The following is a 56,190-nucleotide window of genomic DNA, read 5'->3' as shown; positions in this document are numbered from 1 at the left end:
GTCGAAGAAGCGCAGCATCATGAGCGTGCCGATGCTGAGGATCAAAAACAGCACGGTGCCGAGCGCCAGCGCCAGACCGATATCGGTGATGCCGACAGCGCCTTCCGCGCCGAAGGCCAGCCGGTAGAAGTAGGTCACCAGCGTGTCGGTCGAATAGCTCGGATTGCCCTGCACGCCCTGCATGACATAGACGATGTCGAACTGGTTGAAGGTGTTGATGAACGACAGCGTCGTCAGCGTGCCCAGCGCCGGCATCAGCAGCGGCAGCGCGATCGAGAACAGCATGCGCGCATTGCCGGCGCCGTCAAGTTTTGCCGCCTCGAAAATCTGGCCGGAAATCTGCCGCAGACCTGCCGTATAGATCAGCACCGGCAGCCCCATCCAGTTCCAGGCATCGACGGCGATCAGCATGCCAAGTGCTGAATGGCTGTTGCCGAGCACGGTCAGGCTGCCCTGGTGCAGGCCGAGCCCGTTCAGCGCCCATTCGACGACACCGCCCGGCGCCAGAAGCAGCCGCCACAGCGCGCCGACAATGACCGGGCTCAGCACCGCCGGGAAGAAGAACACCGATTGGAAGAACGCCGCCCCTTTGTCGCGCAGGAACAGCAGCCAGGCGAACAGAAGTCCGAGACCGTTCTGGAACAGCATGATGCCGAAGAACCAGGCGGTGTTGTGCCACAGCGCGCCACAGAGCCGAGCGCCGCTGGGGAAGACGAACAGGCGCGAAAAGTTGGACAGGCCGGCGAACTCGACCATGCGCAGCCCCTTCCAGACGAAGAAGCTGCCCCACAGCGACATCCCCAGGGGATAGAGGACGAACAGTGCGTAGACCGCCAGCGCCGGCAAGATGAACAGCACGGCCATGCGCTGCTGCGTGCGGCGAAGACTGCTGGTTCTGCGAGGGTTGCTCATGCGCTGCTCTGGCTCAGTGAGAGGCCGGCCGCTTTTGCCGCCGGCCTGGCTCCTACTGCTTCGGCTTGAACCAGGTGGCGACCGCCGCCTGCATGTCGGCCGCCAGCTTCTCCGGCGCGATATTGCCTTCGACCATGTCGATGATCTCCGACTGCAGCACAGAGGACGCCGTCGGCGACTGCCAGCGGAAACCGACCAACGTCAGATAGGGCGTCGAATTCTTCGCCATCTCCATCATCGCGGCCAGCACCGGATCCTTGACCGTGACGTCGGTGCGAGCTGGCGGCCAGCCAAGCTCGTCGGCGAACATCTGCGCGAATTCGGCCGAGGCCATGAAGCCCAGCACCTTGGTCGCGGCTTCCTTGTTCTGACTCTCGGAGACTAGGCCGTAAGAGCCATCGGAGAAGGCCGAGGTGTAGAGCTTTGCCCCGGCATCATCGGCGGGGAAAGGGAAGATCGAGAATTTCAGCTTCGGGTTCTGCGCCTTGAAGCTGCCATTCTCGAACGAACCGCCGAGGAACATCGCCGCCTTGCCGCCGATGAACTGCTGCGTCGCGGTGGTGTAGTCGATGCCGGCAAAGCCATCGGGGAAATACGGCTTCAGCTCAGCGAAGCGCTTCAGCGCCGCGACATAGCGCGGATCCTCGAACGTCGCCTTGCCGCTCATCATCTCGTCGTAGAAATCAGGACCATAGACGGTCGGGCCGACGACGCCGACGGCGATCTCCAGTTCCCAGGCCGAGCCGTTGGCGCCGCCGGTGGCGATCGGCGTGATGCCGGCCGCCTTCAGCTTATCGCAGACAGCGGTGAAATCCTTGTAGGTCTTGGGGATCTCGATGCCCTGGGCGGCGAAAATATCCTGGTTGTAGAAGACGCCCATCATCGGCACCGAGTAGGGCACGCCGTAGACTTTTCCGTCAGCGCGGCCACGCGCGCCGCCAAGCGCCGCGTCCTCCATGTTCTTCAGCTCCGGCACGCTGTCGTCCAGCGCGTCGAGATAGCCGGCCTCGACGAAGGGCTGCAACTCGCCATAGGCCTTGAGCTGCGCGATGTCGGGCCCGCGGCCGCCCCGCAGCGCCGTGCTCAGCCGGTTCTGGTAATCGGCATCGGGCGTGAACTGGATGGCGACCTTGATGCCTGGGTTCTTGGCCTCGAAGGCATCGAAGATGCGGCGCATCGCTGCCTCGTCCTCGGTGCGCCAGCTCCACAGCGTCACCGTGGTGTCGGCGGCTCGCGCCGGCAATGAGGCGAAGACGCCGGCGCAGGCGGCGGCAAGGCCGCCGATCAGCCTAAGCGCTGCGCGCCGGTGAAGTGAAAGCATGCTCATTGCCAGTCTCCCATTGTTCTCTGTCCTTGGCGTCCCGCGGCGTTCCCGTGCCGTGAGAAGTCATTGGTTCGGCAAAAGTCATTATAACGACATAGCGGTATTCGCAAGAGGTCTGCTGCGCCTCAGGAATGGCGGCGTTGGCCCGCTCACGACATTGCAGTACCTGCATCCATTTGTTACTTAACGATAAATATCCACATTCCAGCGCCGCAAAGAAATCTGTGACCGTACCATGTGAGACTTTTTCGCCAGCAAGCCCTTGCGTCGCCGCGCTGACTTGTCATAACGTCATTGTGACCAATAGGGAGGATGAGGAATGTCGTTTGCCTGGACGTCGAAACTGGCACTGGCCGCAGGCCTCGCCATCCTGCCCGCCACGGCCTGGGCGCAATCGGTCAACATCTCCTATCTCACCCACTGGTCGCCGGAAACGGTGGCGCTGCTGGAAGCGGCGGCCAAGGATTATGCCAAGACCAATCCGGATGTCAGCGTCACCGTGCGCGCCGTCCCCTTCGGCGACCTCCTGACCACGCTGCGCTCGCAAGGCGGCGGCGCGGACGGCCCAACCATCGGCGGCATCTACGATCTCTGGTTGCCGGAACTGGCGCGCGACAAGCTGGTCGCGCCCGCTCCCGATGCGGTGGCCAGCGAGGTCAAGGCCGCCTGGCCGGCGGGCATCACCAGCGCCGCCTCGGTCGGCGGCACGCTCTACGGCATCCCCAACGAAATCGACGTCTATGCGCTGAACTACAACAAGGCGCTGTTCAAGCAGGCCGGCATCGCGGCGCCACCCAAGACCTGGGACGAGTTCAAGGATGCGGCCAAGAAGCTGACCAACAAGGATGCGGGACAGCAAGGCTTCGGCATGATCAACTCCTGGGCGGCCGGCGTCGTCCACCCCTTCGCCTCGCTCCTGGTCTCCAATGGCGGCGACCTGGTCAAGGACGGCAAGCCGGTGCTCGACAGCCCGCAGGCCGCGGAGACTTTCCAGCTCTATGAAGACCTGATCAAGTCGGGCGCCAGCGTGCCGTCGATGGCGACAGCCGACGCCAACACCACCGGCCCCTTCCTCGACAATTTCGTCTCCGGCAAGACCGGCATGATCATCATGGCCAATTGGTGGGAGAGCGCGCTGAAGGCCGGCATGGGCGACAGATTCGCCGACATTGCAACGGCGCCGATTCCCGTCGGCCCGAGCGGCGACAAGCCGCATTCGATCTCCTACTCCTGGATGACCGTGGTCAACGCCAATGCAGGTGCCGCCGAGCAGAAGGCGGCGTGGGACTTCCTCGCCTGGCTGAACAATCCAAAGTCCGGCAAGAACGGCGCTTCCGCGATGTCGGATATCCTCATGTCGATGGGCATCCTGCCCTCACGCCTCTCCGACATCGAGGCGCACAAGGACAAGCTCGGCTCGGAATTCCTCTCCGGCTATGTCAGCGTGCTCACCGACGCCAAGCCGTTCCCGGTGGTGCCGGGCGGCCAGGAATTCTCGGAATCGCTGCAGCAGACGCTCGAGGCGTTGCAGTATGGCCAGGTCTCGGCCAAGAATGCGCAGGCGACGGCGCAGGCCGACGCCATTTCGATTCTGGAGCGCGCCGCCAAATAATGATTCAGAGGTACCGTGCCTCGGCGGGCATCATGCTGGCGCCCGCCGTGACGCTGATCGGCATCTTCATCCTGTTGCCGATGCTGCTCACCGTCTGGCTGTCGTTCCAGGACTGGTCGACGCAGACGCCGTTTTCCAGCGCCGGCTTTATCGGCCTCGACAATTTCCGCGACATTTTTGGGGTCTCCTCGGTTGGCCGCGATTTCAAGGTCGCGTTCGCCAACACAGCCGTCTACACCGCGCTCTCCGTCGTCCTCATCCTGCCTCTGTCGGTGGCCTTCGGCCTGATGGTTTACCAGCAGGATGTGCCCGGCGGCACGGCGCTGCGCACGGTGCTGTTTGCCACCTACATGGTGCCGATGATCGCTGTCGCGCTGGTGTGGTCGAAACTCTATTCGCCGAGCGAAGGCCCGCTCAACCAGATGCTCGGTCTGATCGGCATCGGCCCGCAGCCTTTCCTGTCGTCGCCGCGCTCGGCGCTGATCTCCATCGTCTTCCTCAATGTCTGGCAGCAGGTCGGCTATTTCACCGTGCTGGCGATCGCCGGGCTGACGCAAATCCCCGGCAGCCTGTATGAAGCAGCAAAGCTCGACGGCGCCAACCGCTTCGAGCAGTTCCGCTTCATCACCCTGCCGCTGATGCGGCGCACGCTTTTGTTCAGCGCCGTCATCGCCATCATCAACGCCGTGCAGGTGTTCGAGCCCGTGGCCCTGATCACGCAGGGCGGGCCGGTCGGCTCGACCAATGTGCTCACCTACCACATCCGCCGCGTCGGCATCGAGCGTGCGCAGGGTGGACTGGGTTCGGCCATGGCGGTCATGCTGATGCTGTCGCTGATTGTCGTCGTCTGCGCGCTGTTTGCCTTCGCCAACCGGAAGAACGACGAATGAGCGCGGGATCGTCGAGCCGGCTGTCGCGCCGGCGCCCGTCCGGCCACAAGGCGCTGCTGGCGACGCTGATGCTGCTGGTCGCCGTCGCCTCGGCCTTCCCGCTGGTGTGGATAGTGCTGTCGAGCCTCAAGACGCCGGCCGAGAGCATGCAGGTGCCGCCGGTGTGGATCCCCCTTACGCCGAGCCTCGACGCCTATGAGAAGGTGTCGGGCGTGGTCAATGTCGGCCGCTCGATGTGGAATTCTCTGGTCATCGCCTCGATCACCACCGCCGGCATCCTGCTGACCAGCATGATGGCCGGCTACGCATTCGCCAAATACCACTTCCCCGCCAAGTCGCTGCTGTTTTCTGTGCTGATCGCCACCATGTTCCTGCCGCCGATCGTGACGTTGATCCCGCTCTATCGCCTGGTCGGCTCGATCGGCCTCAACGCCAGCCTCGCCGGCATCATCGTGCCCAATCTCGCCAACGCCTTCGGCATCTTCCTGATGCGCCAGTTCATCTCCGGCGTTCCCGACGAGCTCATCGACGCCGCGCGCATGGACGGCGCCTCGGAGTTCTTGATCCTCTACAAGATCGTCGCGCCCAGCATCGCCCCCGCAATCGCGGCTCTGGCCCTCTTCGCCTTCGTCTACCACTGGAACAGCTATCTTTGGCCGCTGACCGTGCTGCAGGGCAATGCCGACGCCTATCCGATCGTCATCAGCCTGAGCCGCCTGCTCAGCTACAACAGAGGTGCGGTCAACACCGGCCTGGTGATGGCCGGCGCGACGCTGGCCGTGCTGCCGCCGCTCATCCTGTTCGTCTTCCTGCAGCGCTTCTTCGTCGATTCCATCGTCGGCTCGGCGATCAAGGGATAGCTCGCCTCACCCGAACCTTGCCGCCGTCCAAGCCCCACCCGCAGCATTCGACTCCACCGCCGCCGCCACAAACTTCACCCCGCGCGCGCCATCGACGACATCGGGCACCTGTGCCGCGCGCGCCGGATCAACCGTCCCGCCCGAACGGTGCGCGCGAATGATATCGGCGGCGTCGCGGTAGAAATTGGCGAAGGCCTCGATATATCCCTCCGGATGCGCCGCTGGCATGCGCGACACGCGCTGGCTTTCAGCGGTCGAGCCGTGACCGCCACGCACCAGCGTGCGGGTTTCCTCGCCATATGGTGAGAAGCGCAATTCCTCCGGCCGGCCACCCGACCATTCGAGCCCGGCTTTGTCGCCATAGATGCGCACCGAGAGATCATTGTAGTGGCCGGGCGAGGTCTGGCTGGCGAGGATCGTGCCGCGCGCCCCGCCGGTCCAGCGCACCAGCACATGCGCATTGTCGTCGAGCCGGCGTCCCGGCACGGCAGTGAACAGATCCGCCGACACCGCCTCGGCCTCACAGCCGGAGATATAGCTTGCCAGGTTGAAGGCATGCACGCCGATATCGGCCAGCACCGCCGACTGCCCGGCGCGCGCCGGATCGGTGCGCCACTCCGCCTGCTTCTGGCCCTCGGCGTCGATCGGCGTGGTCAGCCAGTCCTGGATGTAGGCGCCATGCACGGACACGATGCGGCCAAGCGCGCCCGCCGCCACCATCTCGCGCGCCTGGCGGACCATGGCGTAGCCGGTGTTGTTGAGCGTGACGACGAAGCGACGCTTTTTCTCCCGCGCCAGCGCCACCAGCGCCTCGGCCTCATCCAGCGTCGTCGACAGCGGCTTGTCGCAGATGACGTCGATGCCGGCCTCCAGAAAGGCCGTGGCGATCGGCGCGTGCAGATGGTTGGGCGTGACGATGACCACCGCCTCGATGCCGTCCGGCCGCTCAGCTTCCGCCCTGGCCATGGCCCGGTAGTCGGCATAGCTGCGATCTGGCGCGATGCCGATCTCGGCAGCCGACGCGGCGGCGTTTTCCGGGTCCGACGACAGCGCGCCGGCGACCAGCACGATCTGGTCGTCGAGACGCATGGCCAGCCGATGCACGGCGCCGATGAAGGCATTGCGGCCGCCGCCGACCATGCCGACCCGCAGGCGCTTGCCGGCTGATCCGTCCGATGTTGCGTAGACCATTTTCAAGCTCCTCCCGGCAGACCGCTTTCGAACATGATTTCCAATTTTCATATTGTAAAACGATCGTATCGCGCTAGCCTGAAATCATGAGTGGGGCAAGCAAGGCATCCGGACGGTCCAGCACCGACGAGGCGGCGACGCGCAAGCGCGGGCGCTCTCTGGCCGCACTCGGCTATATCCAGCCGCAGACCTACGAGGAGCTGCGCGCCGTGCTGTCGTCGGGCACGGTGCATTTCCCCAAGCGGCTGCGCCAGGTGGCAATCTTCCTGTGGCAGCATCCGAGCGACGTCGCGCTCGGCACCATCGCGCAGGTTGCGGCACAGGCCGGCGTGCAGCCCTCGACGCTGGTGCGCTTTGCCCAGATCTTCGGCTATTCCGGCTTTTCCGATTTCCAAGGCCTGTTCAAGGAGCACATCAAGGGCTCATGGCCGGAAGGCCGTGGCGAGCCGCGCACCGAGACCGAGCCCAATCTGCATTTCCTGCACGGCATGGTCGGCGCGTCGCAGGCCTCGCTTGGCCGCATCGAGGCGGGCTTCGATGTCGCGAGTTTCGACAAGATGGTGGCGCTGCTGGCGGCCGCCGAGCTGATCTATGTCATCGGCTCCAAGCGCGCCTTTCCCGTCACCGCCTATCTCTCCCTGACACTGTCGCAGCAGGGCGTGCGCAATGTGCTGGTCGACAATGTCGGCTCCTCCGCACTCGACCAGATCGGCTGCATCGGCGGCCGGGATGCCGTGCTCGCTGTCTCCTTCAGCCCCTACAATTCGATCACGCCCGATCTCGTCGCGGTGGCGCATGAGCGCAAGGCGCGTATCGTCACCGTCACCGACAGCACCTTCAGCCCGCTGATCCCGCTCTCGGACAGCTGGCTGGAAGTGGTGGAATCCGACTTTGCCGGCTTCCGCTCACTGGCGGCCTCGCTCGCCGTTGGGATGGCGCTGGTCCATGGCGTGGCGGCGCGGCGCGGCGAATGAGGCGTCACTGGTCCAATTGACTATCGGGAATTGTCGTTCCATATTTCTCAAAATAGAAACTTTATTCCCGGGAGGAGGAATGGAGATCCGGCTTGACGGCAAGGTGGCTCTGGTCACCGGGTCGACGCAAGGCATTGGCCGCGCCATTGCCGAGACGCTGGCGCGTTCCGGTGCCGCCGGGCTGTTGGTCACCGGGCGCGAGAGGGCGCGTGGCGAGGCCGTGGCGGCCGAGCTTTCGCAATTGGGCACGCCGACCATCTTCGTCGCCGCCGACCTTGCCGATGCTGACGCCCCCACCCTTCTGGCGCAGGCCTGCATCGAGCGCTTCGGCCGCATCGATGCGCTGGTCAACGCCGCCGGCCTGACCGATCGCGCCTCTTTCCTCGACGCCAGCCTCGACGATTGGGCGGCGCTGTTTGCCGTCAATGCGCGCGCGCCGTTCTTCCTGATGCAGGCGGCGATTGCCGACATGAAGCAGCGCGGCCAAGGTGGCGCCATTCTCAACATTCTGTCGATCAATGCCCATTGCGGCTCGCCGGAGCTTGCCGTCTATTCCGCCACCAAGGGCGCGCTGGCGACGCTGACCAGGAACGCCGCCAACGCCCACCGCTTCGACCGCATCCGCGTCAACGGCATCAATGTCGGCTGGACCGACACGCCGGCCGAACGCATCATGCAGGCGGAGACGCTGGGCAACGGCCCGGGCTGGCTCGACAAGGCCAACGCCGCGCAGCCTTTCGGCCGGCTGCTGACGCCAAACGATATCGCCAGCCTCGCCGTCTTCCTGCTCTCCGACGCGGCCGGCCCTATGACCGGTGCGGTGATCGACCAGGAGCAAACGGTGATCGGGGCGAACCGGTGAGCGCTTCCACCGAAACGCTTGGGCCGGCGCTGCTCGACCGCTTGCCGGCCTCGGTCCAGACACCGTCCTATGACCGTACGCTCCTGGCGCGCGGCATGGCGCATCTCGGCGTCGGCGCCTTCCACCGCAGCCATCAGGCCGAATACACCGACGATCTCATCTCGCTGCGCTTCGACCGCTGGGGCATCGTCGGCATCAACATCCGTCCGCCCAGCCTTGCCGACACGCTGGGACGGCAGGGCGGGCTCTACACAAGGCTGATCCGCGAGAACAGCCATATCGAGGCACGTGTGATCGGCAGCATCGTCCGGGTGGTCGACAGCCAGGAGAGTGCCGCACCGGCGCTGGGTGTGCTGATCTCTCCCGATATCGAGTTGGTGACGATGACGGTGACCGAAAAAGGCTATTGCCACGTCCCGTCCAGCGGCGAACTCGACCTTGGCCATCCCGACATCGTCCACGACCTCGCCAACCCCGAGACGCCGCGCAGCGTCCCCGGCCTGTTGGTGCGGGCGCTGGAGCAGCGCAGGGCCACAAATGGGCGGCCGCTGACACTGCTGTCCTGCGACAACATTCCGGCCAATGGCGTTATCCTGGCCAATGTCGTGCAGACCTTCGCCAGGCAGCGCGGCAATGGCTTGGCCGCGTGGATCGCAGCCAATACCGCCTTCCCTTCGTCAATGGTCGACCGCATCGCGCCGGCGGTGACGCAAGATGACATCGATAGTGTCGAACAATGGTTCGGCTACCACGATGCCGCCGTCGCTGTCGGTGAGCCGTTCCGGCAGTGGGTGATCGAGGAAAAATTCGCCGGCCGCATGCCGCGCTGGGATCTGGTCGGCGCCACCTTCGTCGACGATGTGACGCCGTTCGAGCATCTCAAGATGCGGGTGCTGAACGGCGCCCAGACGACACTGGCGACGCTCGGCGTGCTGGCCGGGCTCGAGCACACATCGGACGCCATAGCCAACCCGCTGCTGTCGGACTTCATCCGGCGCATGCTGGTCGAGGAGACGCTGCCGACGCTGATGCCGGTATCCGGCGTCCTGCCGCTTGCCTATGTCGAGCAGAGCCTTGCCCGGCTGAAGAACACCGCGATCCGCCACCGCAACCACCAGGTCGCCACCGACGGTTCGCAGAAGATCGTGCAGCGCCTGCTCAACCCGATCCGCGACCGGCTCGCAATGGGCCAGAGCATAGGCCTCCTGTCGGTGCCGGTCGCCGGCTGGATGGCCTATCTCATCCATGCTTCCGCACGCTTCGGCAAACGCTGGCCGGTGTTGGATCCCTATGCCGGCAAGGTCGCCGCGGTCGCCGATGCGACCGGTCACGATGCCAGCGCGCTGGTGTCCGCCATCCTTGCCATCGACGGGATATTCGACCCCGGCCTTGCCGCCGACGATACGTTCCGCGCGGCCGTCACATCGGCGCTGGGCGACCTGCTGTCGGACGATCCGATGGCGGCTGTCCGGCACAGTCTTGAACAAGATGAGGTCGCGAGGTTGAAGCGATCCAAACAATCGGCATTATAGTCGTCGGGTCTAGGGAGGCAGAATGAAACTTGGAGTTCTTACAGCACCGTTTGCGGAGACGCCGCTTGGCGAGGTCGCCGGCTGGGCGCACTCGGCCGGCTTCGAGGCGCTGGAAATCGCCTGCTGGCCGAAGACCTCCGGCGCGACGCGGCGCTATGCCGGCACCAGCCATATCGACGCCGCCTCCACCTCGCCCGCGCAGGCCAAGGAGATCGTCGCCTCGCTGACGGAAAAGAAGCTGACGGTCTCCGGCCTCGGCTACTACCCCAACCCACTGCATCCGGACCCTGCCCATCGCGAGGCCGTCATCGGCCATCTGAAGAAGGTCATCGTGCTGGCCGCCAATATGGGCGTGCCGGTGGTCAACACCTTCTGCGGTGGCGATGCCTCGAAGACCGTCGACGTCAACTGGCAGGACGCGCTGAAAGTCTGGCCCGAGACCGTCGCCTATGCGCGCGATCACGGGGTAAAACTCGCCTTCGAGAACTGCCCGATGATCTTCAGCTATGACGAATGGCCGGGCGGGCACAACATCGCCTATTCGCCGCTGGTCTGGCGGCGCATCCTCGAAACCTGGGGCGGCGAGGTCGGCATGAATTTCGACCCCTCGCACCTGGTCTGGCAAATGATCGACCAGGGCCGCTTCATCAAGGAGTTCGGCCCCTACATGCTGCATGTCCACGCCAAGGATTTGATGATCGATCATGATGGTTTGTATGAGCGCGGGATCCTTTCCGCCGGGATAGGCTGGCAGGTGCCGCGCATGCCGGGATTGGGCGATGTCGACTGGAGCGGCTTCTTCTCCGGCCTCTACCGCGCCGGCTATGACGGCTCGGTCATCATCGAACATGAGGACAGGCGGTTTGAAGGCAACGACGATGCGGTGAAGCGGGGCTTCCTGCTCGCCCGCGACGTGCTGCGCCCCTTCGTCAAATGACGAGGTGAATGACTTGGTCCGATCCTGCCGAAGGGTCTGGCCCTGAGACGAAAAACAACAATGTGGAGGAGTACTGACATGAAGAAAATACTGACCATGGTCCCGTTGCTTGCGGGCGCTGCCTTGCTGGCATCGATGGGCGTGTCGTCGGCCGAAGCCAAATATACGATCGGCATTTCCAACACCGTGCAGGGCAATGGCTGGCGCGAGGAAATGGTCTGCGCCATGAAGGCGCAGGCGCTGGCTTCGGGCGAAGTGACGAAGCTCAACATCGCCCACCGCAACACCGATGCCGCCGGCCAGCTCGAAGACATCCGCAATCTGATCAGCGCCAAGGTCGACGCCATCGTCGTCAACCCCGCTGATCCCGCCGGCATCAAGGCGGGCCTGGAAGAAGCCACCAAGGCCGGCATCGTCGTCGTTGCCGTCGACCAGGCGGTGACCGAACCGTCGGCCTACATCATCTCCAACAACCAGGAACAGTATGCCTATCTCGGCGCCAAATGGCTGTTCCAGCAGATGGGCGGCAAGGGCGAAGTGTTCTACATGCGCGGTGCCGCCGGCGCCTCGGCCGACAGCGATCGCGACAAAGGCTTCAAGAAGGCGCTGGCCGAAAACCCCGGCGTGAAGGTGGCGCAGGAAGTCTTCACCGGCTGGCAGCAGGATCAGGCCAAGCAGCAGATGCTGTCGTTCCTGGCCACCGGCACGCCGTTCAACGGCGTGTGGACGTCGGGCATCGACAACGTCATCGTCGACGCGCTGGTCGAATCGCAGGCGCCGCTGGTGCCGGTGGTCGGCGCCGACAATGCCGGCTTCGTCGGCCAGCTGAGCTCGGTGAAAGGTCTCGTCGGTGCAGCCGTCACCAACCCCGGCTCGATCGGCGGCGCGGGCGTGACGCTGGCGCTGCAGATCCTCGACGGCAAGAAGCCAGCGCAGCAGACCGTGCTGGTCGACCCGCAGCTGTGGGACAACGCGACCGACGAAGGCAAGGCCAAGCTGAAGGCAGCCGCCGACCCGTCGCTCAGCCCGGAATGGCCGGTCTCGATCTCGATCCCGGAGTGGACGACCTACACGAAGGACCAGATCGTGGCCTGCAAGGGGCCGGGGGAGTAAGCCTGGTTTGAATGAACTGGCGAGGACGGCGAACGGCCGTCCCCCCCACACAGACTAGCGCTCTACGGCGCCCCCTCTGTCCTGCCGGACATCTCCCCCACAGGTGGGGAGATTGGCTGTCATCTCGGCTTTCGCTAATTTTCTACGTCGCAAGACGAGGGGCGGCGCCGGAACTGCCAATCTCCCCCCAAGTGGGGGAGATGTCCGGCAGGACAGAGGGGGGCGCCGTAGAGTGCCAGCAAGAGAATTTCTGATGCGGACATCGATTTGACCACCAGCCCCCTCCTCGACGCCACCGGCGTCGCCAAGAACTACGGCGCGGTCGCGGCCTTGCGCAACGCGTCGCTCTCCGTCCGGCCCGGCGAAGTCCACGCGCTTATGGGCGCCAATGGCGCCGGCAAGTCGACGCTGGTAAAGATCCTGACCGGCGCCATTCCCGCCAATGCCGGCCGCATCCTGATCCGCGACGAAGCGCGCGACATTCGCTCGCCCGCCGCCGCGCGCCGCGCCGGGCTGCTGCCGGTCTACCAGGAGCCGTCGCTAATCCCCGATCTCGACGTTCTCTCCAATCTCAGGCTCACCGGCACGCCGGTCGAGCCGTTCCGCGCCTGGGTGCGCGAGCTCGGCATCACCGACCTCGATCTGCGCGACACCGCGCGCGACATCCCGCTGGCCGTGCTGCGCGTGCTCGACCTGGCGCGGGCGCTCGCCGTCGAGCCCGACGTGCTGCTGCTTGACGAGATGACGGCGGCCCTGCCCGCCAACCTTGCCGAAAAGGTGCTGGAAGTGGTGCGCCGCCAGGGCGATTCGGGCCGCGCCGTGATCTTCATCTCGCACCGCTTCGTCGAGATCTCGGCGCTGTGCGACCGCGCCACCGTGCTGCGCGACGGCGAGACCGTCGGCGTCGTCGACATCGTGCCGGGCGTGGAAGAAAAGATCGTCGAGCTGATGCTCGGCACCCGCATCGTCAAAACCCATGTCGCTGCCCGCAGCGCTGCCGAGAAGGCCGCGCCCGCGACCACCCGGCCGCGCATTTCGGTGCGAAACCTGCGCGTCGGCGCCAAGCTCAGCGATGTCTCCTTCGATCTCGCCGACGGCGAAGTCGCCGGCGTCGTCGCGCTCGAAGGCCAGGGCCAGGACGAGTTGTTCGCAGCGCTTGCCGGCTCGATCCGGCCCTCCGGCGGCACCATCGAAGTCGATGGCCAGCCCGTGAAATTTTCCCACCCGATCGACGCCATCCGCGCCGGCATTGCCTATGTGCCGGGCGACCGCTCCGAGGCGCTCGCCATGCAGCGCTCGGTCCGTGAAAACATCGCCCTCCCCTTCAGTGCCGCGCTGCGCAACTGGGGGCCGATCAACATGCGCCGCGAGCGCGCGACCGTGCTCAGCGCCATCGAGCGGCTGCAGATCGACACCCGCGCCCAGGGCGAAGTGCAGCGCCTGTCCGGGGGCAATCAGCAGAAGGTGACCATCGCCCGCTGGATCGCGGCGGATGCCCGCACCATCCTGTGCTTCGACCCGACGCGCGGCATCGATGTCGGCACCAAGCAGGAGATCTACAAGCTGCTGCGCGAACTCGCCGGCAACGGCAAGTCGGTGCTGTTCTACACCTCCGAACTGGAAGAGGTGCAGCGCGTCTGCGACCGTGTCATCGTCATCTTCGGCGGCCGCCTCGTCGACATTTTTCCGGTCGAGGAGGCCGACGAGCCGGCGCTGATGCGCGCCGCCTACGGCCTGCCGCGCGGCCCCAAGGCCGATATCGGCATATTGGCTGATCCGACCGCGAACACTTCGGCTTCGCCGGAGGCCGCGCCATGAGCCATTTCCTGCGCCGCCAAGGCTGGGTCGTCGGCCTGTTCGCCCTGCTCATCGTCCTGTTCATCGCCACCAGGATCATCCAGCCGGCCTATGGCAGCAATGATTTCGGCTCGCTCGCCCGAGCCGTTCTGCCCTATGCCTTCGCAGTCGCCGCGCAGACCGTCGTCGTCATCGCCGGCGGCATTGACCTGTCGGTCGCCGCCATGATGGCGCTGACCAGCGTCACCGCGGCGTCGATGATGAATGGCGCGAGCGAGGAATACGCGCTGTTCGTGGTGCCCTTCGTGCTGGCCATGGGTTTCGTGCTCGGCGCACTCAACGGCCTGCTCATCGTCGTCACCCGCGTGCCCGACATTGTCGTGACGCTGGCCATGCTGTTCGTGCTGCAGGGTGCAGCCCTGCTGGTACTCGACGCGCCGGGCGGCGGCATCGCCGAATGGCTGAAGGCGCTGATCTCTGGCACCGTACCGATCCCCGGCCTGCCCGACGCCGTAGATGCCTGGCTGCCCAAGGCGCTGCTGGTGCTGATCGTGTGCCTCTGCGTCATCTGGATACCGCTGCGGCGCTCGCGCCTCGGCCTCTCCATCTACGCCATCGGCTCTAGCGAACTGGCGGCGTTCCGCTCCGGCGTGCCGGTCAAGCGCACTCGCATCATCGCCTATGCGCTGTCGGGCCTGTTCGCCGCCTTTGGCGGCCTGGCGCTGACCATGAGCACCGGCATCGGCGCCCCCATCCCCGGCCCCTATCTGCTCGCCAGCGTCGCCGCCGTGGTGCTGGGCGGCGTAGCGCTCGGCGGCGGCAAGGGCGGCCTGCTCGGCCCCATCGTCGCCGTCTTCGTGTTGAGGCTGGTGCGCACCGACCTGACGCTGCTCGCCATCGACCCGAATGTCACCGCGATTATTGAAGGGCTGATCATGGTGGCGGTGGTGATGTTCGGGGCGTTTATCACCATGCGGGGGCGGCAATGATGGGTGTGCTGTCGCAGAGAGACGTCGGCGTTCCTTCGCGCCCCCCTCTGTCCTGCCGGACATCTCCCCCACGAGGGGGGAGATCAGCTGTCATCGCCGCTTTCGCCAGCCTTCAACGTTGCAAAAAGGAGCGAGGCGCTGGAGCTGCCAATCTCCCCACAAGTGGGGGAGATGGCCGGCAGGCCAGAGGGGGGCGCCGTAGAGCGCCATCCTCGCAGCACACAACACCAAGAGCCGCCCCATGAGCACCACCGCCATCACCCCGGTCCCCTTCGGCCGCCGCATAAAGCGCTTCATGGCCGATCGCCCGCTCATCCCGCTGATCGTCCTGCTCGCCATCCTGGTTATAGTCCTGCAGGTCCTGCGCCCCGGCATCGTCAACGAGCGCTGGATCGCCAACACCATCAAATTCGCCATCCCGCTGGCGATCCTCTCGGGATGCCAGACCATAACCATGCTGACCGGCGGCATCGACCTGTCGGTCGGCACGGTGGCGACGATGAGCGCCTTCATCATGGCCACGCAAGTGGTCAACCAGGATCCGGCGGTGGCGTTCCTCCTGGCGATGATGCCGGCGGTGCTGATCGGCCTCGTCAATGGCATCGGCGTCGGCGTCTTCCGCGTCCACCCGCTGATCATGACGCTGGGCACCAGCCTGATCGGCACCGGCTGCCTGCAGGTCTACCAGCGCACGGTGATCGCGTCGGGCGCAAAAATCCCCGACTTCCTGGCTTGGCTCGGCACCGGCGTGACATGGGGCTTCCCCAACGCGCTGCTTTTGTTCGTGCCGCTCGCCGCCCTCATCGTCTTCACGCTCGCCCGCACCGGCTTCGGCCGCCTGCTCTACGCCGTCGGCGACAATGAGCGCGCGACCCGCCTGTCGGGCGTGCAATACTGGCAGGTCATCACCGCGCTCTACGTCACCTCCAGCGTGCTCGCCGGCATCACCGGCCTGCTCTATATCGGCTTGATCAAGGCGCCGTCGCTGTCGCTCGCCGAACCGCTGGTGCTGCCCTCGGTCGCCGCCGCCGTCATCGGCGGCACCTCCATCTTCGGCGGCCGCGGCGGCTACACCGGCACCATCATCGGCGCCCTGATCCTGACCGTGCTGACAACACTGCTGACCATCCTGCAGATGCCGGAGGGGGCACGGCGGATCTTGTTCGGGCTGATCGTGCTGTTCGTGACGGCGGCGTATTTGCGGATTGTGGAGGAGCGGTAGGGGGCTGGCGGCAGTAGTGCCGCCGGTCCGGCGCTGCAAGCCAGGCTTACCCGTCAGAAGCGCAAGGCTATCGCCTACGGCAGCGCCAGCCCCCACTCCGTCTCGGCTTCGCCGAGCCACCTCTACCCCCACGTCCGTGGGGGAGAGGAAATGCCAAGCTTTCATAGGAAGGAAATCCAAGTTTTTCTTGAGGCAGAACCTAAGCCTTTGAAGCCGCGACTTCCAAAATTAGCGTTTCCTCTCCCCCACGAAAGTGGGGGTAGAGGTGGCTCGGCGAAGCCGAGACGGAGTGGGGGACCGACCTACTGATTGCCACCATCCTGGGCGACCTTGCCCACCCAGACGCAACGCCCCTTACTTCAACGAAATCGCCATCCCGCTCAGATCCGCATTCACCTGCAGGCCCACCTGCCGGCCGGTAAGCTCGAGCTGGGCGCCCTTGTCGTTGGTCATGACGATCACCTGCGCCCCCTTGCCGAGCGCGCCGCCACCGCCGGCCGCGCCATAAACGCCGGTCGCATCCCGCACCCTGCGGATATGGCGCACGATGCCCCGGAAATAGGTCTTGGAAACCCCGAAGGCGAAGCCGCCCGAAACGCCGCCGATCGTGATGGGATAGGAGCGGCCGTGGAAGGTCAGCGTCCCCTCGCCGCCGGAACCGCCGACGAAGAAGGCCGCCTTGTAGACGGCAAAGCGGATCGTGCCGCTATCGGCATGCGCGGCGCTGGCAGCGCTGACGGACACAGTTGTGATGGCCGCAACCGCAAGCGAACGAAAGCTGGACGAGATGGTCATGGTGGGAGCTCCTCAAGTGCGCCGCTTGCCCAGCCGGCAGGCGGCGTCGAATTCGTAACCAACTTGAACAATCTAGCCCGTGATTTGGTTCCAGGCAGGCTGTGACAAGATCCGACGAAACGTGACGTGGTGTACTTTCGGGTTGCGGAGGAGGCGGCGCCTATTTTCTCTTCCTGAGCACTTTTCGCAGCATTAACTTCAGCCGCCTCATCTGGTAATGGCGCCGCAACTTGGCCAGCGCCGACTGGTGGGCGGTGTCGATTGCAGCCAGCGAGTCCGCCTCGGTAGCCTGCGGCAGCGCGAGCAGCGCGTCGGCCTGAAGATCGGCAAAGGGCTTGGGGTCATAGCTGGCGAACGGCGTCGGCGGGTCGCTGAGCACGGTGGGGTTGCTGTTGATCTCGAACACCACCAGCCTGCCGTCGACGAATGTGTAGTCGATGCGTCCATACTGCATATGGGCTTTTTCGAAGACCCGCATGACCGCATTGGCGTCAGGATTCGTATCGATATAGGTCCTGATTTCTTCGATATGCGCCGGCAGCAATTGCTCGGGCGAATTCTTGACGAACCACGATTTCGACATGGCGCAATGCTGGCCGTAGATCGTATCGCCGACCCGAAACGCCGCGTACTTCCTGAAATAACCGTCCATTCCGGGGGTGCCGATCATCTCCACCACCATCGGCCGCACTAGATCGCTACCGTCCAGCCGGGCGATCGCGGCGTCCAGCGCCGGCCGGTCGTGCAGCAGCGGCGGCTCCCTGTAGAGTGCGCCCGTCTCGTCGCGGATGAAAACGGGATAGCGTATCGGCTCTTCCAACTCGTCCGGCCTGAACACACGAAAAGCGTTGCTGCCGTCGGCGTGAAGCAGGCGCAGCAGGTCGAAGCGCTGCAGGCTGGCGGTCGGGTGATTGAGCTGCGTCAGGCCGGTGTTGTCAGCCAGTTCGGCGCTGATGCCGGCCGCGCGGCTCAATTCGTCCGATGTCAGCCGGTCCATGTCGGACCAGATGACCACCCCGGCGCGAACGCCGCGCAGCAGCCCGGCATCCTCGTAGCGCACCAGCCGGAACCACGCCTCCAGGTCAGTCCGGTGATACAGAAGCACCACCGCCTGCGTGTAGGCGTGCTCCCGATGCGCGACGTAAAATATCATGCGTTTCCGTTGTCCGTATGTAATTGCAAAGGGGAACCATGATGATTAGACAGGCTTGTGAAAGCCGTGAAATGGTTCTCGATCCGGCATGCGTCAAACAGGAGATAGAACAGGTTGACGTTTCCGTGAAGCTGCAAACCGCATTGGCAAGAAACTGCCATGCGCCATCAACGCGTTAGAAGTCGAGGCAGCCGACACATGAATTTAGACGATGTTGCGATACCCATCCGCCGGTTAGAGCTGGAAGACATGCCGTTGCTGATGGAGCTTGAGGCTGCCGCCTGGGCAGCCCCGCTGCAGGCGAGCGAAACGACCATCCGCCACCGGCTGGCACTCGGACACACCATGTTCGGCGCGATCGATGGCGATCTGCTTGCCGGCACCATCTGCTTTGCCGAGACCAGCCAGGATCCGCTGGTGCGCGCCGATTTCCCCAGGAATTTCGATGCCTATGCATCGCTGCCGCGCAGCGAGCCGGTTTACGCGCTTTACGCCTACAATCTCTGCGTCCGGCCGAGCCATCGCGGCACCAACACGGCGGTGCGGCTCTTGAAGGAGATGGAGAGCCACGGCCGCCGCCTGGGCGCCAGCTGGCTGATCGGCGATGGCCGCTGCTCGTCCTATGCCGGCTCCTCGGGCGACGAGTATGATCATGTCAAGGCCGATGCGCGGTTCCGCGCCACCATCGACCGCTGGAACCAGACCGGCACAAGACCGCCGCTGGAAGAGATCATCCGCGATCCGCTGCTGCGCATGCACTACCGCGTCTACGGATGCGAGTTCCTCTACGTCATGCCGGACTTCTTCCCGCAGGACGCCACGTCAGGCGGCTTCAGGGTCATTTCAGCCAAGAATCTCAAGGCATGAGATTCGAGCCGTCATGACAGCTCCGCATTTCGATCCGTTCGCGCTCGGCGACGACCCGTTTCCGCATTTCGCCCGCATGCGTGCCGCCGGCGGCATTGCGCGCGGCGTCGCGCCCTATCCCGAACTGGCCGACGCGCATTATGTGTTCAGCCATGAGCTGGTGTCGGGCGCGCTGAAGCATCCCGCTCTTCTTCAGGCGCCGCCGGGTACATATGAAGAGGTCCGCCGCAAGCTCGTCGACCATGCGCCCATGGCTCTGCTCAGCCGCTCAGTGCTGCTCGCCGATCCGCCTCAGCATGGCGCCTTGCGCCGGCCGGTCGCTGGCTTTTTCTCACGGCCGGCCATCGAAGCGCTGACGCAAGGTCTTCGCGCGCTGAGCCACGAGCTGGTCGAGCGTGCGCTGGCGGATGGCCGCGTCGACGCCGTCGCCGGGCTCGCCGTGCCGGTGTCCTTCTGGCTGCTGCAGGAAATCCTCGGCATCGAGATCGAGGACCCTTGGGCGTTGAAATCGGTGACCCGCCGCATGGCCAGCGCATTCGACCTGCGAAGAGCGCAGCCGCCGGCAGCAAGCGCCGAGGCCTATCGCGAATGCCAGGCTTTTGTCGAGGAGCGGCTGGCTCGACAGGCCTACCGGCCGGACGGAATGGTTGCCGGCATGGTGCGGGAGGTTGCGCAAGGCCGCTGGTCGCGCGGGGACATGGTGGCCAACATCGTCTTCATGCTGTTTGCCGGACAGGAGACTGTCGTCGACGCTCTCGGTAACGCAATTGTTGCGTTGGATTGCTTTCCCGAACAGCGCGCGCTGCTCGAGCGCGGCGCTGTCGACTGGAGCAGCGCGGCGGCCGAACTGCTGCGCTATGGCGCCTCGGTGCAATACGCCGTCGCCCGCATCGCGGCGCAGGACATCGACCTCGGCGACGTCAGGATTGCGGCTGGCGAAGCGGTCGTGCCGGTGCTCGGCAGCGGCAATCGCGACCATGCCGTCTTCGCCGATGGCGACCGGCTGGACCTCACGCGCCCGCCAGCCATGTCGATGACCTTCGGCACCGGCCTGCATGTCTGCCTCGGGCAACATGTCGCCCGTATCGAGATCGCGGCGATGATAGAAGCCCTGTTCACCCGTGCGCCCGGATGGCGGCTCGATGCCGCAAATGCCGAGCGCCGCGCCACGATGTCGTTTCACGGCATGGCTACCGCGCCGCTGATCCTCGACCCCGCTGCGTGAAAAGCGGCCGCGTCTGAGCGATGACCGCCGGGTCGAGCGACCTGACGATTTCCGAAACCTTTGCCCGCAAGGCGCCCACCGTCGCATCGTCGAGCGGATCGAGAATATCGTTCTGATCTCTCGATACCCGGTACTCGTCCAGCGACGGCGCCTCGCTCGACGGCGTGAAGCCGCCGCCGCGGGCATGCTTGTCGGCCAGTTCCTGCCTCGATTTCACGGCATAGTGGCGGATCCAGCCGATCTTCCATTCCATCGGCATGGCCGCCGGGTGCTTGTCGAGCGTCATGCCGTCGACCAGCGTCCTGCGCAGCGAGATGCGGAAACCGTGCGGGTGCGGCATGAACTGCCCGGGATCCCGCAGCGCCTTGCGCAGCACCGAGGACACGCGGGCAAACGACTTCTTCCAGCGCGCGGTCGGGGCGTCATGCGTGCCGCGCCTTTGAAACCGCACCGTCACCAGTTCGTCGTCATAGGCCTCTTTGCCGTCGCTGCCGAAATTCACCCAGCGAAAGGCGACGCTGCGCACGCCCGGGCGGCTCAAAAGCGAGCGGACCAGTTCGGCTCCGCTCCAGGGCGGCCCGTCGAGCGGCTCGAGGAACTCGTCGGCGTCCATGAAGCCCAGATAGCGATAGCCGTGGAGCAATGCCTGCCAGTAAAGATAGGAATAGGCCCGCCGCTGCGGCAGCACCGTGTCGTGCCGCCAGTCGACGAGCCGGATCCAGCCGGCATCGCGCAACGCCTGGAGCACCGCCGACTGCGGGCCGGCGCTGCAGTTGTCGGCGATCATCAGGTCGAAGCCATGCAGCTTGTGCCAGGCGACCCACTCGATCACATAGGGCTGCTCCAGCTTCATGATCGCGCAGATCACCGGCCTGTTGACGGAAAACGGAATTCTCATCGCAACGCTTTCCCCGCGCCACCCGCTGCTGCTTGAGGCTCGACCTGCCGGAACGGGATCGCATCGCCATAAAATGCCGCAAGCTGCTCCGAAGAGCCCGTCCAGTCGCCCATGTCGAACTGGTGGAACCGATAGCGTGGGTCGTCAAGGGGCAGCAGGTCGATATCCGGCCTGATGCACCGGTCGAATATGCCGGCCACCGGCAGATGGATCGTCCGCGCCGAAGACAACCAACCGGCCAGCCAGGAGAAGCTGCTCACCCCCGTGACGAGATGGCTCGCCCGGCGCAGCGTCTCGAAATCGGTCAATGGCGACGCCTTCGGCGCGAAGACAGCATCGGGAAAACGCTGACGCAGGCGCCGGCAATAATCGTTGTCCTCATGGGTCTGGCCGACGAAGACCGGCTTGCGGCCGCTATCCTTGATGAGCGTCTCGAAGAAGCCGAATGGCATCGGGCAATAGTTGCGGTGGAAGCCGTCGAGGATGTCGCCGGCCCGCACATGGATGACGAGGAAATCGTCGCCATGGGTCGGCGCGGCGACGGCACGCCCGTCGAAAAGCCCGGAGACCTCGTCCCGGTCATAATAACCCAGCCGCTGCGCAAAGCCCTTGAAGCGGATGCTCCGCGCCCGCCTGTCGCGGAACGCGGCTATGATCCCGTCGAGGTCGTAGCGGTGATAGCCGTCGACCCGAAGCAGCCGGTATTTCCACAACAAAGGCGGCCGCACCCTGGCAATGGACCATTCCGGCAGGTCGGCGTCGCAGACATAGCCACCGGGGATACGCTTCGCCAGCACATGGCAAAACATGTACTGGAACATCTTGTTCGCCATGCCGCCAAACGGCTGCATCACGATGGGCACTTGCCGCATTGGACCCCTTTCGCCAAAGACGGTCATTGTTACCCGAGCTGCGCGGGACGGTCGACTGGCCTCTGGCCAAGGGCGCATCATGATCGCCGCCGTCAAGCCACCCTCAGGGATAATGCGTCGGCTTTGGCGCGTAGATCTTTGGATCGAAGTCCAGATCCCTCGGCAAGGGCAGGCTTGAGCACTGCAAATGCACCTCGCGTGCGAGCAGCCGGCGCCGCTGCTGCTCATGCTCCTTGATCGCCGCCACGAGACCCATGCTGTAGGGCCCCAGCACGACGCCGGCGGCCCATCCCGGATGCTCCTTCTCGCGCGCGTCATAATTCATGGCATCGGTGCGGGCCTGCTGGCATTCCGGCGTCGCCCATTTCGGGTCTTGGGTCGAGAGCGAGGCTCCATACTGGACCGGAGACGATACGCACCCTGCCACTGTCGCAGTCAACGCGACGACCATTGCAATTCTCATCCGCAAGCCCCTCCTAATGTAGGACGCGACTACAAGACGATTCCAGCGGGAAAAAGGCAGCTTCAGGATGCGGATTTTGCAGGGGCCGCTCACCCCAGCAGGTTGCGCGCCGTGCGCATGAAGATCTTCGAACCGATCGGGATCAGATCGTCGGGAAAATCATAATCGGGGTTGTGCAGCGAAGGATGGCGCTCGCCGGCGCCGAGAAAGAACATGGCTGAGCTCGCCTTGTGGCCGAAGATGCCAAAATCTTCCGAAGCGCGCATCGGCAAGGCTTCCTCGCTGCGCGCGACGCCCTCTTCGTCCAGCGCGCGGTTGAGATGTTCCACCGCGTCTGGAGCGTTGACGCTGGCGACGAAGATCTCGTGATAGTCGCAGCGCACGGAAAGGTGATGCTCGGCCGCGATCCTGGTGGCCAACGCTTCCGCCGCCGCGACCAGTTCCGCCATGCGCTCGTCGCGCCTTGTACGCAGCGTCGCCCACACCTCGGCGTGAGCAGGCGCGATGCCGAACACGGCCTCGCCCATCGTCGCATGGGTGACGGTGACCATGCTGAAATCATCGTCGGCAAAGGTGCCGCGGCCGAGCGCCGGCAGCAGCGGCATGAGCTCGCTCACCGCCAGCATCGGCGACACGCCGGTTTCGGGCATGGACGAATGCGCGGTTTTGCCGTCCAGCACGATGCGTATGCCGCGCGAGGCGCAGTTGACCACGCCGGGCTTGAGGCGAACCTCGCCGAACGGCACGCCCGGCAGATTGTGCAGGGAGAAAGCAAAATCCGGCGCGATCTCGTCAAAGCGCGCATCGGCGACGACGCCGGCCGCGCCATTGCCGGTCTCTTCCGCCGGCTGGAACATCAAGACGACGCGGCCGCGCGCCGGCCGTTCTCGTCCGAGCTGGCGGCCGAGTGCGGCCAGGATCGCGGTGTGGCCGTCATGGCCGCACATATGCGATTTTCCCGGCACCTGCGAGGCATGCTCGACGCCCGAAAGCTCCTCGATCGGCAGCGCATCGATCTCCGAGCGGAACAGCACCGTCGGCCCCGCCTGGCCGCTGTCATAGACCGCCGCCACGCCATGACCGCCGAGGCCGGTCAGCACCTTGTCCGGCCCTGTATCGGCGAGGAAGCTGACGACTTCCTTGGCGGTCTGTTCTTCCTCGTTGGAGATTTCAGGCCGCTGGTGCAGCTTGCGGCGCCATGCCGTCAGCTCGATGATATCGCGATTGGTCAGGGTCATGGCTTGGGCTCCGCTTTGGTGCTGCAGGTTACACAAACACGATAGGGTTTTTCTCACGCCGTGCCATACTGATCAATTCCACTAGTCCATCGGCAAATTCCCGAACCCATGGGTCGGTGCTGGATTCGATCAGTCGCAATTCGCGCTCAAGCTCGCCGAAGCTCGGCTCCTCGATGACGTCTCCAACACCGCTGGCTGAAAGGAGGACCATCCGTTCCAGCGCTGACCCTTCGCCGAGAAGACCGGCAATCAGCTCCCCGAGCGCCGCAATGTGGGCTATGTTTCCGACACGCCAGTCACGCGTTGTGACATCGTCCCAGGTGAGAGTCACGTCTTCGGGATGGATCACCTCGCATTCGCCGTTTTCCGGATCCCGCTGAAAGCGATAGCCGGGGAATTCCCGCTCCATGGTCGAAACGCTTTTAAAAACCGCCAAGTCGAGACCCATGCTCCCTCCCGCCTAACCGAAGATCATCCTTACATTCGGCTCCAACAATCGGTCAAAGCTCTTTTGGACCTATTCTCGAAACATTGGAGAAGAGATGGCCGACCGGTTGCACACTAAGGTCGTCAATCTCATCTCCGACATCTGGCGGCCAATCCTGAGGGGCATGGTGCTCGAGTCCGTGCCAATCTTCAGCAACTAGGCTCCATCCACCCGAAGGAACGGTTTCGGAGCAACAATGGCCAGGCGGTTTGCGTTTCTCTTGGTTCGCGACTTCACGCTGTCGCCGCTGCCGCTGTTCATCGACACGCTGCGGCTGGCCGGCGATGAAGGCGACCGCAGCCGCCGGATCGAGTTCGACTGGGAGATCGTCGGCGAGCGTGGCCTGCCGATCCGGGCGAGTTGCGGTGTCGAGTTGCTGCCGACCAAGGCGATCGGCAATCCGCAGGAGTTCGACAATGTCGTCGTGGTCGGCCTGCTCGACACCAACCGCAGCCTCAGCTCCGAAAAGGAGGCCTTCCTGTTGCGGGCGGCCGAAAAGGGCGTGCCGCTGACGGCACTCTGCACCGGCAGCTTCGTGCTCGCGCGCTACGGTCTGCTCGATGGCTACAGTGCTGCCGTCAGCTGGTTTCACATCAAGGATTTCCGCAGCCAATTCCCTGATGTGAACGCCCATGCCGACAGCCTGTTTTCCGTCGATAGGGGCCGCTCGACCTGCGCCGGAGGCACGGGTGCGGCCGACCTTGCCGGCCATTTCGTGTCGCAGTTCATCGGCCGCAAGGCTGCGGAAAAAGCCGCCAAGACCCTCGTGCTCGACCGCATCCGCTCGAGCCTGGATGTGCAGCCCGTCGGCGATCTCTTTCCGGCCGCGTCGAGCCGAGCGGTGAAACGGGCGCTGCTTCTGATGGAAAGCAATCTCCAGGAGACGCTGTCGGTCGCCGAGATCGCGGGCCGGTTGCATTTATCCCGGCGCCAGCTTGAGCGGCTGTTCGGCGCCGAGCTCGGCATCGGCCCGATGGCCGCCTATCTTGCGCTGCGCGTACATCAGGCCAAGTCGCTGCTGGAGGGGAGCGACTTGGCAATCGGCGACATCGCCTACCGCTGCGGTTTTCCCAATGCCGGCCATTTCAGCCGTGTCTTCCGCCAGCAGACCGGCATCACGCCGACCCATCTCAGGCATCCGAACCGAATGTCCGGTCTCTTTGCCGACGCCAAGGGGAGCGGTCCCTAAGCCTATATTGGGGCGTGCGATCTCGCCGTTGGTATGATAATATCATACCAACCTGATAGGAGGGATCCATGTCCGCCACCGAAAAACGCACCTTCAGCCTGCCGGCCGAGCAGGCTGCTTTCATCGACCAGCTCGTTCGGTCCGGCACATACGCGACCAGCAGTGAAGTGATCCGCGCCGGTCTTCGCGCATTGCAGGAACGCGACGCCGCTGTGGAGCGCTGGCTGCGTGAGGAGGTCGCGCCGACCTATGATAGGTGGAAGGCAGACCCCTCCCAGGCCATCCCGGCCGACAAGTCTTTTGACAGCATCCGCGCACATCACGCAGCTCGCCTCAAGGGGAACGTGTGAAGCGCCGGCATGTTGTCCTTTTGCCGGAAAGCCCAGACGGACCTGTTATGGATATACGATACGGTCGCTCACGCATCCGGCAACCTCACCGCCCTTCGCTACATCGAGCGGATCGAGCGATTTTGCCTGGGTCTCGACTATGCCTCGGAACGCGGAACCGTAAGGGATGATGTGCGGCCGGGGCTTCGCATCGTTGGCTTCGAGCGCCGCCTGACTGTGGCCTTCACCGTAGAAGGCGACCAGGTGGTGATTCTCAGGGTGTTCTACGGCGGCGTCAACTGGGAGGACGAGTTGGCGCCTATCGCTCCGTGAACGCCCGCGCGAACGAGTCCAGCATCGGCCGCGCCAGATATTCGAGGAAGGTTCGGTCGCCGGTACTGATAAACGCCTCGACCGGCGTTCCCGGGTAAAGCTGCTCGGCTTTCACGCCCTGCGGCAGCGTGTCGGTGATCTTCAGCCTGGCGCGGAAATACGCCTCATGCGTGGTTTCATCGATCAGCCGGTCGGCGGAAATTTGCGTCACCGTAGCCGGGACCTCAGGGGTGAGGCGCGCGTTCAGGGCGGACAGCCTGAGCTTCGCCGGCTGGCCGACGCGAACCAGATCCACGTCCTTCGGCCGCAGCTTCGCGTCGACGATGAGGCCCGACGCGGTCGGCAGGATCTCCATGATCTTCTGCCCCGGCGCAATCACGCTGCCTTTGGAGTTGTAGATCGAGGATACCACGATGCCGGCTGCCGGCGCCTTGATCGTCGTGCGCCCCAGCACCGCCTCGGCTGCGGTGATCTGTTCGCCGATGTCGGCCAGGCTGGTGCGAACCTCGTCGAGCTTGGTCAGCGCGTCCTCGACGCGCTGCGTGGTCGCGCGCTCGACCTGCGCCTGGGCTTCGACGATCTGCGTCTTGGTCGCTGCGATATCCGCCTCCAGCGCGCCGGCCTGGCCGACCAGATCGGCCTCGCTGCGCAGAAGCTGCGAATATTCGCTGCGGTTGGTGAGACCCTTGTCGAGCAGGCCGGTCTTGATGCCGAGTTCCTTCTTCACGATCTCGGCCTGTTGCTGGATGGCGAGTTTCTGCGCCTCCAGTCCCAGCGCCGACTCACGATGCATGGCGACGCGCTGCGCCAGGATCGACTGCTCGGAGCGGAACCGGGCGAGCCTGGCCTCGAACTCCTTCTGCTGTTCGTGCACCAGATTGTCGAAATCGCGCTGGAACGGCGCGGGTGCTGCTTCGGCGATCGGCGCCAGCCTGTCCGATCCGTCGCGCTCGGCCTCAAGTCGCGCGGCACTTGCCCTGAGCGCGATCGTCTGTCTGGTCAGCCGGTTAAGGTCGGTCTCGGCCGCCCTGCGGTCGAGCAGGACCAGCGGTTCGCCTTTTTGCACGCGGTCGCCTTCATGCACCAGCAATTGCTCGATGATGCCGCCCTCGGGGTGCTGGATGAGGATGTTGCCGCCCGTCGCCGAGATCGTGCCGGAGGTGATCACCGCGCCGGAGAGCGGCGCGTTCGCCGCCCAATAGCCGAAGCAGCCGACGAAGAGCGCTATGGCCACGTAGCCGACGACGGCCATGCGGCGGAAGTCGGTGCGCGGTCGACCTTCGAAGGCGAGGCTCTGCTGCATCATCGTCTATGACCCGAAGCGGACGCTGTGCGGGCGCACGGTCGGCACGAACGAGCCTGTCACCACCGCGCTCCCGGCCTTGCCGGCCGCCGGTTGCCTCAGCACCTCGCTCGCAGGGCCGAAAGCTTCGACCATGCCGTTGCGCAGGACCATGACGCGGTCGCAGGCCGCGGCGATCGAAGGGCGATGCGTGATGACGACTGTCGTGACGCTTACACTTCGCGCGGCCGAAAGCATCCCTTCGAGCGCCGCCTCCCCACTGCCGTCGAGATGGGCGTTGGGCTCGTCCAGCACCAGCATGCGTGGCTTGCCGTAGAAGGCGCGCGCCAGCCCTATCCGCTGGCGCTCGCCGCCCGATAGCACGGTATGCGACGGGCCTATCATGGTCTGATAGCCGTCGCGCAGCGTGAGAATCAGCTCATGCGCCTCGGCGCGCCTGGCCGCTTCGACGATCGCGGCGTCATCGGCGTCGGGTTCGAAGCGGGCAACATTTTGCGCGATCGATCCCGGGAAAAGCTCCACCTCCTGCGCGAGATAGCCGATATGCCTGCCAAGCTGGGTTTCGTCCCAGCTCCTCAGGTCGGCGCCGTCGACCCTGACCGCGCCGCCGGTCGGCTGCAGCGCGCCCACAAGCAATTTCGCCAGCGTCGATTTGCCGGCCCCGCTCGGGCCGACGATCGCCACCGCTTCGCCGGCGCCGATGGCAAAATTCAACCGCTTGAGGATGGGCTCCGTGCCGAAAGCCGCAGTCGGCGCGATGAAGAACAGATCCTGCACCGAAATCGCGCCCAATGGATCGGGCAGTGCGAGCTTGCGCCCCTGCGCTGGTTGCGCCGCAAGGGCGGTGTCCAGCCGCTTCCAGCATCGCTTGGCGTCGACGATCTGCCGCCAGGATCCGATCAGCTGGTCGAGCGGCTGCAGCGCGCGCGACGACACCAGCGACGAAGCGAAGATCATGCCGGCGGTCATCTGCCCTTGTAGCACCAGCCACGCGCCGGCGCCGAGGATCGCCAGTTGCAGCATCATGCGCAGCGCCCGCGACGTCGCGCTGAAGATCGCATTGGCGCTTCCGGAACGGTCATGCAGGGTCAGCGCCTCAGCAACGTGCTGTCCCCAGACCGCGGCGGCATTTTGCACCATGCCCATGGCGCGCAGCGTGTCGGTGTTGCGGGCGAAGGCCTGCTCCGCCTGGCTGGCCACCGCCGAGCGTTCCGCCGACATGGCATCGTTCCTGCCGATGGCAAGCTGGTTGGCCACGACCAAGAGAAACAGCAGCACGGCGCCGGCGAGCGTCAGCCAGAACAGGACGGGATGGATGAAATAGAGCAAGGCCAGGAAGACGGGCGCAAACGGCAGGTCGAACAACACCGCCACGCCGCGCGACCTGATGAAGGCGCAAGTCGTGGCAAGGTCGTTCAGCGGCGACAGCCCGCTGCCGGCATGTCTGGCGCCAAGCGAGGCGGCGAATGTCCGCGCGCCCAGTTTCTGGTCGACGGTGGCCGCAACACGTTGCGCGTAGATGGCGCGGACCGCGTCCAGCAGGCCGAGGAAGGCGAGCGCGAGGACCGCCATGGCCGAGAGATAAAGCAGCGTCTCGACGCTGGAGGACGGCAACACCCGGTCATAGACCTGCAGCAGATAGAGCGGGATCACCAGGAGCAGGATGTTGATCAGCAACGAAAAGATGCCGATGTCGGCGATGCCACGCAGGAAGACCGGGCGCAGGCCGATGGCCGCATCGCTGATTGGCGCGCGGTCTCGCGACATCTAGACCGCGTGCTCGGCTGTCGTGCTCAGATGGCTCTGCTGCAAATCGTTCAGCGTATAGGCGTGGATATAGTCGATCTTCATTTGCGCGGGCGTCGCCAGATGGTCGGGCGGCGCGCCGGCTTGACCGCCGACCGCAAGGTCGACCAGCATATACATGGGCTTGTTCATATCGGACGGCGTCGCCGCTTCCGCGACCTGGACGCCATCATAGGTCCAGACCAGCTTGTCCGGCGTCCACAACAGGCCATAGGTGTGATAGCCGTCGGTGTTCGAGACATTCACCGTCGACCCGACCGTGGTGTGGGTTCCCGTCTCATTTGTGTGCGCGGTCATGAGAAGCGCATTCGGGTTCTGCCCATACATTTCGATCACGTCGAGTTCCGGGGGCCATGAACCGTCTTCGGGCAGAAGCCAGAAGGCCGGCCACGCGCCGGCGTTTTCCGGGAGATCGGCCCGCATTTCGAAATAGCCATAGGTCTGCGAGAAGGTGTCGTGCGTCGTCAGTATGCCGGAAGTGTATTCGTAATTGTTGATCAGCGGCTTGATGTCGTCGGGCGTATGCGCCGCGGTTATGGTGAGCACGCCGCTTGCGACGCTGAACGGATGGACCGAGCTGGTCGGCGCATAATTGGCGTCGATATACCATTGCAGCTCGCCGTTCTGGGGCTGCGAGCTGCCGTTCTGCGCCCCCCACCAGAAATTGGAATCCCAGATGCCGCTCTGGCCGTTCCACAGGCTCAGCGTGTTGAAATCGTCGTTGAAAGACAGCGTCATGCCGGTCTTGTCGATCGGCAGCTCGAACTGGCCGGGCTGAAACTTGTCGATCGTGGTGTTGTGGAACACCAGCACCTCGCTCGAGCCGAGGTTCAGCTGCACGTTCGATCCCACCTGGACCATATTGGCGTGGACGGCCTCGAACGAGGTGAAGGCATAGCCGTTGAGGCGCACCGTGTCGGTCGCGCCGAAATCGGAGATAAGGTCGCTGCCATTGCCCTTGGTGATGATGAAGGTGTCGGCGCCGGCGCCGCCGATCAGCACGTCATTGCCCTTGCCGCCGTCCAGCGTCTGGCTGCCAGCGCCGCCCGTTATGATGTTGTCCTGACCATTGCCGAAGGCATAGTGGCCGTCGCCGGTGACGACGAGGTTCTCGAAATTCGCGGGCAGCTTGTAGCTCATCCAGGTATCGATCGTGTCGACGCCCGCGCCGTAGTTCTCGACCGCTTTGTTGATCGTCGAATAGAGATGGTAATAGTCGTCGCCCGCGCCGCCATACATGGTGACCTTGACGTTGGTGTCGCCCCAGAAGGAATCGTTGCCCGAGGTGCCGTAGCGGTAAGGCGCGCCTCCAGTCGCCGAGAACCAATGGGTGGAAGCGCCGGTATACGGAAGTGGAATGCCTTTGGCGTTGAGGACTGTGGTCATTCCGACACTCCTTGCGCGTGCTGCCTTGGTCGTTCGACAACCTTCGAGCGACCATTTCGGATCAACTCTTAAATTGATCCGTCGTTCCAGGGAATCATTCTATAGTACACCAAGGAGATCGTCGCCCATCATTTAATAGATAATGCCGAAGGCGTTAAGCTGATCCTAATACAACTTTATAGGAGAGACTTACAATTTTAATAAATTGTGAGATCCGCGCCGAAAGGTTAGGCAACCTGTCAATGATTCATGCAATTTGACGCGACACGACCGCCTGCCTGAGGCGGCGACTCGAAGTCGCGGGCGGATGGCTGCCGGCAAAGGGCTCAAGAAAATTTGACAGGCTATGTCGGACCGGGTGAGGTTCACCCGTCCTTGGGGCATAGAACAACGAAACCACAAAGGATACCGAAGAGATGCCAAGCACCGTACGTTTGCACCGCGTTCTAACGACCAGCCCGGAGAAGGTCTACCGCGCATTCACAGAAGCCGACGCGCTGGCGAAATGGCTTCCGCCGAACGGCTTCACTTGCACCGTGCACAGCTTCGACGCGAAAGTCGGTGGCGCCTTCAAGATGTCGTTCCGAAACTTCACGACGGGCGGCAGCCATTCCTTCGGCGGCGAATATCTCGAACTCGTTCCCGGCGAGCGCCTGCGCTACACCGACAGGTTCGACGACCCCAATTTGCCCGGCCAGATCGAAGTGACCGTGCTCCTGAAGAAAGTGTCGGTCGGCACGGAACTCGACATCACGCAGGCCGGCATTCCGGACGTTATTCCGGCCGAAGCCTGCTACCTCGGCTGGCAGGAGTCGCTGCGCAATCTGGCAAAGCTCGTCGAACCCGAGATCAATCAGTAGAGCCCATCGGATCGGCGGCGCCGCCCAGCCAGTCCGCGCCGCCGACAATGCCGAGCCGAGGACGCATCCCTCACGGCCCGGTGCAGATCGGCAACGGTTGTGGCGGCGGTGGCGGGTTGTCCTTGGCGTATTGCGCGATGATCGGCTCAAGGCTCTTTCGCGGCCAGAATTTCGGCTTCCCGATCTCCTTCAGGCAGGACGCATTCCAATAGGCGCCCGATTTGCCAACGGCGGTGATGTCGCGCGATTCCGGGTAGATATAGAGCGTCGTCGGATTGCCCTTCACCATCAAAATGATCTGGTCGGCGTCGGACGGCGACCAGCTGGTGCAGCCATTGCTGCGGCCGCCGGCATAATCCACCAGCTTGCCGTATGGCACGAAGCCGTCATGGTCGGCATAGGAGCTGTTCGGGTTCTTGCGCAGGCACATGCCGCGCAACAGCCGCGCCGCGTGGCCACCGATCACCCGCTGCCTGGCATTCGCCGTCTCCCCCTCACCGTCGAACTGGATGAAGGTGCGCAGCAGCGCCTGGTCCTTTTTTGCGCCGATGCGGTAAAAACCCTTGAATGAGGTCTTTGCCTCGCCGGTCATATAGGCGCCACCGGTCGTCAAGGACGAGTCCAGGGCATTGCCGAAGTTTTTCGCGCAGCGTTTGCCGTTGGAGAAATCGACCACGCCTTTCAAATTGCGGCCGCCCCCATGGCCCGACGAGATCGCCCTGAACGACTGCTTGGCCTCGCAAATGACGTAGTAGCGCCGCCCCAGCACGCCATTGCCGAGATCGCCGGGGCGCGTCGCATCCATGGCGAAATAGCAGCCATTGTGGACCGCGCCTTGCGCGACCTTCTTCAGGTAAAGCGCGCGCGCCCGCTCCAGCACCACTTGCGAAATCTCGCCGTCGTCATTGCCGACATGGGCCTGCAGCCAGGCCGGTATATCGGAGGACGCGGCAAAAGACCGGGCAGACATCGTCAAGGCGATGCCGGCGATGGCGAGGAGGCCAAAGACAAAGACAGCCAGAGATTTCAACCGCACCGGACAACCCTCCCGCCCGAACCGTTCTGCGATTCTCGGAAACCCATCATAAATCGTCGCGCGCCGATCGGCGAAACACATCTTGTTCAGAACCGCGCAAGCAAGTCAGGTAGCTGCCTGTTCGCCTTTCAGAGCGCCAGGCTGCCCTGTTCCGCCTCCGCGGCATTGGGGTCGCCCGGCGCCGTCGCCCAGGCAAGCTCGACCAGCGTCACCGTGCGGCGGCCGGTGCCGTCGAGCTGGCAGACGATGAGGCCCTGCTCCTCGATATAGGTGAGCAGCCGCCGGGCGCGCCGCAACGAATGCGAGCCGTAGGCGCGCGCGATCGCCGCGTCGCTCGGGCACGGCCAGCCCTCCTTGGCGGCGCGGGCGATCATCATGAACACGCCCTGCATGTCCTCGGGCAGCAGCGAGGCGCGCACGGAAACGTCCTGCCAGGCGTCATCGCCTGCCATGTCGGCGCCGAGCCCGGCGCGGGCACGCGTCAGCATGCGACGGAATTCTGAGAGGTCCGGCACCACCGAAGCGAGGCCTTCGATGCGGCAGCGGACGACGAACTCCTGATAAAGCACGCCGATGACGCGGAAACCCGCATCGGGCTGCGCCAGGATGGCGCGAAGGACACGGTCCACCCGCTCTCGCCGGTCGGCGATATCCTCGGCGCTTACCGCCGGTTCCGCAGGTTCCGGGCGGATCTCCATCGCCGCAGACTTCGCCGCCATCAGCTGGTCGAGCAAATCGGGCGACGCCATCCGGCGCGGCGCGCGCATCGTCTCGGGCGGCGGCGCCGCCAGGATGATGGCGCGCGCGTCTTCAAGCGCTGTTTCCGGCATTGCCATCAGCCGCGGCGTACCGTTGCGCGGGCTGGTCTCGGTCTGGCCGATGCGCACGCCCAGCGGACGGCGCGACAGCGCTGGGCCCAACGCCATGAAGTGCCCGCGCTCCAGGTCTCGAAGCGCCTCGGCCTGACGCCGTTCCATGCCCAGAAGGTCGGCGGCGCGCGCCATGTCGATATCGAGGAAGGTACGGCCCATGAGGAAATTGGACGCCTCCGCCGCGACATTCTTGGCGAGCTTTGCCAGCCGCTGCGTGGCGATGATGCCGGCAAGGCCGCGCTTGCGGCCGCGGCACATCAAATTGGTCATGGCGCCGAGCGAGAGCTTTCGCGCCTCGTCGGACACTTCGCCGGCCACGGCGGGCGCGAACAGCTGCGCTTCGTCGACCACCACCAGCATCGGATACCAATGCTCGCGGGCAACCTCGAACAACCCGCCGAGAAAGGCAGCGGCGCGCCGCATCTGGTTCTCGGCATCGAGCCCTTCGAGATTGAGCACCGTGGAGACGCGGTGGATGCGCGCCCGCTCGCCGGCTGCTTGCAGGCCACGCTCCGTATGCTCCTCGGCATCGATGACCAGATGGCCGTAATGGTCGCCCAGCGAGACGAAATCGCCTTCCGGGTCGATGATGGTCTGCTGCACCCAGGGCGCGCTCTGCTCCAGGAGCCGGCGCAAAAGGTGCGATTTGCCGGAGCCGGAATTGCCCTGCACCAGAAGCCGGGTGGCCAGCAGCTCCTCAAGGTCGAGCGCCGCCGACGCACCCGCCGTCGTCTGTCCCATCTCGATGGCTACGGTCATGTCACGACTCTCCTTGCGGACAGGGCTTATCAACCCGGCCGCGAGCCGTCGAGCGCGCCATGGCAACTCGCCCGCTGTTCCACACCTATGCTGCCAAAGCGCCACACATCAGCCCATCTGCCCAAAGGGAAGGCACATCAAGCGGAGTTGACCGGCGGCAGAAGCGGCGCTTCCAGCCCGTCGAAGGGATCGCGCCAGGCATCGATGGCTTCGAGCCGGCGATACCAACCCAGAACAGAGGGATAGTCCGCCAGCGGCAGGCCGGCTGCATCGTTGAACGGCAAAAACGTCGCCATGCGGAAATCGGCATAGGAAAGCGACTTGCCCACAAGCCAGGGCCGCTTGGCGAGCTCCGCCTCGAGAATCGCTGCCGCGATGCGGAACTCCGCCAGCCCCTCCTCGACCTTGCCCTGGTCGACGGGCCCAATCCCGTAGCGCTGCTTGGTTCCGCGCTCGAAATGCACGATGTCGCAGGCCCGGACGAAATTCTCCTTGCCCCAGCTCAGCCAGCGGATCATGTCGGGTTGGTCGCCGCCGCCGCGCCAGAAATCCGAACCCGCTTCGCGCGACAGAAGGCAGGCTATGGCGTCGGCTTCCCACAGGCTGCCGCCCGTCCATGCCAATATCGGCAGGGTAAGATTGGGATTGAGCTGACGAAACCGCTCAGCCTGCCCGGGCGCCATGGGTGCCGCGAACTCACACTCGACCTTGGCCTGCAGATGACGTGCAGTTGCAACCGCGAGGCGCGGATTGGGATTGCGGCTGAAGTACAGTTTCATATCCGGTCCTGGACGCTGTGGGCTCGACCCTATCAAACACGCAAACGTGCCCTCCCGGCAATCTGGTCGGACCACGATTCCGCTGGCACACGCCGTCGTTCGGCGTATTATTTCCTTCGGGAGAGGGTTCTTGGCAGGAGGAAGCCATGAACGTAGTGCAGAGCGTACCTGTCATCGACGTGACAACCCAGAACCTTGTTTCCTCTGCGCTTTCCAGATTCCGCGCCGGCGATACCGTCTCGACCAGGGCGGCGCTCGACGCCATCCGCCGCATGGATCCAACCTGTGTCGACAGCGACGACGATCTCGTCGAACTCGTCGTCATGGCGGCAATTGGTAAGACCATGGCGGTCGTGTTCGACCACCGCTCCCGCTAGCCCTGTGGGACGAACCTGTGCCGTTCAACTCGCTTGAGCTCGAGTGGATTCGGTTGGCGAGCTTTTACAACTGCAGCCCGGGAGGCGCACGTCTTCGTGCGCGAAGGCCGGCAATAGCATAAGCGGGCAAGACTCAGATCCCCAAGGGATGCGGCATGTAGCCGACGAAGCCGCCGATCTTCCAGTGGCCCGCCACCTTCCTGCAAAAATACAGCGTCTGCCATTTCAGCTTGTCGACGCTGCCATCGGCCTTGGCCACCGAGCCGTTGAACTTCTTGTGCAGCACGGCGCGGTCGCCATCGACATCGATGTCGCGCATGTTGGTGACGCGAAACAGCGCCTCGCGCAGCGGCTCGGCGAATCTGGCCGCCGCCGTCTCCTTGGCCTGGCGCAGCCATTCGTCGCGATAGACGGCAAGGCTCGGGAATTGCAGACGCCAGGCGTCGGCATCGCTGAGGAAATGCGCATGCATGCCGAAGAAGCTGTCGGCGAGGAAATCATCCTCGACCATCGACCAGTCCTGACGGATAAAGGCGTCGATGTCGCGCCGCACCAACATTTCCCAGAGCGCGTGGCGATCGGCATCGCCCTCTGGAAACGGGTTCTTGTCGAAGGTCATTGAAATCTCCTGTCGGGAAAATGCGACGCGCAAGATGCTGGCGAGCCTGCGATAAAGCAACACGCGTTTGGAAAAATGCTGCTTTCCAAAAAGCCCCCTATGAGGATCACCGGGACAGGCGTAGAGCGGTCGTCGAAAACGGGGCGCGGCCCGCCATTCTGAACAGGAGTTTCCTTTGCCTAAAGAGTGTTTTGGAACATCCCACGTGCCGCTGTCGCCGGCCGTGCGCGCCGGGGATTTCGTCTACATCTCAGGTCAGGTGCCGGTCGACAGCGACCGCATCGTGGTCAAGGGCGGCATCACCGAGCAGACCGAGCAGGTGCTGCAGAATGTGAAGGCGGCACTCGCGCTGGCCGGTTGCACCATGGACGATGTCGTCAAGACCACGGTCTGGCTCGAGGACGCGCGCGACTTCGGCGCCTTCAATGCCGTCTACGCCAAGCACTTCCCGAAAAATCCGCCGGCCCGCACCACGGTCGAATCGCGGCTGATGATCGACATCAAGATCGAGGTCGAAGCCGTCGCCTACCGGCCGGTTTGACCAGTCGGGGCATGATCCCGAAAGTGGAAACCGGTTTTCTCGGACAAACGGAAACCGTTTTGTCCAGAGATCATGCCCCAAAACGAAGAGAGGCAGGCGCCGATGCAGTTCGATCTCCTGATCAAGGGCGGCCGCCTGATCGATCCGGCCTCGGGCCTGGACGCGCCGCGCGATGTCGCCGTTGCGGGCGGTCGCGTCGCGGCCATCGAGACTGCCATCGACGCCGAGCATGCTACGCAGGTCGTGGATGCCAGGGATTGCATCGTCACGCCCGGCCTCATCGACCTGCACAGCCATGTCTATTGGGGCGGCACCTCGCTGGGCGTCGACGCCGACCGGCTGGCGGCCAAGAGCGGAACCACCACCTTCATCGATGCCGGCAGCGCCGGCGCCGGCAATTTTCTGGGCTTTCGCCGCCATGTCATCGAGCGCTCGAAGGTGCGCATCCTGGCCTATGTCAACATCTCCTTTGCCGGCATATTCGGCTTCTCGCAAAGCGTCTCTGTCGGCGAATGCAGCGATCTCAGGCTCTGCGAGCCACGCGAGACGGTGGCCGCGGTGCGCGAGCACGCCGATGTCGTCGTTGGGGTAAAAGTGCGCTCCGGCAAGCATGCCGGCGGCGCCAGCGGCATCGCCCCGGTCGATCTTGCGCTGGAAGCCGCCGACCAGGTCGGTCTGCCGCTGATGGCGCATATAGACGAGCCGCCGCCCGGCCGTTCCGAGGTGCTGCCACGGCTGCGCCGCGGCGACATCCTCACCCATTGTTTTCGGCCATTCCCCAACGCGCCGGTGTTCGCTTCCGGCGCGGTGCGGCCGGACATGCGGCTGGCCCGCGAACGCGGTGTCATCTTCGACATCGGCCACGGCATGGGATCGTTCGACTTCGCCGTGGCGAAAGCGATGCTGGCCGAGGGCCTCGCGCCCGACGTCATCTCCAGCGACGTGCATCTCTACTGCGTCGAGGGTCCGGCCTTCGACATACTGGTCTGCATGTCGAAGCTGATGGCGCTGGGCATGCCGCTGGTCGAGGTGCTGCGCGCCGCCACGCAAAGGCCAGCCGAGGCGATCGCCAGGCCGGAGCTTGGGACGCTGAAAGTTGGCGGTGTCGGCGATGTCGCGGTGCTGAGACTGCGCCCCGGGCGCTTTACCTTCGTCGATGCGGTCGGTGCGGCGCTGATCGCGGATCAGCGGCTGGTCTCAGAAGGCATTGTTATCGGCGGTGTCTGGTGGCCGAACGAGGCGCCCGACCACAACGAGACCGAGCGCTTCGAGCCGCATGCGGCACATACGCATGTCGAGGTCGCGGCACGGCATTTCGGGCGTGGATAATCTCCCTCCTTGAGGGGGAGATGGCCGGCAGGCCAGAGGGGGTCGGTTCGACCGGACGCAAGCTCCTCGCGGCAGCTGGAGGTCAGCGCTCCACGCGCGGCGACCCCCTCTGTCGCCTTCGGCGACATCTCCCCCTCGAGGGGGGAGGAGATCGCTAGCGCCCTGCGTTACTCACCGCCCCAAACACCGGCGTCGCAATCCCTTCCATCCGCGCCTTGATCTGCAGCGCCACATATTTCGAGTAAAACCGCGACAGCGCCAGATTGCCGCCGTGGAACCACAGCGCGTCCTGCGCCGTCGGCTTCCACATGTTGCGCAGCTCGCCTTGCCAAGGACCGGGATCGCCCTTGACGCCGGAGCCGAGGCCCCAGCATGGCCCGACCTTGTCGGCGACCTCGCGCGAGACGATGGCCGCCACGGTCTCGTTCATCGACTGGTAGCCGGTACAGGCGACGATCGCATCGACGGCCAGCTCGCTGCGGTCGTCGAACAGGATGCCGGTCGGCGTCAATGAACTGATGCCGACGCCGCTCTTCACTTTGATCTCGCCATTGATGATCAGTTCGCAGGCGCCGACATCGATGTAGTAGCCGGAGCCGGTGCGGTAGGCCTTCATCAACAGCCCGGTCTCGTCCTCCCCGAAATCGATGGCGAAGCCGGCGGCGCGTAGCTGGTCGTAGAAGTCTGCGTCGCGTGCCTTGATCACCTCGTAAAGATCCCGCTGGCCCTTGGGTACAAGCGCGAACGGCGTGGACGCGACGATCAGGTCGGCCTTGTCGGTGCTGATGCCGCGCGCCAAAGCCTTTTCCGAGAAGATCTCGAAGCCGACTTCCATCAGAGTGTCGGATTTCACCACTGTCGTCGGCGACCGCTGGATCATGGTGACGTCTGCGCCGCTCTCCCAGAGGTCGACGCTGACATCGTGCCCCGAGCTTGCCGCGCCGATGACAGCGACACGTCTGCCGCGGAATTTCTCGCCGCTTGCATACTGGCTGGAATGCAGGAGTTCGCCCTTGAAGGTCTCGGCGCCGGGCAGCGCGATCTGGCGTGGCGGGCCATAGGCGCCGGTGGCAAAGACAATGTGCTTCGGCTTCAGCGTGATCTGCCGGCCGACGCGGTCGACCACCACAGTCCACACCTTCTCGGCCTCGTCATAGCTGGCGCTGAGGCATTTGGTGGCGACCCAGTAGTTGAGCTCCATCACCCTGGTGTACATCTCCAGCCAGTCGCCCATCTTGTCCTTGGGCGTGAACACCGGCCAGTTCTCCGGGAACGGAATGTAGGGCAGATGGTCGTACCAGACCGGATCGTGGAGCACGAGCGAGCGATAACGGTTGCGCCAGGAATCGCCGGGGCGCGCATTTTTCTCGATGATGATGGTGGGCACACCGAGCTGCCTCAGCCGCGCGCCGAGCATGATGCCGCCCTGCCCGCCGCCGATCACCAGGCAATAGGGCTGCTCGGTGGCGCCGAGGTCGCGCGTCTCGCGCGCCCGCGCCTCCGCCCAGGTTTCGCGCTTCGGATCGGCCTTGTGACGGATACCAAGCGGCCGCGCCGGTCCCTTTTGTTCCTCGAACCCCTTGAGCTCACGCACCGCCGTGAACAAGGTCCGGCAGCGGCCGTCCGTAAGGCGCACAATCCCTTCGCCCCGCGCGACCGCCGTTTCGAACGTGAACCAGGCCTCGACGGTGCCCTCATCCGAGGTCGCCTCGCCGGACAGCGTCCAGTGTGAGGGCTTCGTTTCCGCCAGCGTCGCTTGCAGCATGTCGCGGATCTCATCGCGGCCTTCCATCGTGGTGATGTTCCAGGTGAAAGCCAGCAGATCGCGCCAGTAGCAATCCTCGACGAACAGGTTGGCGGCCGCCTCGGCGTCATCAGCTTCCAGCGCCCGTGCAAGCGCGCAAAGCCATGTCGCCGCCTGTTTCGATGGTGCCATGTCGAGCATCTGTTTTTCCCTCGTTTTGCGTTCCCATTGTTTCGAAAGACGGCGGCGCCGCAAGAGGGGTCGCGATATCATGGCGTCGGTTTCTAGCGGCCCGGAACGGAGCCATCTCCCGGAAATCTTTATAGGAATTTTATATCTTTCCTCCCGGCCCCGTCTCGAACCTTTATGGCGATCGGGTCCATATTCCACCACGAGCAAAACGCTCCGGACGCCGTAGCCTTCGAAGCTACGGCGGGTCGTTCTCATGGAATTTACGGCCTGCCAGCAACTGGCGCCAAGTACAAGCAAGGACCAACACAATGGACATTGTCGTCATCGGGATCGAGGTTTTGTTTTTCGCCCTTTCCCTCGCCTACATCAAAGCCTGCGACGCTCTTTAAGCGGAAGGATCGCAACATGTTTGTCGATTACATCCTCGGTGGCGGCGTGACCTTGTTCCTGCTCGTCTACCTCACATACGCCCTCGTTCGCCCAGAACGCTTCTGAAGCAAGGCACGGAAAGCCATGACACTCAACGGATGGATACAGATCCTGGTTTATTGCGGGATCGTCGTTTTGCTGGTGAAGCCGCTCGGCGGCTACATGTACCGCGTCTTCAATGGCGATCGCACCTTTCTCTCGCCCATACTCGGGCCCGTTGAGCGCGGCCTCTACCGCATTTCGGGAACCAGCGAGCTCGAGGAGCAGCACTGGACGACCTACGCGGCAGGAATCATCTTCTTCAGCCTTGCCAGTTTCCTGGTGCTGTACTTTGTGCAACGCCTGCAGGGCGTCCTGCCTTACAATCCGGCCGGGATGGCATCGGTTGAGCCCAATCTCGCCTTCAACACCGCCGTCAGCTTCGTCACCAACACCAACTGGCAGAATTACGGCGGCGAAAGCACGATGTCCTATCTCGTGCAAATGGCCGGCCTCACCGTGCAGAACTTCATGTCGGCCGCCGTCGGCATTGCCATCGCGGTGGCGCTGATCCGCGGCTTCGCCCGCGCCTCGGCAAAATCGATCGGCAATTTCTGGGTCGATATGACCCGCTGCACGCTCTACATCCTGCTGCCGCTCAGCATCGTGCTCACCCTCGTCTATGTCTGGCTCGGCATGCCGCAGACGCTCGGGCCTTATGTCGACGCCACCACGCTGGAGGGCGCCAAGCAGACGCTCGCCCTTGGGCCGGTCGCCTCGCAGGTCGCCATCAAGATGATTGGCACCAATGGCGGCGGCTTCTTCAACGCCAATGCGGCGCATCCTTTCGAAAACCCCGACGCCATCTCCAACATGATCCAGATGGTGACGATCTTCGCGCTGGGTGCTGCACTCACCAACGTCTTCGGCCGCATGGTCGGCAACCAGCGCCAGGGCTGGGCGATCCTGGCCACGATGGGTGTGCTGTTCATCGCTGGCGTCGTTATCTGCTACTGGGCGGAAGCCGCGGGCAATCCGCTGGTCCATGCGCTGGGCGTCGACGGCGCCAACATGGAAGGCAAGGAGAGCCGCTTCGGCATTGCCGCTTCGGCACTATTCGCCGTCATCACCACGGCTGCGAGCTGCGGTGCGGTGAACGCCATGCATGACTCGTTCACAGCACTTGGCGGCCTGGTCCCGATGCTCAACATGCAGCTCGGCGAAGTCATCGTCGGCGGCGTCGGCGCCGGCTTCTACGGCATCGTCATGTTCATCGTCATCACCGTGTTCGTCGCCGGCCTGATGGTTGGCCGCACGCCCGAATATCTCGGCAAGAAGATCGAGGCCAAGGAGGTCAAGATGGCAATGCTCGCCATCCTAGCTCTGCCGCTGGTCATGCTGGTCTTCACGGCAATAGCGGTCGTGCTGCCAAGCGCCGTCGCCTCGATGGCCAATGGCGGTCCGCATGGCTTCTCCGAGGTTCTTTATGCCTACACTTCGGCGGCGGCCAACAACGGCTCGGCCTTTGGCGGCCTTTCCGGCAACACGCCCTGGTACAACATCACGCTCGGCATCTCCATGTGGGTGGGTCGCTTCTTCGTCATCATTCCAGCGCTTGCCATTGCCGGCTCGCTAGCGACGAAGAAGACGGTTCCGGCTTCCGCCGGCACCTTCCCGACCGACGGCCCGCTGTTCGTCGGCCTGCTCGTCGGCGTCATCCTGATCGTCGTCGGCCTGACCTTCTTCCCGGCACTGGCGATCGGACCGATCGTCGAGCACCTGGCTGCCATCAACGGCCAGACATTCTGAGGCTTGTCATGTCCTGGTTCTACCCAAAACGCATGAAGGCCCGGCCGCGAGCCGACCCACGAGCCGGCAATGAGGGGGAGGAAACGCCCCCTCCCTTCCCCAGCGTATCTACCTTCCTCGGCCTCGCGGCAGTCATGATCGTGATCTGGCTGCTGGCCTATGGTCCGCCGCCCCTCTTTTCGGCATCCGATCGGTCGGTGCCGGCCAACAGTTCAGATACTGGAGCCACCAAATGAGCCAGTCCAAATCCGCGAGCATCATGGATGCCCGCATCCTGTGGCCGGCCATCGGCGGCGCCTTCAGGAAACTCGACCCCCGCACGCTGGTCAGGAACCCGGTGATGTTCGTCGTCGCCATCGTCTCGCTTCTTACCACGGTCCTGTTCGTCAAGGATCTCGCCACCGGCGGCGGCGATTTCGGCTTTACGCTGCAGATCATCATCTGGCTGTGGTTCACCGTGCTGTTCGCCAACTTCGCCGAGGCCGTCGCCGAAGGCCGCGGCAAGGCGCAGGCCGATTCGCTGCGCAAGGCGCGCACCGAAACCCAGGCCAAGCTGCTTGCCGGCGAAGACCGCTCCAGGTTCAAGCTGGTGCCCGGCACCAGCCTGAAGGTTGGCGACATCGTGCTGGTCGAAGCCGGCGACATCATCCCGTCCGACGGTGAAGTGATCGAAGGCGTGGCCTCGGTCAACGAGGCGGCAATCACCGGCGAGTCCGCACCCGTCATTCGCGAATCCGGCGGCGACCGTTCGGCGGTCACCGGCGGCACGCAGGTTCTGTCCGACTGGATTCGCGTGCGCATATCAGCCGCCTCCGGCCACACCTTCCTCGACCGCATGATCTCGCTGGTCGAGGGTGCCTCGCGCCAGAAGACGCCCAACGAGATCGCGCTCAACATCCTGCTCGTCGGCATGACGCTGATCTTCGTGCTGGCCACCGCCACGATCCCGAGCTTTGCCTCCTATTCCGGCGGCTATATCCCGGTGACGGTGCTGGTCGCGCTGTTCGTCACCTTGATCCCGACCACCATCGGCGCCCTGCTGTCGGCCATCGGCATTGCCGGCATGGACCGCCTGGTGCGCTTCAACGTGCTGGCCATGTCCGGCCGTGCCGTCGAAGCGGCGGGCGACGTCGATACGCTTTTGCTCGACAAGACCGGCACCATCACGCTCGGCAACCGCCAGGCCACCGAATTCCGCCCGGTCAAGGGCGTCACCGAACAGGAACTGGCCGATGCCGCGCAGCTCGCCTCGCTCGCCGACGAGACGCCTGAGGGACGCTCGATCGTCGTGCTGGCCAAGGAGAAATACGCCATCCGCGCCCGTGACATGGCAACCTTGCATGCCAGCTTCGTGCCCTTCACCGCGCAGACCCGGATGAGCGGCGTCGACATCGATGGCTCGTCGGTGCGCAAGGGCGCCGTCGATTCGGTTCTCGCCTATGTCAGCCAGTCGTCATCGGCCACTCACGGCACGCGCCCCGGCAGCGACACCGTCAAGGATCTCCAGGCGATCGCCGACGAGATCGCCAAGTCGGGCGGCACGCCGCTGGCCGTCGAGCGTGACGGCCGCCTGCTCGGCGTCGTCCACCTCAAGGACATCGTCAAGGGTGGTATCCGCGAGCGCTTTGCCGAACTGCGCAAAATGGGCATCCGCACCGTGATGATCACCGGCGACAATCCGATGACTGCGGCGGCGATCGCAGCCGAAGCCGGCGTCGACGATTTCCTCGCCCAGGCCACGCCCGAGGACAAGCTGAAGCTGATCCGCGACGAACAGGCCAAGGGCAAGCTGGTCGCCATGTGCGGTGACGGCACCAACGACGCGCCGGCCTTGGCGCAGGCCGATGTCGGCGTCGCCATGAACACCGGCACGGTTGCCGCCCGCGAGGCCGGCAACATGATCGACCTCGATAGTGACCCGACCAAGCTGATCGAGATCGTCGAGATCGGCAAGGCGCTGCTGATGACGCGCGGCTCGCTGACGACCTTCTCGATCGCCAACGACGTCGCCAAATACTTCGCCATCATCCCGGCCATGTTTGCCGTCTTCTACGTTGCGCCGGGACATACAATCGGCCCCCTGCAAGCGCTCAACATCATGCATCTGGCGACGCCGCAGAGCGCCATCCTGTCGGCCATCATCTTCAACGCGCTGATCATCATCGCTCTGATCCCGCTGTCGCTTAAAGGCGTCAAATACCGCGCCATCGGCGCCGGCGCGCTGCTCAGCCGCAACCTGCTGGTCTACGGCCTCGGCGGCATCATCGTTCCCTTCGTCGGCATCAAGGCGATCGACATGATCGTCACCGGCCTCGGCCTCGCTTAAGGAAATACGTCCATGCTCACTCAGATAAGACCCGCTGTTATCATGATCGTCTTTTTCACCGTTTTGACCGGCCTGATCTATCCCCTGGGCATGACCGGCATCGCCCAGGCGCTGTTTCCGCACCAGGCCAATGGCAGCTTGATCGAGAAAAACGGCACGGTCATCGGCTCCGAACTGATCGGCCAGGGCTTTGCCGACGACAAGTATTTCCATGGCCGCCCCTCGGCTGCCGGCGACGGATACAACGCCGCAGCGTCCAGCGGCTCCAATCTCGGTCCAACCAACCCCAAGCTGATCGACCGCATCAAGGGCGATGTTGCAAAGCTGAAGGCGGAGAACCCGAACCAGCCGGTGCCGATGGATCTGGTGACGACGTCCGGCAGCGGCCTCGACCCCGCCATCAGCCCGGACGCCGCCTATTTCCAGGTCGCTCGGGTGGCCAAGGCCAGGGGCTTCGACGAAGCCAAGGTCAAGGCGCTTGTCGACAGCCATGTCGAAGGCCGCGAACTCGGCTTCCTCGGCGAGCCGGTCGTCAATGTGCTGGCGCTCAACCTGGCACTGGACGATACCAAGCAGTGAGAGACAATCTCTGAAGCCAGGGGCCGGGGATCGACACGATCCTCGGCGCCGTTCATGATCGAGCCTGATGCCGGACGCCAGAAGCAACGATACCAGACCCTCTCCGGACGCGCTGCTCGAGCATGCGGAACGGGAAGAGCGCGGCCGTCTGCGGATATTTCTCGGCGCGGCCCCCGGCGTCGGCAAGACCTATGAAATGCTGATGGCCGGCCGCGCCAGGTTGGCCGACGGCGTCGACGTAGTGATCGGCGTCGTCGAGACCCACGGCCGCAAGGAAACACTGGCGCTGGTCGACGGCTACGAGGTCATCCCGCGCCAGAAGGTCGACTACAAGGACCGCGTGCTGAATGAGATGGACATCGACGCCATCCTCGCCCGCCGGCCGGCGCTGGTGCTCGTCGACGAACTCGCCCACACCAACGCACCCGGCAGCCGCCACCCCAAGCGCTATCTCGACGTCCAGGAAATCCTTGCGCGCGGCATCGACGTCTACACCACGCTCAATATCCAGCATGTCGAGAGCCTGAATGACGTCGTGGCACAGATCACCCGCGTCAGGGTGCGCGAAACGGTCCCGGACTCCATCATCGACCAGGCCGACGACATCGAGATCATCGACCTCACGCCCGACGACCTGATCAAGCGGCTGAAGGAGGGCAAGGTCTATTTCCCCAACACTGCCCAGCGCGCAGTCGAAAACTATTTCTCGCCGGGCAATCTGACCGCGCTTCGGGAATTGGCGCTGCGCCGCACCGCCCAGCGCGTCGACGAGCAGTTGCTCAACCACATGCAGTCGCACGCCATTCCCGGCCCCTGGGCGGCGGGCGAAAGGGTGCTCGTCTGCGTCGATGCGCGTCCGGGCGGAGCGTCTCGTGTCCGCTATGCGCGCCGGCTGGCCGACCGGCTGCGCGCACCGTGGACGGCGCTGCATGTCGACACGCCGCGTTCGGCCGGCATGTCGGAGGAAGACAAGGACCAGCTGGCCACGCTCTTGCGCCTGGCCGAGCAGCTCGGCGCCGAGGTGACGACCATTCCGGGCCAGAACGTCGCCCAGGACATCGTCCGCCACGCCACAGTGAACAACTTCACCCATATCGTCGTCGGCAGGCCGACCCGCTCGCGCTGGCGCGAACTGATCGAGGGCTCGCTCACCTACGATCTGATCCGCAATGCCGGCGATATCAGCGTCCATGTCATTTCAGGAACGGAGCGCGACAACGAGGCCACGTCGAGGGTCAAGGCGGCGGCCGAGCAGACGCCATTTCAAATCTGGCCTTATCTTTTCTCGACCGTCTATGTCGCCGGCGCGCTTGCCGTCAGTGCCGTCCTCGATCAGTTCCTCGACGTTCGCAACCTTGCCAGCGTGCTTCTGCTGGCGGTGCTGACATCGGCAGTGACCTTTGGCCTGTGGCCGGCGCTGTACGCCTGTTTCCTCAGCGCCATTGCCTTCAACTTCTTCTTTCTCGAGCCGCGCTACACGATGACGATCCGCGATCCGGAGAGCATCGTTGCCTTCGCCGTCTTCCTCGTCGTTGCCGTCATCGCCAGCAATCTGACGGCGCGTGTGCAGCGTCAGGCAGCCGCCGCCCGTTCACGCGCCCGGGCCACCGAGGACATCTACCTCTTTTCAAAGAAACTCGCCGGCGCCGGCACGCTCGACGACGTTTTGTGGGCCACCGCGTTCCAGATCGCCTCGATGCTGAAGCTGCGCGTAGTGCTGCTGTTGCCGGAAGAAGGCACGATCACCGTCAAGGCCGGTTATCCCCCCGACGACACGCTGGCCGAGGCCGACATCGCGGCTGCACGCTGGGCCTGGGAACACAACCGGGCTGCCGGCCGTGGCGCCGATACCCTGCCCGGGGCAAAACGGCTCTACCTGCCCTTGCGGACCGGCCGTACCGCCATCGGCGTCGTTGGCCTCGACAATGACAAGCAGGGGCCGCTCTTGACGCCCGAGCAACAGCGCCTGCTCGACGCGCTGGCCGATCAGGCGGCGGTTGCCATCGAGCGCATCCAGCTGGTCGCCGATGTCGATCGCGCCAGGCTGGCGGCCGAGGCCGACCGCTTGCGCTCGGCACTGCTGACGTCGATCTCGCATGATCTGAAGACGCCGCTGGCGGCCATCATGGGCGCGGCCGGCACGCTCAGGGAATTTGCGCCGGCACTGCCCGAGAACGATCGGGCCGAGCTGCTGACCACCGTGCTCGACGAGTCCGAACGGCTGAACCGCTTCATCGCCAATCTGCTCGACATGACCAAGATTGAATCCGGCGCCATGGAGCCGAATTTTGCTCTCCACTATGTCGGCGATGTCGTCGGCTCGGCCTTGCAACGGGCGCGCAAGATCACTGCCGGGCACAAGACCGAGGTTGATGTTCCGGCCGACCTGCCGATGCTGAAGCTTGATCCCGTGCTGTTCGAACAGATGCTGTTCAATCTGCTCGACAATGCCGCGAAATACGCGCCACAGGGATCGACAATCCGGCTGCAGGGCTGGGCCGACAATGGCTCCGTCGCGCTGCAGATCATGGATGAGGGACCGGGCATTCCGCCCGCCGACCTGGAGCGCGTCTTCGACAGCTTCTACCGGGTGCGCAAGCGCGATCAGGTCCAGGCCGGCACCGGGCTCGGCCTGTCGATCTGCCGGGGCTTCATCGAGGCGATGGGCGGCACGATCATGGCGGCGAACCGCAGCGATCGCCCGGGCGCAGTCTTCACAATCCGCATGCCGAGGTTGGTACAATCGTCCGATACGGACGTATCAGGTGTGGACGAGCAAGCATCTGGTGATCCGGCATGACAAATTCCAACGTCAGCATACTGGTCGTCGATGACGAGCCGCCGATCCGCAAACTGCTGCGCGTCGGCCTCGGCAGCCAGGGTTATGCGGTCAGCGAAGCGCCCAACGCCAACGCTGCGATCGAACTCGTCGACGCGCAAAAGCCGGATCTGATCCTGCTCGATCTCGGCCTGCCCGGCATGGGCGGCCTCGACCTCCTGCGCAAATGGCGCGGCGACGGCCTCGACGTGCCCGTGGTCATCCTGTCCAGCCGCACCGACGAAGCCGGCATCGTCGCGGCGCTCGAACTCGGCGCTGACGACTACATCACCAAGCCGTTCGGCATGAACGAGCTGGTCGCCCGCATCCGCGTCGCGCTGCGCCACAAATTCCAGCAGCAGGGCGAAAAGCCGGTGTTCCACACCGGCGATCTCAGCGTCGACCTGGTCAAGCGCATCGTCAAGGTCGAAGGCAAGGAGATAAAGCTCTCCCCCAAGGAGTACGACATATTGCGCATTATGGTGCAGCATGCCGGCAAGGTGCTGACCCACCATTTCATTCTGAAGCAGGTGTGGGGCGATTCGACCGACGTGCAGTATCTGAGGGTCTATGTCCGCCAGCTCCGGCAGAAGATCGAAAAGTCGCCCGACCAGCCGCGGTACATCACCACCGAAACCGGGGTGGGGTACCGGCTGCGCGAGGTTGAGTGACCGGACGTTTTCCGCTCAGTCCGCCGAGAGTTCCGCGGTCCGTGCCAGTGCGCCGCCGAAGCCGTTGAGCGGGATAGTGAAACTCACCGCTTGACCGGTGTCGGCCGCGAAGGCGTCGATCTTCAGCGTGGTGGCTGCCTTGAGCAGCGGCGTGACGCTGGCATCGAACGCCACCGGCACCAGGCAGCCGACGGCCTGGCAGGTGTTGAACGGCAAGCTGCCTTCCAGCTTCTGGTCGTCGATGGTCAGGCTGACTCCTTTGGCGAGCGCCAGGCCGAACGGCAGCGCCAGCGTTCCGGCGGCATCCTCGCCGCTCTTGCTCGACAGCTCGATCGCCAGCAGGCGCTGGTTGGATTGCTTGTTGAACTGCTGATGCGACAGGCTGCAAACCTTGGCCGTGCCGGTTACCTGGCAATTGACCGTCCAGTCGCCATGTGTCTCGGACAGCGCCGAGGCGCCGCCAGGCAATGTCGGGCCGGCAGCAGGGGCGGGCGCTGCGGCGGCAGGCGCCGCCTTGTCGGTCTTGGTTTGCGCCGCGACTGCCACCGGGCCAAGAATACAGATGCTGCCCAGTAGCGCCGCGAAATATACTTGCCTGCTTTTCATCAATATGCTCCCGATTGTGCCTCGAGTCAGCAGCGATTGAGCCCGAGATCCGCGCCCGATAGAGCGGTCAATCGATCTTTTCTGTCAAGTGCGGCCAGGCCGCTTCCTCAGGGATTTCGCCAACCCGTGGCAGATCGGCCCATGGCAGACCCGCCCATGGCAGATCGAGACGAACGCCCTATATAGAGAGGAGGTTATATCTGTACGGGAACGAACTGATGTCGACGCTTCGCCTATCGACAGTTCTGATGTCGGCAATGCTGGCGGTGGCAACGCTCGCCGGAATCATGCAATCTGCTGCGGCTCAGTCCGTCAATCCCAGCGCCAACCGGCTGATCCAGCAGAACCAGCTGCAGCAATTGCGCAACAGCCTGCAGCGGCAGCAGTTCCAGCAACAGCAGCAGCAATATCGCGAGCAGGACCGTCGGATCGTGCCGCAGCCGCGCCCCGAAGTGCCCGTCGTCCGGCAAGCTTGTCCGATTCAGATCGTCAACAACCAGATTGTGCGTGTTTGCCGTTGATATCGGTCGCCTGCGATTTACTTAGTCGACTTATTTACTAAAGATGCTCATTGCCTCGCGGGCATATCAGGGGTTTGCAGGCGGCGTGCGGCTGTGCGCCCGCCCACCGGATTTCAGCACATGGCGACGACTAAGAAAAAGGCGGTACGCAAGGCAAGGCGAGGCGAACACATTCGCCAGGTCGCCGCCATTCCCTTTCGCCTGGACGTTTCAGGCAATTTCGAAGTGATGCTGGTGACGTCGCGAGCGACGAAGCGCTTTATCGTGCCCAAGGGCTGGCCTATGAAAGGAAAGAGCGGGCGCAAGGCCGCCACCATCGAGGCGCGCGAAGAAGCCGGCGTGCTCGGCAAGACCCGCAAGGCGCCGGCCGGCAGCTATTCCTACTGGAAACGGCTGGAGCACAATTTCGTGCGCGTCGACGTCGTCGTGTATCTGTTGGAGGTTTCCGAGGAACTGGCCAACTGGCAGGAGGCCAAGAGCCGCCAGCGGGCCTGGCTCAAGCCGCAGGACGCGGCGTTGCTCATCGATGAGCCGGATCTCTCGACGCTGATGGCCAACCTGGCGCCGCCTCAGCCTGCGGTGCCAGACCCGACCTGACCAACCTCACTTGCCCTCGTCCCCTTCAGCGGGACCCTGGTCCCCTGGAAATGGCCGCAGCGGCGTGCCCGTATAGGCCCACAGCCATTCGCGCGGCAGCGGCCCTTTGTTGCGCTCGCTTTGCTGCGACTGTTCCCATGCATGCGCCAGGATGCCGACCGAGCGCGAGAGCACGAACAGGCCGCGCGTCAACGGCGGCGGAAAGCCGAGCTCGCCATAGATGACGGCGGTGGCGCCGTCGATGTTGAGCGGTATTTTCTTCCCCTTGCGGCGCGCGACCTCCGCCTCGACGGCCTCGGCGATGTCGGCAAAGCGTCCGCTGACGACGCCGCGCGCGGCAAATTCGCGCGTCACTGCGATCAGGCGCGGCGCGCGCGGATCGACCGGGTGGAAGCGATGGCCGAAGCCCGGCACATAGCCTTTTTCCTCGGCGAAGAAACGGTCGAGCCGTGCGGCTACGGCTTGGTCCAGCGCAACACCCTGGTCAAGTGCCACGGCAATGTCGCCATAGAAGGACAGCGCCTGTTCGCCGGCGCCGCCATGCACGTCGCCCAGCACGTTGACGGCGGACGCCATGGCGCTGTTGATGCCGACTCCGCAGGTGATGGCCATGCGGGCAATGGCGATCGACGGCGCCTGCGGCCCGTGGTCGACGGCCGCCCCCAGCGCAATGCCGAGCAGCGCCGCCTGCTCCTCGCTTGGCAATTCGCCACGCAGCATCAGCCAGATCGTGGCCGGAAAGCTGACGCGGCCGATCAGCTCCTGGATTTCATAGCCGCGCAGCCGGATGATGCCGGGGCCCATCTCGATGATGCCGGTCTGCCACCACTCCTCGCCGCGCTCACGGCCGGTTTTTCTCTCGCTCACGCGCTTCTCCTGGCGCGCGGCGGCAGGGTGGAAAAAACCTCGTCCATATGCTGGCCCAGCATCGGCGGCGGCAGGACCGGCAAGGGCGCCGCGCCATCGACCATGAAGCCGCCGCGCACCACGGTCAGCGGCTGCTCCATGCCGGGCAGGCCCTGGAAACGCGTGGTCATGTCGCGCTCGACCACCTGGCGCTCGCCAAGCACTTGGGGGATCGTCAGCACCCGGCCCGCCGGCACGCCGGCGCGGTTGAATTTTTCTTCCCAGGCAGCCGCCGAGGCGCTCGCCAAGGCCGTCTCGATCAGCACCTTCAGCACAGCGCGGTTCTGCTTGCGCGTCTCGCGCTCGGCAAAGCGCGGATCGTCGGCCAGTTCCGGCTGGCCGATCAGCCGGCAAAGCGTGACGAACTGCTCCTGCTTATTGGCGGCGATGTTGAGCAGGCCGTCGCCGGTGCGAAACGCGCCGGAGGGCGCAGCCGTCATGTTCTCATTGCCCATCGGCTGCGGCTCGACACCGGCGGTCAGATAGTTGGACACCGGCCAGCCCAGCGCCGACAGCGTGCATTCGAGCATCGAGACATCGAGAAACGCGCCCTCGCCCGAGGTCTTCTGCTTGACCAGTGCCGCGGCGATGGCGAAGGCCCCGACCAGCCCGCCCAGCGTGTCGGCGACGGGATAGCCGACCCGCAAGGGTGCTGTCTCCGGCGTGCCGGTGATGCTCATGATACCGGACAGCCCCTGGATGATCTGGTCGTAGGCCGGATTGTCGCGCATCGGCCCGCTCTGGCCGAAACCGGATATGGCGCAATAGACGAGACCGGGGCGGACCGCTTTCAGCACCTCATAGCCGAGACCCAGCCGCCCCATCACGCCCGGTCGAAAATTCTCGACCAGCGCGTCGGCCGAGGCGACGAGATCGAGGATGCGTTCGCGGTCGGCTTCGCTCTTGAGATCCAGCACCACCGATCGTTTGCCGGCATTCTGGGCCAGGAACGATGCGCCCATCCCCGCCTTGTTGAGCGCCGCCGAGGCACCGAGCTGGCGCGCCAGATCGCCGCCTTGCGGCGTCTCGACCTTGATGACATCGGCGCCGAGCAGCGCCAGCTGATAGGCACAATAAGGGCCCGCCAGCACATTGGTCAGGTCGAGGATGCGGATGCCGGCAAGCAGATCGGTCATGATGCTCCAGGTTGCTCAGGCATCGCCCGGCACATGCTCCGGCCCGCGCCGGCGCCGATGCTCGATGAAGGCCCAGATATGCGGACCGGCGAGGCCGATGAAGGCGAGTATCAGCAGCACCAGCGACAGCTTGTGGGTGTAGAACACCGACCAGTCGCCGTTCGAGATCGTCATCGCCCGGCGGAACTGCGTTTCGGCAAGCGGCCCCAGGATCATGCCGATGATGACCGGCGCGGTCGGGAAATCGAAGCGCCGCATCAGGAAGCCGGCGGCCCCAAGGAGATAGAGGATGACGAGGTCGATCGGCGATTGCGAGATGCCGTAGGTGCCGACGGTCGCGAACACCAGGATGCCGGCATAGAGCTGCGGCGCAGGGATTTTCAACAGCCGCACCCACAGCCCGATCAGCGGCAGGTTAAGGATGACCAGGATGACGTTGGCGATGAACAGGCTGGCGATCAGGCCCCAGACCAGATCGGCCTGCGTCGTCAACAGCAGCGGTCCCGGATTGATGCCGTAGCTCTGGAAGGCCGACAGCATGATTGCGGCGGTCGCCGAGGTCGGCAGGCCAAGGGTGAGCATCGGCACCAGCACGCCGGCGGCAGACGCATTGTTGGCGGCTTCCGGTCCGGCGACGCCCTCGATGGCGCCGACCGTGCCGAACTCCTCCTTGTGCTTCGACAGCTTCTTTTCGATGGCATAGGACAGGAAGGTCGGGATCTCGGCGCCGCCGGCAGGCATGGCGCCGATCGGGAAGCCGATGAAAGCGCCGCGCAGCCATGGCTTCCACGAGCGCCCCCATTCGGCCGCGGTCATGTAGAGCGAGCCCTTGAGCGGCACGATCTCGTCCTTGCCGGCATAGCGGCGCGAGGCCATGTAGAGCGTCTCGCCGACGGCAAACAGGCCGACCGCGGCAATGATGACATCGACGCCATCGAGCAGTTCGTTCATGCCGAAGGTGAAGCGCGGCTGTCCCGTCTGCAGGTCGACGCCGATCATGCCGATGACGAAGCCGATGAACAGGCTGGTGAGGCCGCGCACGGAGGACGAGCCGAGCACCGCCGACACCGTGATGAAGGCAAGCACCATCAGCGAGAAATATTCGGCCGGCCCGAAGGCGAGCGCGAACTTCACCACCACCGGGGCCAGGAAGGCGACGCCCATCGTGCCGATGGTGCCGGCGACGAAGGAGCCGATCGCCGAGGTCGCCAGTGCCGCGCCGCCGCGACCCGAGCGGGCCATCCTGTTGCCTTCCAGCGCGGTGACGATGGTGGCACTTTCGCCCGGCGTGTTGAGCAGGATCGAGGTCGTCGAGCCGCCATACATGGCGCCGTAATAGATGCCGGCAAACAGGATGAAGGACGCCTCCGGCGCCACCTGGTAGGTGATCGGCAGCAGCAGCGCGATGGTCAGCGCCGGCCCGAGGCCGGGCAGCACGCCGATGGCCGTGCCGAGCGTGGTGCCGACCAGGCACCACAGCAGGTTCATCGGCGAGAAAGCGACCGAAAATCCGTGGGCGAGATGGCCGAGCGTCTCCATGGCGTCAGCCCCTTACCGTGGCGATGATCGCGTCGACCACCGTGTTCAGCTGGTTTTCGATGAAGCCGGCGCCAATGTTGACGCCGAGCGCCCTGGCAAAGCCGAAATAGGCGGCAAGCGCCAGGATCAAGCCGGTCAGCGCATCGCGCAGCGTGTGCTTGCTGCCGAAGCCATAACAGACGAGCACGAACATGATGACCGAGGCGGCGGTGAAGCCGAGCGGCTGGATCAGCACCAGATTGGCGACCAGGCCGGCAACGACGATGCCCATCGCCTTCCAGTCGGTCGGCGTCTCCTTTTCTTCCTGCGGCTGCCAGCCGCCGCGCAGCGCGGCGACGATGAGCAGCAGCGAAAGCACGATCATGCCGGTCATGGTGATGTAGGGAAAGACGGTCGGCCCGACCTTGGAATAGAGCGGCGAAACCGGGATCGCCAGGGTCTGCCACGCCACGGCCGCGGCACAGGCGAGAAGCCCGATGCCGATCAACAATTCGGGCATGGCAAGGCGCGGGGGCGCCGGCTGCTGGTCGCTGGTGCTCATCGATGTCCTCCCGAGATGGCCGGCATCCTCCCGCCGGCCGCATCCGCAGTTTCACTCCCAGCGCATGATATGTCCATGCCGCAGGCGAATGTCGGAAGGGGCGGCCGTGGCCGCCCCTGAAGACATCAGGCGAGGCCGAGATCCTTGAGGATCGCGGTGATGCGGGCGGTGTCGTCGACGAGGAATTTCGCATAGTCGTCGCCGGTGAGCAGGATGGGCGTCCAGTTGCGGTTCTTGCATTCGGCTGCCCAGGCATCGCTCTTGGCCATGGTCTCGATCATCGTGACCATCGCCGCCTTGTCGGCGTTGGAGACGCCTGGCGGTGCGAAGACGCCGCGCCAGTTGAACAGTTCGACGTCAATGCCGGCTTCCTTCATCGTCGGTGCGTCGATGCCGTCCTGGCGCTTGTCGGCGGAGATCGCCAACAGCCGAAGCGCGCCCGCCTTGACCTGCTCGGAGAACTCGCCGAAGCCGGAAATGCCGGCCGCCACCTGGTTGCCGAGCAGCGCCGACAGCGCCTCGCCGCCGCCGGCGAAAGGCACATAGGAGAGGTTGGTTGCCGGAACGCCGACCGTCTTGGCGATCAGCCCGAACAGGATGTGGTCGGAGCCGCCGGCCGAGCCGCCGGCCACCGGAACCTTGGTCGGATCCGCTTTGAGCGCCGCAACGAAATCGCCGGCCGTCTTGAACGGCGAATCCGCCGGCACCACCAGCGCCTCGAACTCACCGGTGAGGCGAGCGATGGGCGTCACTTCGGAGAGGTTGTTGGCCGATTTGTTGGCGATGATGGCGCCGACCATGACCATGCCGGCCACCATCAGCGAATTGCCCTTGCCCTTCCACTGGCTGATGAACTGCGGCAGGCCGACAGTACCGCCGGCGCCGCCGACATTGGTGATCTGCGAGCCGGAGATCAGTTTTTCACTGCGCAGCACCTGGTCGATGGTGCGCCCCGTCTGGTCCCAGCCGCCGCCGGGCGCGGCCGGCACGAAGATCTGGATCTGCGGTGCATCCTGAGCGAAAGCGGGCGTCAAATGCGTTGCAACGAATCCGGCAGCGCCTGCGGCCGCGGTACTCATCAAAAATCTGCGTCTGTTCAGCATGGGATTCCTCCAAATCACGACACCTCCTCCGGTGCCTGCCAGAAACGTAGCCTGAAAACAGACCCGCTCGGCAAAAATTCATGCCGATTTCGGTACGTTCTGTCAACAGGAACGCTGTTCTACTAGACAGAACCATGGATGTGCGGCACAGTCGCTTCGGTCGGCCTTTGTCCGAGCAGGTAAACTGGGATGAAACTGTTCATGAGATGACCGAAGCGCGATCCCAGCCCTTACAGGTAGATGGCGTCGCCGCACTCGACCGTGCGATCGCCATTCTCGATGCGTTCGCGACCGCCGACCGCTCGCTCAGCCTGGCCGAGATCGCGGCGCGCACCGGGCTCTACAAAAGCACCATTTTGAGGCTGGCGAACTCGTTGCTGCGCGGGCAGTTGCTGGAGCGGCTCGACGATGGCCGCTACCGCATCGGACCTGCCACCTTCAGGCTTGGCGCGCTTTACCAGCGGTCGGTCGTGGCGGTCGACATCCTGCTGCCGATCATGCGTGATCTTGCCGAACGCAGTTGGGAAAGCGTGGCGTTCTATGTCCGCTCGGGCGACGCCCGCACCTGTCTCTACCGCGTCGAATCCAAGCATCCTATCCGCTACACGATCCGGGAAGGCGACCTGCTGCCGTTGCTCACCGGCTCGGGCGGCCGCGTGCTGGCAGCGTTTTCAGGCCAGCCGGGCGAACCATACGAGACCATCCGCAAGGCCTGCCACTATCTGTCGATCGGCGACCGCGACCCTGAGACGGCGGGCGTCTCGGTGCCGGTGTTCGGACCGGGCCGCGTTCTGCTCGGCGCCTTGACGCTCGCCGGCCCGTCGACACGCGTCGATACGGCGTTCCTGCGCCGCATGACACCGGACCTGCTGGAGGCCGCCGCTCGCGCCACCCGCGCCTTCGGCGAGGATGCCTCGATGCTGGAGCAGGCAGCGCGCCTAGCCGGCGCTGAAACCGTGATCG

At 64.5% G+C, this 56,190-nt stretch carries 53 protein-coding genes (2 of these 53 running past the window's edge); 29 read left to right on the top strand and 24 right to left on the bottom strand.

The genetic code is table 11. The features are described from left to right. Both NKI32_RS20480 and NKI32_RS20475 read right to left on the bottom strand, forming a co-directional pair. A protein-coding gene (locus tag NKI32_RS20480; RefSeq protein WP_353003366.1) for a carbohydrate ABC transporter permease crosses the window boundary here: on the bottom strand, positions 1-912 show its 5' portion. 21 nt of this gene lie to the left of the window's left edge; the window shows 912 of its 933 coding nt (coding positions 1-912); the start codon lies at positions 910-912; the stop codon falls past the left edge of the window. A gap of 52 nt (positions 913-964) precedes the next feature. After that, positions 965-2,239, bottom strand: coding sequence for an extracellular solute-binding protein (locus tag NKI32_RS20475; protein WP_353003364.1), 1,275 nt, complete (start codon positions 2,237-2,239; stop codon positions 965-967). A gap of 316 nt (positions 2,240-2,555) precedes the next feature. On the opposite strand from NKI32_RS20475, the gene NKI32_RS20470 reads away from it, so the two are divergent. From NKI32_RS20470 to NKI32_RS20460, 3 genes are read left to right on the top strand one after another with little or no spacing between them, the layout of a single operon-like run. Then, entirely contained in the window at positions 2,556-3,848 is a 1,293-nt protein-coding gene (locus tag NKI32_RS20470) for an ABC transporter substrate-binding protein (RefSeq protein ID WP_353003362.1), read from the top strand. Next, complete coding sequence (locus NKI32_RS20465) at positions 3,848-4,738, top strand: carbohydrate ABC transporter permease (protein ID WP_353003360.1); 891 nt, start codon at positions 3,848-3,850, stop codon at positions 4,736-4,738. The genes NKI32_RS20470 and NKI32_RS20465 overlap by 1 nt, the downstream gene beginning before the upstream one ends. Then, positions 4,735-5,598: a carbohydrate ABC transporter permease gene (locus tag NKI32_RS20460; RefSeq protein WP_353003358.1), complete on the top strand. Its 864-nt coding sequence runs from the start codon at positions 4,735-4,737 to the stop codon at positions 5,596-5,598. Before NKI32_RS20465 ends, NKI32_RS20460 begins: the two co-directional genes overlap by 4 nt. A gap of 6 nt (positions 5,599-5,604) precedes the next feature. On the opposite strand, the gene NKI32_RS20455 is transcribed toward NKI32_RS20460, so the two are convergent. Beyond that, on the bottom strand, positions 5,605-6,789 hold the full coding sequence (locus tag NKI32_RS20455; protein ID WP_353003356.1) for a Gfo/Idh/MocA family protein: 1,185 nt from the start codon (positions 6,787-6,789) through the stop codon (positions 5,605-5,607). Between the two features lie 86 nt (positions 6,790-6,875). On the opposite strand from NKI32_RS20455, the gene NKI32_RS20450 reads away from it, so the two are divergent. The 8 genes from NKI32_RS20450 to NKI32_RS20415 all read left to right on the top strand — a co-directional run bounded on the left by NKI32_RS20450 (position 6,876) and on the right by NKI32_RS20415 (position 16,215). After that, positions 6,876-7,763 carry a MurR/RpiR family transcriptional regulator gene (locus NKI32_RS20450; RefSeq protein WP_023671058.1) on the top strand — a complete coding sequence of 296 codons (888 nt, stop codon included), beginning with the start codon at positions 6,876-6,878 and terminating at the stop codon, positions 7,761-7,763. A gap of 79 nt (positions 7,764-7,842) precedes the next feature. After that, positions 7,843-8,625 (top strand): SDR family oxidoreductase, encoded by a 783-nt coding sequence (locus NKI32_RS20445; RefSeq protein WP_353003354.1) that lies wholly within the window; start codon positions 7,843-7,845, stop codon positions 8,623-8,625. Further along, on the top strand, positions 8,622-10,157 hold the full coding sequence (locus NKI32_RS20440) for a mannitol dehydrogenase family protein (protein ID WP_353003353.1): 1,536 nt from the start codon (positions 8,622-8,624) through the stop codon (positions 10,155-10,157). Before NKI32_RS20445 ends, NKI32_RS20440 begins: the two co-directional genes overlap by 4 nt. A 22-nt stretch (positions 10,158-10,179) precedes the next feature. Then, positions 10,180-11,094: a sugar phosphate isomerase/epimerase family protein gene (locus NKI32_RS20435; RefSeq protein WP_353003351.1), complete on the top strand. Its 915-nt coding sequence runs from the start codon at positions 10,180-10,182 to the stop codon at positions 11,092-11,094. Between the two features lie 78 nt (positions 11,095-11,172). Next, on the top strand, positions 11,173-12,207 hold the full coding sequence (locus NKI32_RS20430) for an ABC transporter substrate-binding protein (protein ID WP_023683115.1): 1,035 nt from the start codon (positions 11,173-11,175) through the stop codon (positions 12,205-12,207). A 267-nt stretch (positions 12,208-12,474) separates the two neighbouring features. Next, the gene (locus NKI32_RS20425; protein ID WP_353003349.1) at positions 12,475-14,025 is read left to right on the top strand and encodes a sugar ABC transporter ATP-binding protein; all 1,551 of its coding nucleotides are present in this window, start codon (positions 12,475-12,477) and stop codon (positions 14,023-14,025) included. After that, the gene (locus tag NKI32_RS20420) at positions 14,022-14,993 is read left to right on the top strand and encodes an ABC transporter permease (RefSeq protein ID WP_023704176.1); all 972 of its coding nucleotides are present in this window, start codon (positions 14,022-14,024) and stop codon (positions 14,991-14,993) included. Before NKI32_RS20425 ends, NKI32_RS20420 begins: the two co-directional genes overlap by 4 nt. Positions 14,994-15,234: 241 nt before the next feature. Further along, entirely contained in the window at positions 15,235-16,215 is a 981-nt protein-coding gene (locus NKI32_RS20415; RefSeq protein WP_352534101.1) for an ABC transporter permease, read from the top strand. Positions 16,216-16,569: 354 nt separating this feature from the next. Here NKI32_RS20415 and NKI32_RS20410 read toward each other — a convergent pair whose 3' ends face one another. After that, positions 16,570-17,010, bottom strand: coding sequence for a lipid-binding SYLF domain-containing protein (locus NKI32_RS20410; RefSeq protein WP_353003347.1), 441 nt, complete (start codon positions 17,008-17,010; stop codon positions 16,570-16,572). A gap of 160 nt (positions 17,011-17,170) precedes the next feature. Further along, the gene (locus NKI32_RS20405) at positions 17,171-18,163 is read right to left on the bottom strand and encodes a hypothetical protein (RefSeq protein ID WP_023710848.1); all 993 of its coding nucleotides are present in this window, start codon (positions 18,161-18,163) and stop codon (positions 17,171-17,173) included. 198 nt (positions 18,164-18,361) lie between these two features. Between NKI32_RS20405 and NKI32_RS20400 the strand changes: the two genes are divergently transcribed. Continuing rightward, positions 18,362-19,030: a GNAT family N-acetyltransferase gene (locus NKI32_RS20400; protein ID WP_031199642.1), complete on the top strand. Its 669-nt coding sequence runs from the start codon at positions 18,362-18,364 to the stop codon at positions 19,028-19,030. A 13-nt stretch (positions 19,031-19,043) separates the two neighbouring features. Further along, positions 19,044-20,255: a cytochrome P450 gene (locus tag NKI32_RS20395; RefSeq protein WP_353003345.1), complete on the top strand. Its 1,212-nt coding sequence runs from the start codon at positions 19,044-19,046 to the stop codon at positions 20,253-20,255. On the opposite strand, the gene NKI32_RS20390 is transcribed toward NKI32_RS20395, so the two are convergent. The 5 genes from NKI32_RS20390 to NKI32_RS20370 all read right to left on the bottom strand — a co-directional run bounded on the left by NKI32_RS20390 (position 20,221) and on the right by NKI32_RS20370 (position 24,174). Next, positions 20,221-21,153, bottom strand: coding sequence for a glycosyltransferase family protein (locus NKI32_RS20390; RefSeq protein ID WP_023698638.1), 933 nt, complete (start codon positions 21,151-21,153; stop codon positions 20,221-20,223). The genes NKI32_RS20395 and NKI32_RS20390 overlap by 35 nt on opposite strands. Beyond that, positions 21,150-22,025: an alpha-1,2-fucosyltransferase gene (locus NKI32_RS20385; protein ID WP_023698639.1), complete on the bottom strand. Its 876-nt coding sequence runs from the start codon at positions 22,023-22,025 to the stop codon at positions 21,150-21,152. The genes NKI32_RS20390 and NKI32_RS20385 overlap by 4 nt, the downstream gene beginning before the upstream one ends. A gap of 103 nt (positions 22,026-22,128) precedes the next feature. Beyond that, positions 22,129-22,488, bottom strand: coding sequence for a hypothetical protein (locus NKI32_RS20380; protein WP_023751389.1), 360 nt, complete (start codon positions 22,486-22,488; stop codon positions 22,129-22,131). Between the two features lie 89 nt (positions 22,489-22,577). Continuing rightward, positions 22,578-23,726 (bottom strand): amidohydrolase, encoded by a 1,149-nt coding sequence (locus NKI32_RS20375; protein WP_023683110.1) that lies wholly within the window; start codon positions 23,724-23,726, stop codon positions 22,578-22,580. Positions 23,727-23,754: 28 nt separating this feature from the next. After that, complete coding sequence (locus NKI32_RS20370) at positions 23,755-24,174, bottom strand: hypothetical protein (protein WP_023683109.1); 420 nt, start codon at positions 24,172-24,174, stop codon at positions 23,755-23,757. Positions 24,175-24,409: 235 nt separating this feature from the next. On the opposite strand from NKI32_RS20370, the gene NKI32_RS20365 reads away from it, so the two are divergent. The 3 genes from NKI32_RS20365 to NKI32_RS20355 all read left to right on the top strand — a co-directional run bounded on the left by NKI32_RS20365 (position 24,410) and on the right by NKI32_RS20355 (position 26,064). Beyond that, the gene (locus tag NKI32_RS20365) at positions 24,410-25,402 is read left to right on the top strand and encodes a GlxA family transcriptional regulator (protein WP_353003341.1); all 993 of its coding nucleotides are present in this window, start codon (positions 24,410-24,412) and stop codon (positions 25,400-25,402) included. Positions 25,403-25,470: 68 nt separating this feature from the next. Beyond that, positions 25,471-25,752, top strand: coding sequence for a type II toxin-antitoxin system ParD family antitoxin (locus NKI32_RS20360; RefSeq protein ID WP_023669694.1), 282 nt, complete (start codon positions 25,471-25,473; stop codon positions 25,750-25,752). 9 nt (positions 25,753-25,761) lie between these two features. Next, positions 25,762-26,064 carry a type II toxin-antitoxin system RelE/ParE family toxin gene (locus NKI32_RS20355; RefSeq protein WP_031196911.1) on the top strand — a complete coding sequence of 101 codons (303 nt, stop codon included), beginning with the start codon at positions 25,762-25,764 and terminating at the stop codon, positions 26,062-26,064. Here the strand turns inward: NKI32_RS20355 and NKI32_RS20350 are convergent. Genes NKI32_RS20350 through eglC form a run of 3 tightly spaced genes read right to left on the bottom strand, consistent with a single transcriptional unit; the run spans position 26,051 to position 30,559 of the window. Continuing rightward, positions 26,051-27,370: an HlyD family type I secretion periplasmic adaptor subunit gene (locus tag NKI32_RS20350; RefSeq protein ID WP_023669696.1), complete on the bottom strand. Its 1,320-nt coding sequence runs from the start codon at positions 27,368-27,370 to the stop codon at positions 26,051-26,053. The two genes, NKI32_RS20355 and NKI32_RS20350, sit on opposite strands and share 14 nt — an antisense overlap. 3 nt (positions 27,371-27,373) lie before the next feature. Further along, on the bottom strand, positions 27,374-29,134 hold the full coding sequence (locus NKI32_RS20345; RefSeq protein ID WP_023669697.1) for a type I secretion system permease/ATPase: 1,761 nt from the start codon (positions 29,132-29,134) through the stop codon (positions 27,374-27,376). Continuing rightward, the gene (gene eglC / locus NKI32_RS20340) at positions 29,135-30,559 is read right to left on the bottom strand and encodes an endo-1,3-1,4-beta-glycanase EglC (RefSeq protein ID WP_023733571.1); all 1,425 of its coding nucleotides are present in this window, start codon (positions 30,557-30,559) and stop codon (positions 29,135-29,137) included. It lies immediately after the preceding gene. A gap of 416 nt (positions 30,560-30,975) precedes the next feature. Between eglC and NKI32_RS20335 the strand changes: the two genes are divergently transcribed. After that, a complete protein-coding gene (locus NKI32_RS20335; RefSeq protein WP_023683102.1) occupies positions 30,976-31,419 on the top strand; it encodes an SRPBCC family protein in 444 nt (147 codons plus the stop codon). Positions 31,420-31,489: 70 nt separating this feature from the next. On the opposite strand, the gene NKI32_RS20330 is transcribed toward NKI32_RS20335, so the two are convergent. From NKI32_RS20330 to NKI32_RS20320, 3 genes are all read right to left on the bottom strand, one after another. Further along, positions 31,490-32,455 carry a hypothetical protein gene (locus NKI32_RS20330; protein ID WP_353003338.1) on the bottom strand — a complete coding sequence of 322 codons (966 nt, stop codon included), beginning with the start codon at positions 32,453-32,455 and terminating at the stop codon, positions 31,490-31,492. Positions 32,456-32,583: 128 nt separating this feature from the next. Then, positions 32,584-34,086, bottom strand: a complete 1,503-nt coding sequence (locus NKI32_RS20325) for a helicase HerA domain-containing protein (protein WP_353003336.1) — start codon at positions 34,084-34,086, stop codon at positions 32,584-32,586. Between the two features lie 137 nt (positions 34,087-34,223). Further along, a complete protein-coding gene (locus NKI32_RS20320; protein ID WP_352463580.1) occupies positions 34,224-34,865 on the bottom strand; it encodes a glutathione S-transferase family protein in 642 nt (213 codons plus the stop codon). A 146-nt stretch (positions 34,866-35,011) separates the two neighbouring features. Here NKI32_RS20320 and NKI32_RS20315 point away from each other — a divergent pair, with 146 nt between their 5' ends. Next, a complete protein-coding gene (locus tag NKI32_RS20315) occupies positions 35,012-35,242 on the top strand; it encodes a hypothetical protein (protein ID WP_023726475.1) in 231 nt (76 codons plus the stop codon). Positions 35,243-35,375: 133 nt separating this feature from the next. Here NKI32_RS20315 and NKI32_RS20310 read toward each other — a convergent pair whose 3' ends face one another. After that, entirely contained in the window at positions 35,376-35,861 is a 486-nt protein-coding gene (locus NKI32_RS20310) for a hypothetical protein (RefSeq protein ID WP_023726474.1), read from the bottom strand. Between the two features lie 175 nt (positions 35,862-36,036). On the opposite strand from NKI32_RS20310, the gene NKI32_RS20305 reads away from it, so the two are divergent. After that, positions 36,037-36,402 (top strand): RidA family protein, encoded by a 366-nt coding sequence (locus tag NKI32_RS20305; protein ID WP_023707576.1) that lies wholly within the window; start codon positions 36,037-36,039, stop codon positions 36,400-36,402. Positions 36,403-36,504: 102 nt separating this feature from the next. Then, positions 36,505-37,731 (top strand): amidohydrolase/deacetylase family metallohydrolase, encoded by a 1,227-nt coding sequence (locus tag NKI32_RS20300; protein WP_023804627.1) that lies wholly within the window; start codon positions 36,505-36,507, stop codon positions 37,729-37,731. A 154-nt stretch (positions 37,732-37,885) separates the two neighbouring features. On the opposite strand, the gene NKI32_RS20295 is transcribed toward NKI32_RS20300, so the two are convergent. Continuing rightward, the gene (locus NKI32_RS20295; protein WP_023704186.1) at positions 37,886-39,676 is read right to left on the bottom strand and encodes a flavin-containing monooxygenase; all 1,791 of its coding nucleotides are present in this window, start codon (positions 39,674-39,676) and stop codon (positions 37,886-37,888) included. A 396-nt stretch (positions 39,677-40,072) separates the two neighbouring features. Between NKI32_RS20295 and NKI32_RS20290 the strand changes: the two genes are divergently transcribed. From NKI32_RS20290 to NKI32_RS20265, 6 genes are all read left to right on the top strand, one after another. Continuing rightward, complete coding sequence (locus NKI32_RS20290; RefSeq protein WP_023691936.1) at positions 40,073-40,162, top strand: K(+)-transporting ATPase subunit F; 90 nt, start codon at positions 40,073-40,075, stop codon at positions 40,160-40,162. A gap of 18 nt (positions 40,163-40,180) precedes the next feature. Next, a complete protein-coding gene (kdpA, locus tag NKI32_RS20285; protein WP_352460484.1) occupies positions 40,181-41,884 on the top strand; it encodes a potassium-transporting ATPase subunit KdpA in 1,704 nt (567 codons plus the stop codon). Positions 41,885-42,116: 232 nt separating this feature from the next. Then, positions 42,117-44,210 carry a potassium-transporting ATPase subunit KdpB gene (gene kdpB / locus NKI32_RS20280; RefSeq protein WP_023699135.1) on the top strand — a complete coding sequence of 698 codons (2,094 nt, stop codon included), beginning with the start codon at positions 42,117-42,119 and terminating at the stop codon, positions 44,208-44,210. Between the two features lie 12 nt (positions 44,211-44,222). Further along, positions 44,223-44,789, top strand: a complete 567-nt coding sequence (gene kdpC / locus NKI32_RS20275; RefSeq protein ID WP_023744101.1) for a potassium-transporting ATPase subunit KdpC — start codon at positions 44,223-44,225, stop codon at positions 44,787-44,789. 67 nt (positions 44,790-44,856) lie between these two features. Further along, positions 44,857-47,589, top strand: a complete 2,733-nt coding sequence (locus NKI32_RS20270) for a DUF4118 domain-containing protein (RefSeq protein ID WP_286439732.1) — start codon at positions 44,857-44,859, stop codon at positions 47,587-47,589. Beyond that, positions 47,586-48,278 (top strand): response regulator transcription factor, encoded by a 693-nt coding sequence (locus NKI32_RS20265; RefSeq protein WP_023704189.1) that lies wholly within the window; start codon positions 47,586-47,588, stop codon positions 48,276-48,278. Before NKI32_RS20270 ends, NKI32_RS20265 begins: the two co-directional genes overlap by 4 nt. 15 nt (positions 48,279-48,293) lie before the next feature. On the opposite strand, the gene NKI32_RS20260 is transcribed toward NKI32_RS20265, so the two are convergent. After that, on the bottom strand, positions 48,294-48,884 hold the full coding sequence (locus NKI32_RS20260; RefSeq protein ID WP_023669715.1) for an invasion associated locus B family protein: 591 nt from the start codon (positions 48,882-48,884) through the stop codon (positions 48,294-48,296). A 218-nt stretch (positions 48,885-49,102) separates the two neighbouring features. Here NKI32_RS20260 and NKI32_RS20255 point away from each other — a divergent pair, with 218 nt between their 5' ends. Continuing rightward, entirely contained in the window at positions 49,103-49,405 is a 303-nt protein-coding gene (locus NKI32_RS20255) for a hypothetical protein (protein ID WP_023704190.1), read from the top strand. 120 nt (positions 49,406-49,525) lie between these two features. After that, the gene (locus NKI32_RS20250) at positions 49,526-50,002 is read left to right on the top strand and encodes an NUDIX hydrolase (RefSeq protein ID WP_023700082.1); all 477 of its coding nucleotides are present in this window, start codon (positions 49,526-49,528) and stop codon (positions 50,000-50,002) included. 6 nt (positions 50,003-50,008) lie between these two features. Here NKI32_RS20250 and NKI32_RS20245 read toward each other — a convergent pair whose 3' ends face one another. The 5 genes from NKI32_RS20245 to NKI32_RS20225 form a co-directional block, all read right to left on the bottom strand. Next, complete coding sequence (locus tag NKI32_RS20245; RefSeq protein ID WP_031202406.1) at positions 50,009-50,869, bottom strand: citryl-CoA lyase; 861 nt, start codon at positions 50,867-50,869, stop codon at positions 50,009-50,011. Beyond that, positions 50,866-52,044, bottom strand: coding sequence for a CaiB/BaiF CoA transferase family protein (locus NKI32_RS20240; protein ID WP_353003331.1), 1,179 nt, complete (start codon positions 52,042-52,044; stop codon positions 50,866-50,868). The genes NKI32_RS20245 and NKI32_RS20240 overlap by 4 nt, the downstream gene beginning before the upstream one ends. A 15-nt stretch (positions 52,045-52,059) precedes the next feature. Next, positions 52,060-53,583, bottom strand: a complete 1,524-nt coding sequence (locus NKI32_RS20235; RefSeq protein ID WP_352675292.1) for a tripartite tricarboxylate transporter permease — start codon at positions 53,581-53,583, stop codon at positions 52,060-52,062. Positions 53,584-53,587: 4 nt separating this feature from the next. Beyond that, on the bottom strand, positions 53,588-54,124 hold the full coding sequence (locus NKI32_RS20230; protein WP_023728518.1) for a tripartite tricarboxylate transporter TctB family protein: 537 nt from the start codon (positions 54,122-54,124) through the stop codon (positions 53,588-53,590). Between the two features lie 125 nt (positions 54,125-54,249). Continuing rightward, the gene (locus NKI32_RS20225; RefSeq protein ID WP_353003329.1) at positions 54,250-55,227 is read right to left on the bottom strand and encodes a Bug family tripartite tricarboxylate transporter substrate binding protein; all 978 of its coding nucleotides are present in this window, start codon (positions 55,225-55,227) and stop codon (positions 54,250-54,252) included. A gap of 206 nt (positions 55,228-55,433) precedes the next feature. Between NKI32_RS20225 and NKI32_RS20220 the strand changes: the two genes are divergently transcribed. Continuing rightward, positions 55,434-56,190, top strand: the 5' portion of a protein-coding gene (locus NKI32_RS20220) for an IclR family transcriptional regulator (protein ID WP_352840850.1). The gene runs 17 nt beyond the window's last position; 757 of the gene's 774 nt are visible here — the first part of the coding sequence; it begins with the start codon at positions 55,434-55,436; its stop codon lies beyond the right edge, outside the window.

It is taken from the genome of Mesorhizobium sp. M0761 (assembly GCF_040320205.1).
Taxonomy (GTDB): Bacteria; Pseudomonadota; Alphaproteobacteria; order Rhizobiales; family Rhizobiaceae; genus Mesorhizobium.
Note: the sequence above shows the minus strand (reverse complement) of the source record. Positions and strands in the feature narration are given on the sequence as shown.

Coding starts and splice junctions, on each gene's coding strand:
- NKI32_RS20475 (WP_353003364.1), bottom strand. CDS start 2,239: ATGAGCATGCTTTCACTTCACCGGCGCGCAGCGCTTAGGCTGATCGGC.
- NKI32_RS20470 (WP_353003362.1), top strand. CDS start 2,556: ATGTCGTTTGCCTGGACGTCGAAACTGGCACTGGCCGCAGGCCTCGCC.
- NKI32_RS20465 (WP_353003360.1), top strand. CDS start 3,848: ATGATTCAGAGGTACCGTGCCTCGGCGGGCATCATGCTGGCGCCCGCC.
- NKI32_RS20460 (WP_353003358.1), top strand. CDS start 4,735: ATGAGCGCGGGATCGTCGAGCCGGCTGTCGCGCCGGCGCCCGTCCGGC.
- NKI32_RS20455 (WP_353003356.1), bottom strand. CDS start 6,789: ATGGTCTACGCAACATCGGACGGATCAGCCGGCAAGCGCCTGCGGGTC.
- NKI32_RS20450 (WP_023671058.1), top strand. CDS start 6,876: ATGAGTGGGGCAAGCAAGGCATCCGGACGGTCCAGCACCGACGAGGCG.
- NKI32_RS20445 (WP_353003354.1), top strand. CDS start 7,843: ATGGAGATCCGGCTTGACGGCAAGGTGGCTCTGGTCACCGGGTCGACG.
- NKI32_RS20435 (WP_353003351.1), top strand. CDS start 10,180: ATGAAACTTGGAGTTCTTACAGCACCGTTTGCGGAGACGCCGCTTGGC.
- NKI32_RS20430 (WP_023683115.1), top strand. CDS start 11,173: ATGAAGAAAATACTGACCATGGTCCCGTTGCTTGCGGGCGCTGCCTTG.
- NKI32_RS20420 (WP_023704176.1), top strand. CDS start 14,022: ATGAGCCATTTCCTGCGCCGCCAAGGCTGGGTCGTCGGCCTGTTCGCC.
- NKI32_RS20415 (WP_352534101.1), top strand. CDS start 15,235: ATGAGCACCACCGCCATCACCCCGGTCCCCTTCGGCCGCCGCATAAAG.
- NKI32_RS20410 (WP_353003347.1), bottom strand. CDS start 17,010: ATGACCATCTCGTCCAGCTTTCGTTCGCTTGCGGTTGCGGCCATCACA.
- NKI32_RS20405 (WP_023710848.1), bottom strand. CDS start 18,163: ATGATATTTTACGTCGCGCATCGGGAGCACGCCTACACGCAGGCGGTG.
- NKI32_RS20400 (WP_031199642.1), top strand. CDS start 18,362: ATGAATTTAGACGATGTTGCGATACCCATCCGCCGGTTAGAGCTGGAA.
- NKI32_RS20395 (WP_353003345.1), top strand. CDS start 19,044: ATGACAGCTCCGCATTTCGATCCGTTCGCGCTCGGCGACGACCCGTTT.
- NKI32_RS20390 (WP_023698638.1), bottom strand. CDS start 21,153: ATGAGAATTCCGTTTTCCGTCAACAGGCCGGTGATCTGCGCGATCATG.
- NKI32_RS20385 (WP_023698639.1), bottom strand. CDS start 22,025: ATGCGGCAAGTGCCCATCGTGATGCAGCCGTTTGGCGGCATGGCGAAC.
- NKI32_RS20380 (WP_023751389.1), bottom strand. CDS start 22,488: ATGAGAATTGCAATGGTCGTCGCGTTGACTGCGACAGTGGCAGGGTGC.
- NKI32_RS20375 (WP_023683110.1), bottom strand. CDS start 23,726: ATGACCCTGACCAATCGCGATATCATCGAGCTGACGGCATGGCGCCGC.
- NKI32_RS20370 (WP_023683109.1), bottom strand. CDS start 24,174: ATGGGTCTCGACTTGGCGGTTTTTAAAAGCGTTTCGACCATGGAGCGG.
- NKI32_RS20365 (WP_353003341.1), top strand. CDS start 24,410: ATGGCCAGGCGGTTTGCGTTTCTCTTGGTTCGCGACTTCACGCTGTCG.
- NKI32_RS20360 (WP_023669694.1), top strand. CDS start 25,471: ATGTCCGCCACCGAAAAACGCACCTTCAGCCTGCCGGCCGAGCAGGCT.
- NKI32_RS20355 (WP_031196911.1), top strand. CDS start 25,762: ATGTTGTCCTTTTGCCGGAAAGCCCAGACGGACCTGTTATGGATATAC.
- NKI32_RS20350 (WP_023669696.1), bottom strand. CDS start 27,370: ATGATGCAGCAGAGCCTCGCCTTCGAAGGTCGACCGCGCACCGACTTC.
- NKI32_RS20345 (WP_023669697.1), bottom strand. CDS start 29,134: ATGTCGCGAGACCGCGCGCCAATCAGCGATGCGGCCATCGGCCTGCGC.
- eglC (WP_023733571.1), bottom strand. CDS start 30,559: ATGACCACAGTCCTCAACGCCAAAGGCATTCCACTTCCGTATACCGGC.
- NKI32_RS20335 (WP_023683102.1), top strand. CDS start 30,976: ATGCCAAGCACCGTACGTTTGCACCGCGTTCTAACGACCAGCCCGGAG.
- NKI32_RS20325 (WP_353003336.1), bottom strand. CDS start 34,086: ATGACCGTAGCCATCGAGATGGGACAGACGACGGCGGGTGCGTCGGCG.
- NKI32_RS20320 (WP_352463580.1), bottom strand. CDS start 34,865: ATGAAACTGTACTTCAGCCGCAATCCCAATCCGCGCCTCGCGGTTGCA.
- NKI32_RS20315 (WP_023726475.1), top strand. CDS start 35,012: ATGAACGTAGTGCAGAGCGTACCTGTCATCGACGTGACAACCCAGAAC.
- NKI32_RS20310 (WP_023726474.1), bottom strand. CDS start 35,861: ATGACCTTCGACAAGAACCCGTTTCCAGAGGGCGATGCCGATCGCCAC.
- NKI32_RS20300 (WP_023804627.1), top strand. CDS start 36,505: ATGCAGTTCGATCTCCTGATCAAGGGCGGCCGCCTGATCGATCCGGCC.
- NKI32_RS20295 (WP_023704186.1), bottom strand. CDS start 39,676: ATGCTCGACATGGCACCATCGAAACAGGCGGCGACATGGCTTTGCGCG.
- NKI32_RS20290 (WP_023691936.1), top strand. CDS start 40,073: ATGTTTGTCGATTACATCCTCGGTGGCGGCGTGACCTTGTTCCTGCTC.
- kdpA (WP_352460484.1), top strand. CDS start 40,181: ATGACACTCAACGGATGGATACAGATCCTGGTTTATTGCGGGATCGTC.
- kdpB (WP_023699135.1), top strand. CDS start 42,117: ATGAGCCAGTCCAAATCCGCGAGCATCATGGATGCCCGCATCCTGTGG.
- kdpC (WP_023744101.1), top strand. CDS start 44,223: ATGCTCACTCAGATAAGACCCGCTGTTATCATGATCGTCTTTTTCACC.
- NKI32_RS20270 (WP_286439732.1), top strand. CDS start 44,857: ATGCCGGACGCCAGAAGCAACGATACCAGACCCTCTCCGGACGCGCTG.
- NKI32_RS20265 (WP_023704189.1), top strand. CDS start 47,586: ATGACAAATTCCAACGTCAGCATACTGGTCGTCGATGACGAGCCGCCG.
- NKI32_RS20260 (WP_023669715.1), bottom strand. CDS start 48,884: ATGAAAAGCAGGCAAGTATATTTCGCGGCGCTACTGGGCAGCATCTGT.
- NKI32_RS20255 (WP_023704190.1), top strand. CDS start 49,103: ATGTCGACGCTTCGCCTATCGACAGTTCTGATGTCGGCAATGCTGGCG.
- NKI32_RS20250 (WP_023700082.1), top strand. CDS start 49,526: ATGGCGACGACTAAGAAAAAGGCGGTACGCAAGGCAAGGCGAGGCGAA.
- NKI32_RS20240 (WP_353003331.1), bottom strand. CDS start 52,044: ATGACCGATCTGCTTGCCGGCATCCGCATCCTCGACCTGACCAATGTG.
- NKI32_RS20235 (WP_352675292.1), bottom strand. CDS start 53,583: ATGGAGACGCTCGGCCATCTCGCCCACGGATTTTCGGTCGCTTTCTCG.
- NKI32_RS20230 (WP_023728518.1), bottom strand. CDS start 54,124: ATGAGCACCAGCGACCAGCAGCCGGCGCCCCCGCGCCTTGCCATGCCC.
- NKI32_RS20225 (WP_353003329.1), bottom strand. CDS start 55,227: ATGCTGAACAGACGCAGATTTTTGATGAGTACCGCGGCCGCAGGCGCT.